Consider the following 55435-nt stretch of genomic DNA (forward strand, 5'->3'; position numbering starts at 1 on the left):
CCGAATCAAAGAGTCGCCTCTTTCATTTCTTTTTGGGGGCTTGCTAGATTTGCTAGCTTTGAGTTCAGGTGTATTGCCTGGCGTAGTTTTGTTGTCACGGCGCCGCTGATCCGGCTTCCCGGTTGATTTTGCAATTGGCTTTGGCCCTGGTTTAAGCGCCATGAATACTCTCCTATTTTAATTTAGATAATTAATAATATGTGAAAACTCTGTCTGAGTTCTAGCACGCAGAGGAATCGTGCAATAGAACACACGGGTGCTGACTGGAGTCAAGGCCGGATAATATTGATGCAGAACTCAAGCTCATTAAAATCGGTTGGCGGCGAGACCGACCCTTCTCGGTCGCTCAGCAAACGCTTCTCCGTTTCCAGATGCAGTCTGTCTGCTTTCCCATTTTAAACATCCAAGACTGGCTCCGTACCCACCAGAAATACTGAATGAATCCTTTTGTGGGATGCTCCTGCACTTCACAGGATTCTAGCAGTTATCCCCATTCGCATCGGCCTCCGATGCTTGTCCTTTTCTAACCTAGGGATAGACGCTTCTACCGGGCAAAATCAGGGTAGGGCATACAAATGGCTGGATCGAAGCGCGGAGCGTTTTACCATAGAATGAAACGTACGTCAGCTGCGCTATTGGCCATGGCTATTGCCAGCGGTCGTGTCCCGCGGGGTGGTGTAGGAAGGTTTCCCTGAGAGGGTGGCCACCGTCGATCTTCTGGTAGGGTTCGGATGCGAACTCGAACCTGGAGAAGAAGACGATGACCGACGACAGAATGGCCCTTGTCGAGCTAATTGAGCAAGGGGCTGATAGCGATTTGGTGCGTGAGATGCTGGCTTTCGCCGCGGAGCGCATGATGGATCTGGAGATCGAGGCGAAGACGGGCGTGCCTTGCGGATCACGCAGCCCGGAGCGGCTGAACCACCGCAACGGCTACCGCGAGCGCAGTTGGGATACGCGAGCTGGCCGGATTGATCTGGCAATCCCGAAGCTGCGCAAAGGCAGTTACTTCCCGAGCTTCTTGGAGCCACGCCGCACCGCCGAGAAGGCCTTGGCGGCAGTGATCCAGGAAGCCTACGTCCACGGCGTTTCGACCCGTTCGGTCGACGATCTGGTCAAGGCTATGGGCGCCAGCGGTGTATCAAAGAGCCAGGTCAGCCGTTTGGTTGCCGAGATAGACGAGCGGGTGAATGCCTTCCTTACGCGGCCCATTGAAGGTGAGTGGCCCTATCTATGGATCGACGCCACCTACCTCAAAGAGCGCGAGGGCGGACGGATTGTCTCGACGGCGGCGATAATCGCGGTGGGCGTCAACACCGATGGCCGGCGCGAGGTTCTGGGCGTAGCCACCGGCCCGTCGGAAGCCGAACCCTTCTGGAAAGCCTTCCTGCGCTCGCTGGCGGATCGCGGCCTGCGAGGTGTGAAGCTGGTCATCTCCGACGATCACAAAGGGCTGCGCGCCGCGGCCAGCAAGGTATTTGCCGCAACCCAGCAGCGCTGCCGGGTGCACTGGATGCGCAACGCGTTTGCCCATGCCGCGCCGAAACAACGACCCGCTGTCATTGCCATGATCAAGACCATCTTCGCGCAGGAAACGGCCGAGGCAGCGCACCAGCAGTGGGACCAAGTTGCTGATGCCCTGCGCGAGAAGTTTCCAAAGCTGGCCGACATGATGGACGCATCACGCGAAGACGTGCTCGCCTACATGGCCTTCCCCAAGGATCATTGGGCGCAGATCGCGTCCACCAACCCGCTGGAAAGAGTCAACAAGGAGATCAAGCGAAGGGCCGACGTGATCGGCATATTCCCGAATGACGCTGCCGTCGTTCGTCTCGTCGGAGCGCTCATGCTGGAGCAGAACGATGAGTGGGCGGTATCGCGCCGCTACATGACACTGGAAACTCTCGGCTCGGTGAGCCATAACCCTATTGTCAGCTTGCCAGCACTGGCCGCCTGACCTGAACCTGATCCTGCCGTAGATCGACGGTTCCTACACCACCCCGCGGGACACGACCATTGCCAGCTGCGGCGGTGGCGAAGGCGGCGGCGGATCGACTGCCCCCGCAAGTCCTAACCGCGCGCCCTCGTTCTCGTCTTCTGGACAGGCATCAGTCGCCGAAAACGCTTCGGCACATGTTTACCGCCCCACCGCAACCGACGCGGATCACGATCCTCTGTCATTTTCTATAACCGGAGGTGCGGATGCTGCATTTTTCACTCTTGGCACGCAGGGTGAACTCTATTTCAAGCAAGTGCCCAACTACGACCTCTTTGCAGACGCCAATGGCGATAACGTCTACGAAGTGACGATTGCTGCCAGCGACGGCAAGCTCAGCGCTACCCAGGCTGTGGCGATCACCGTGACGAACGAGCGCGAGGGCATCTCGGTCAAGCGTATCGCCACCGGGCTCGGAGCTACCCATGCGATCGCCAGCATTGAAGACACGCATCAGCTGGTGGTCGCGGGTAACGGCAGCCTTGTCTCCCTGATCAACGGCGCTACCGGCGCGAGTTCGACATTCCACCTGTTCACGGACGCGTCGGGCCGGTCGGTCGATGGCATGACCATCCTGGGCCTGGCCTGGGGATACACGTTCGGTCCCAACAAGAGCCTCTACGTCCTCAAAGAAAAAGGCGGCGTGGCGTCCATCGCCTGCATCCGCTGCGGAGTCTCGCTTTACAAGGACGTCGTCGTCGAAAGCGACATCGCCGCGGTGGCGGACGGTACGTCCATCGTCATGGGCCAGTATGACGGAGAGATCTTCGTGGGGATCGGCGACCAGGGGGCGCGCGTGCACAGGACAGCAGCCCGGCAGGTGGCCGTTATGGCAAGCTCTATGACTACGGGCTCGACCCCGATCCCTTCAATCCCGCCCCCAACCGCGCGGTTCCGCACTACTTCGACCCACGCCTCGTGGGACTTGGCCTGCGTGCGCCGACAGCCATCGCAAAGCTCGAACAGAACTTGTTCGGGATCGCCGATCAGGGAGAGAAATTCAGCGAAGTGACGACCGCCCCCTTGCGGTATCTGGGCATGAATTTCGGATGGCCCTATTACGACGGACAGCAGGAACGCAATGCAGGTGGTTCTGCGCTGGCAAACCTGTTCGCGCCGTCGCTCGTCTTCCCCGTCGGCACCAACCGGCGCGAAAGCAAGGGCATCGTCGGCGCACTGATATACCGAGGAAGGCTTACCGGCCTGGCCGACCGGTATGTCTTGGCCGACCGGAGTGGACATATCTGGACTATACCTTGGACAGGGCAGACCAATGTCACGCAAGGCACGCTGGAGATCCGCGATGCCGATTTTACGCCCGATGCCGGAACGATCGATCACCCGGCGGGCATGGTGCTTGATGCTTCCGGCGACCTCTACATTCTCGACTCGGACGGCGAGTTATTCCGCGTCGACGCGCCCGGGCCCTTTGTCATTCCCGCGTAGCCACACAGAAGCCAGGGGGCGGGGCGAGCTCGGAAATGAGGGCGGGCCCCGCCGGAGATGTCTTTCGTGCTTGCGTACCATGCCGTCGCGGCCGGCTATAACGACCCTTCCCGGTCATTCAGCGCCAGACTGGCGCTCTCCGACTGCAGACCGTCAGCTATAACCAGAAAGTCAGCCAAAGTAGGCTATTGCCTGGCGCAGATAGATATTCCAACCCGACCGGAATCTGTTGTGTAAGACAACATCTTGGCCGAAATTTGCGCCAATTGAGAGAAAATGGTGGAAGAGCGGCTTGCCTCCCACCATTTAACTTCTCGCGTTTCGATTAATCTCCTGTCAGTCAACACAAAGCTTGAACTGTCGCTCTGAATCAGGGCTTTGCGGCGACGGGAAGGCGAAACGGCGCGCCGAGCCGATTGAAGGCATTCATAGCGGCAATCACTAATGTAAGATCGACGAGATCCTTCGGCTCAAACACCTCCGCGACTGCTGCATAAGCCTCATCCGATGCATGGGTTTCGCTGAGGTTGGTCACTTCCTCGGCCCACGCCAGTGCGGCGCGATACTGGTCGCTGAAGAGATGAGGAACCTCGTCCCACACCGGCACCAGCACTACTTTGTCGATAGGCATGGTCTTGAGCAGATCGCGGGTATGCAGATCGATGCAGTGGGCGCAGCCGTTGATCTGAGATACGCGCAGGAACACGAGGTGGATAAGCTCTTCCGGCAGGCTGGTGCCTTTGGTGATATAGTGGTGGACGCCCATCAAGGCCTTTGCGCCGTCGGGAGCGATTTCAAACCAGTTCAGGCGGTTCATGGCATATCCTTTCTATGTCTCGGTGTCGTGATGGTGAGGGCGCGGGTCAGTTCTGCTTTGCTGGTGTCGTCAGGACGGCATCGTCGGTGTCGACGATGAAGACCGCGAGCAGCTTGGCCGGCTCGGTCTTGCTGGCGTTGGCGCTGATGTTGTGGAAGTCGCCGGGCAGTTCGGTGAAGTTCTCGCCGGTCTTGAAGGTGCGGATCTCCCCGCCATTCACCTGACTGACGACGGCTCCCTGGATGACGGTGGCATAGATGAGCGCCGAGCGCGCGTGGACATGCGATCCGTTGGAGCCGCCCGGCTGATACTCGACGAGTACGCCCTTGACGCTCTTGCCGGGGACGTCCTGGATCGCATGCTGGTAGACGAGCGTCGCCTTGACGCCCGATGGTGCGGGAGCCGTCTCCCGGGCCGCCGCGTGATCGTGGGCGTGCGCCTGCGCGTGGGCGACTGGGGTAAGTGCCGCGAAGGCGGCGGCGATGGCGAGCGTGGAAATCAGAGTTTTCATGGGACTGTCCTTTCACGAGCGGATTGTGAAGAGTTCGGGCGGCATCAGGCGGTGGGTATGGCCTGCGCGCTCATCCAGGTGGTGAGATCCTGCTTGCCCTGCCGATGGAGACCGAGCGGGACGAGCGAGAGATCGTCGACGCGGCCTCCGAAATAGTCGGCATCGGGATCCCGTTCGACGCGGCGGGCATCGCCGCGCATCTTGAGATAGCGGCCGAGAGTGAGATCGAAGGGCCTGCGGTCCGGCCCGGCGATCTCGACGATGCCGTTTCCCGGTGGCTCCAGCGCGACCGAAGCGAGGTTAGCCGCGACATCGTCGGCAGCGATCGGCTGAAACTGCGCGCCGCTCACCCTTACGACACCATCTGCGGTGTAGCCGTCGGCGATGGCGGCCAGGAATTCGAAGAACTGGGCCGAGCGCACGATGGTGTACGGCAGCCCCGAGCCTGCGGCGATACGCTCCTGGACAAGCTTGCCATCGAAATAGCCGTTGCCGGGCATGCGGTCGGCGCCGACGATGGAGAGAACCACATGGTGCTTCACACCGGCGGCGGCGGCGGCGCGGATGAGGTTCCGGCCGGAGGCGTCGAAGAAAGCGCGCACCTCGGCCGGATCGAACGACATGGCATTCGATACGTCCACGAGGATGTCGGCGCCGGCGAGCGCCTCGTCGAGCCCCAGGCCGGTGACGCTGTTGACCCCGGTGCCGGGCGAGGCCACGACGACCTCGTGCCCTGCCACTGCGAGCAGCCGGGCCAGCTTCGCACCGACAAGGCCGGTGCCGCCAATGATCGTGATCTTCTTCCTGTCCATCTTGTCCTCCTATCGGGCGCGGCATGCGCCTCCTGTGAGAAGAGATGTACGGGATTGCCCGGTTCGCTTCTGTCGCGGGGTTGCGGCGACTGTCGCCAGATTGCGGTTGATGCGGAACGGCGATCGGATAGTGTCGGGCGACACGCCGAGGATGAACGATGGCCGCTTCCCCGTCCGAGACAGCGAATGCTCCGTCAGCAGGCGAACGCGCGTCCACACGCGCAGAGATGGAGCATATCCTCGATACGCCGCCGGTGCTGGCCGAGCAGGATCTGCGCGGCGGCACCCGGCTCTCCCGGCCCTGGACCCATGGCGCGCTCCACGCGGCCCTTCCGGGCCTAGATACCCACGTTGTCATGACGTACTACGGCACTGCCCAGCAGGCGACCTGGCGGCAGGGCAGCAAGCGCGTGGAATCGCGCACGCGCCGAGGATCGATCACCCTCATTCCGGAGGGCGAGGACGGGCGCTGGGATGTCGAAGGGCCGATCGAGGTTTCGCACGTTTACCTGCCGGATTGGCGGCTTCAGTCGGCGGCGGAAGCGATGGCGGTGCCACACCGCGTCGAACTGATCGGCCGGAACTGCTTCGATGATCCGACGTCGGCGCAGATCATGGCGATCCTCGGCAAGGAAGCAGCCTCGTCCGATGCCGGGGCCTCGCTGTTCGTGGAGCAAGCGGTGGATCTTCTGTGCACCCAGCTGATCCGCGCGCACTCCAGCTTCGGCGCCGCACAGGCTGTCGCACCGCGACGGGGTTTGGCGGATTGGCAGGTCCGGCGGATCAACGATTACATGATCGCCCATCTCGACCACGCGATCAGCCTCGACGAACTAGCCGGGATCGTCGAACTGAGCCGCTTCCATTTTGCCACCTCGTTCCGGCTGGCGACCGGCATGACGCCGCATGAATGGCTCACGTCCTTGCGCATGAACCGCGCCCGGGAGCTGCTGGCCCACACCGAGTTACCGATCATCGCGATCGCGCTCGAGGTGGGGTTTGAGACCCCTCGGCGTTTAGCGCCAGCTTCCGCAAGTCCGCCAAGATGACACCCAGCGCCTACCGCCGCGAGACGCCGACAAGATGATCGCGACGCGCGGCCCACGGCGAGAACGAGCCGTGGAAACGTGCGCAGCGAGCATGAGGAACAGACGATGCTGGCGTGAGATCCGCCCCGCGCCGGACGGCTCTTCCATTCTTTCGTGCATCTTTTTGCGATGATCTAGATGGAACACCCCGTCCATCGCGAGGAGACTGACCAGAGACGCTCAGCGGCTTCATCGTCGATAGCCCAAGGCGCCACGCCTTTGCGCCCGGTTTCTCCGGCATTGATGCCGGCGATGTCGCAATCCTCGCAATAGACGCCGCCCATGCCCTCAAGAAGCGGGCTCGTAGCGCACCAAAGGGCCGTTGCCGCGCCTTGCTCGACGGTCTTTATGCCGCGCGCAGGGTCGATGATCGGCATGCCTTGCGCGTCGAATGCGTCGAACCCTGCCATTTCCTCTTTCGAGAGATGCCGTGCCAGATCGGTTATGATCTGTCCGGGGTGCAGCGAGAAGGCGCGAACTCCCTGCTCCTCGCCCCTCTGGTCCAGAGCACGGGCGAACAGGACGTTAGCCGTCTTGGACTGTCCGTAGGCTGCCCATTTGTCATAGGCGCGGCGTTCGAAATCGATGTCCTCGAAATCGACACCCGCAATCTGGTGTCCGCGCGAGGATACGGCAACGACGCGGGCACCCTCGCGCGCCAAGGCCGGCCAGAGATGGCAGGTAAGTCGGAAATGGCCGAGATGGTTTGTCGCGAACTGCGCCTCACGGCCGGCCGCGTCGCGCCGCAAGGGTGTGGCCATGATGCCTGCGCTGTTGATCAGCAGGTGAAGCGGCTGCCTGCGAGCGATGAAGGCACTGGCAAAATCGGCAACCGATGCTGCGTCGATCAGGTCCATGGGCGCGATTTCCACCCGCTCGATACCCGCGAGCGCGGCTTCGGCCCGTTCAAGGTCGCGCGCAGGCACGATCACCTCTGCGCCCGCACTGCAGAGCGCTTTTGTCGTAACAAGGCCGAGGCCGGAATAGCCGCCGGTGACAATGGCGGTGCGGCCGGAAAGGTCGAGGCCGGCGATTACATCGCCAGCGGTGGAGGCGGCGCCGAAGGGCGATCCGATGGGTTCTTGCAAGCTCGTCATGAGCCAATTTCTGAAGTAAGGCGATCGGATGATCGACCCTCATTCATCCGAAATTATGTCGTGATCGTCCAAGAAGCGCCGGCAGACCCCTTGTCCGATGTGCTTGGTCTCGTGCAAGCGAGTGCGGCATGCACCGTCTGCTTCACCGCTGGCGGAGCCTGGGCGCTGCGGTTTTCGCCCACGCAGGTCAAGTTCAACGTCATCCGCTCCGGGTCCTGCTGGATCCTGGCCGAAGGCTCCGCCCTGCGGTTGTCGGCCGGCGATTGCTTCATGGTCGCGGGCACACCCTTCGTGCTGGCCAGCGATCCAACATTGCAGCCGATCGATGCATCGTTGGTGTTCGAAGATGATGCCACTCGTGGGCAGGTAGGAGCGGCTGCGGAAACCGAAATCCTCGGCGGTAGCGTGAGCTTCGACGACGCCCAGGCGGACTTGCTGCTGCCGCTGCTGCCTGGCCTGTTGCTGATCGATGCCGAGCAGGTCTCCGCAACGCCGATGGGTTGGTTGATCGCCCAACTCGACGCCGAGTGGCGAAGCAATCTGCCCGGCGCGCGAGCCGCGTGTGACGACATGATCCGCCTGCTCTTCGTGCAGGCCCTTCGCAGGCAACTCGGTGCCAGGACGGAAATCCCCAGCTGGCTCGGCGGCCTGTCGGATCCTCCGGTCGCAAGGGCACTGCATGCGATCCATGCCAATCCGGCACGCCATTGGCGGCTCGACGAACTCGCCTCGCTCGCCGGCCTGTCACGATCGTCCTTTGCCGAGCGGTTCGCGCGCCGCGTAGGCATGCCGCCGGTCAGCTATGCCACCAATTGGCGAATGCGGGTGGCTGCGCGCCAGCTTGCCGCAAGCACGACGACCGTCAGCGAGGTGGCAGCACAGGCAGGCTACCTCAGCGACAGCGCCTTCCATGCTGCTTTCCGCCGCGAGATCGGCCTATCGCCTAGTGCATATCGACGAAAACTTCGTCGACTATAAAGAGTAATTCATTTGCTCGCCCCTGTGATATCTCAGATTGAGATGCCTTCTGCAGGTGCAGGCTCCGTCATCCCGCATACCTCGACAAATCCGCAGGTTTGCATCGGGCGCGAAGGATGACCTCGACCAATTGTAGACGCTCAGCTGCAAATTGCTCTTCCCCAAGTGCGGCCCGTCTGCTTTCCCGGCTGTGTGATGACGATAGACGACTTCTCGGGTCCGGAAGAAGGCTGCTTAAGCTGGGAGGTAGACCAGTGCACGTTGAAGATCGGCGCGCTGCACGTTCTGGTATGGACGTACTCGGCGGGCCTTATGTCCTGCTGAATTACGTTCCTAGTGGTCAAGGTCTGACAGAAGAGTCCTGAAGTGGATTCCCGAAGCTTGCCGGTTGTGCGATGAGGGTGGATGCGCAGCGGTATCTCAATCAGCCTTTCCCCATGCGACCGAGACCGGCTCGATCGGATCATCAAGGACCGCAACTCGGCGCAGAAGCATTCATGGCGCGCCGAGATCGTGGTCCTGACGAGCGAGGGTGTCGGCACCAACGAGATCATGCGGCGAACTGGGACTTCGAAGACCTGCGTATGGCGATGGCAAGAGCGCTTCATGCAAGAAGGAGTCGAAGGACTGCTTCGCGACAAGACCCGTCCGTCGCGGATCCCGCCCTTGGCTCCCGAGGTGACCGACCGGGTCGTTGCTCGGACGCTCGAAGATCCGCCCGGCGAGACCACCCATTGGACGGCGCTGATGATGGCGAGCGAGGTTGGGATCAGCGTCAGTTCGGTGCAGCGGATCTGGCGATCTCATGGCCTGCAACCCCACCGCGTTCGCCAATTCAAGCTATCGAATGATCCGAAGTTTGTCGAAAAGCTTCGCGATGTCGTCGGGCTATATGTCTCGCCGCCCGCGCACGCGATCGTGCTGTCATTCGACGAAAAAAGCCAAATCCAAGCGCTCGATCGCTCGCAGCCTGGCCTCCCGCTCAAGAAGGGACGGGCCGGAACCATGACCCACGATTACAAGCGCAATGGCACAACCACGCTCTTTGCTGCGCTCAACGTGCTCGATGGCACCGTAATCGGCCGCAACATGCAGCGGCACCGTCATCAGGAATTCATCCGTTTTCTGAACCTGATCGAAGCACAGGTGCCCGCAGGAAAGGCGATCCACGTCATCCTCGATAACTACGCTGCCCACAAGCATCCCAAAGTGCGCGAGTGGCTCGGCCGCCACCCGCGCTTTACCTTCCACTTTACGCCAACCTCATGCTCATGGCTGAATGCCGTTGAGGGCTTCTTCGCCAAGCTGACCAACCGCCGTCTCAAACGCGGCGTCTTCCACTCGCTCATCGACCTCCAGGCGGCCATCAACCGCTTCCTTGCCGAGCACAATGAAAGCCCAAAGCCATTCGTCTGGACCGCAGACCCAGATAAGATCATCGCCGCCGTCAGGCGCGGGCATCAAGTGTTAGATTCCTCCCACTAGTTCCCAATGACTGGTGGCCGAACGGTAGCAGCGCCTTGCGATAACAACGATAATTGCCGTCCAATTTATGCGATTGACTCGCAATAGCATATCTTTATGGACCCCTCGCAACGAGTGAGGGGAATAAATTCATGCGTATCAATCGCCAGTCCATGTCGTCCGCGACGGCCGTGGCAATCTATCTGATGACGGCGCCAAGCGCGGTTGCTGCCGAGGCAGAAGCCGAGGCCACCAGCCCGCCACGCGATGACATCATCGTGACCGGACTGCGCGAGGACAAGGGGCAGAACGCGGTGACGCAGGGCGGCGCACTTGGCAGCAAGCCGTTGCTCGATACCCCGTTCTCGGTGACAGTCGTGGACCGGGACGATATCGACAGGCGCCAAGCGACCTCGATCGGGCAGATATTCATCAACGACCCTGCGGTGTTTTCCTTTGCCACGGCAGGTGTCAACGGCGGAGCAAAAGTCGGCCATGCGGCGGCGTAAAACCAGGCCATCGTGTTACATGCCGGGGGAGTGGCGAGAGGGCGTAGCCCGAGGGGCACTCCCCGGCATTGGCCTAATTTTCAGGGTCTGGTTTTGGCCTTGCGGGCCCGGCTGTGAGCGAGGCGATAACTTTCGCCATTCATCTCGAGGATGCTGACGTGATGGGTCAGGCGATCGAGGAGCGCGCCTGTGAGACGCTCGGATCCGAAGGTTTCGGTCCATTCGTCGAAGGGCAGGTTGCTGGTGATCAAGGTGGAGCCGCGTTCGTAACGTTGGGAGATCAGTTCGAACAACAGTTCGGCGCCGGTCTTGGAGAGCGGCACGAAGCCCAGTTCGTCGATGATGAGCAGCTTGTATCCGACCATCTGCTTCTGGAAGCGCAGGAGACGCCGCTCGTCACGGGCCTCCATCATCTCGCTGACCAGCGCCGCTGCGGTGGTGAAGCCCACCGACAGTCCTTTCTGGCATGCTGCCAGCCCGAGCCCCAAAGCTACGTGCGTCTTTCCGGTGCCCGATGGCCCCAGAGCGATGGCGTTCTCACGCCGATCGATCCACTCGCAGCGCGCCATCTCGAGCACCTGCATCTTGTTGAGCCTGGGGATGGCGGCGAAGTCGAAGCTGTCGAGGCTTTTGACGGCGGGGAAGCGGGCGGCCTTGATGCGCCGCTCGACCATACGACGCTCCCTGTCGATCATCTCCATCTCTACGAGCCGAGCAAGGAAGCGGATATGATCGACGCCTTCAGCGGCACATTGCCGGGCGAGCTTGTGATGCTCTCGCAGGCACGTAGGCAGCTTGAGTGCCTTGAGATGGTGAGCGAGAAGGATCTCCGGAGCCTGATCGCTCATGCGGCTTCCTGCCAGTCGGACAGCAGGCTCAGATAGGCTCTGGCAAAGGTCTTCTCGACCGTGGTGCGTGGCAGGAAGGGATAGACGTCCAGGTCCAGTCTGGGCGGTACGCGTTCGACCCGGCACAGGACGAGGTGCTTGACGGCATCGAAGCCGATGGCGCCAAGGTCGATGGCCTGTTCCACCGCCGCCTGGAGATCGGCGACGGTGAACGTTTCCAGCAGGCGCAGCACCTGTATATATTCGCGCCTGCCATGTTTGTGCATGCGCCCTTCCATCAACCGCTGCAGTGTCGTGAACGCTTCGGGCAGGTCCCACCCCTGCAAAGGGGCGGCCTGGTCGAATGCGTTGATCTTCTGCTCGATCAGAGGGAGATAGTGGAGCGGGTCGAAGATAACCTCCTCGCGGGCATAGCAACGAGGATGACGGGCGATGACCTCGCTGCGGCAGCCGATCACCACCTCATCGACATAGGCCCTGATCCAGACCTCCTGATGGCCCCAGGCCACCGGAACCGAATAATCGTTGGTCTTGTAGCGCACCAGGGATTGCGAGGAGACCCGCCCGCCGGTCTGATCGCAGGCCTCGAAGGGTGTAGCGGGCAAAGGCTGCATGGCTGCCAGATCGCGCTGCAAGCGCTCACCGATCGTCTCGCTCTCCCCGCGCACCTTGTCCTGCTGGCGCTTGCGGCATTGCTCATCCAGCCACAGGTTGAAGGCCTTCCAGGTCGGGAACTTCGGGATGGGCACCATGAAATTGCGGCGGCAGTAACCAACCAGCCCTTCCACATTGCCTTTCTCGTTCCCCTTGCCCGGGCGGGCATAGCGGTCGCGGATCACGTAATGCGACAGGAAAGCGCTGAACAGCCTGGCACGCTTGCGCGTGCCGTCTGGCAGGATCTTCGCCACAAGGCAGCGATCGTTGTCATAGACGATCGAGCGCGGCACCGCGCCGAAGAACGCGAAGGCATGAACGTGTCCGTCCACCCAGGCCTCCGCCACCGCCGCCGGATAGGCCCGCACATAGCAGGCATCACTGTGCGGCAGATCGAGGGCGAAGAAGTGGGCCTTCTGCAGGACGCCGCCGATCTCCACCAACGCTTCTCCGAAATCGGCCTGCGCATCTCCCGCAGGGTGCGCCAGCGGCACGAACATCTCCCGGCTGCGCTGCTCGCGCTCCCGGATGTAATCCTTGATGATCGTATAGCCGCCGGTGAAACCATGTTCGGTGCGCAAACGGTCGAATACCCGCTTCGCCGTATGGCGCTGCTTGCGCGGGACGCCGCGGTCACCTTCAAGCCATCCATCGATGATCGCCACAAACCCGTCTAGCTTCGGGCGCTGCGGTACAGACTGACGCCGGTAACCCGGCGGCGATGAAAACGACAGCATCTTGCGCACCGTATCGCGCGACACATTGAAACGCTTCGCCGCCGCCCGCTGGCTCATGCCATCCGCGCAAGCCAAACGGACCTGAAGATAAAGTTCCACGCTGTAGATCCCCACACCTCCCTGACTTGGCAGAAAGGCTTCAAGGTGGACGACTTTTACGCCGCCCGCAGCGGGACTATCCCGCCGCTAGCGTGGCCGAATATTGCTCCGCCGTTCTCACGCGAGCACGTGCTACCGAAAAGCCTTTACAAGCAGTTCACATTCGCGCCGTGGAACCTCTCCATCTCCTGCAAACGTTGCAACATGCAGTTCAAGAAAGACTGCATCGCGTTCGTCGTCGCGGCCTCGACGGCGGGTCCCGACGATACCGGGACCAATTACCGACTGATCCATCCAAACTTCGACAACTGGGAGCACCATCTGCTCAGGACCACGGTTCAAACAGGCGGTAACGTGCTCGTGAAATTCACTGTTCTTCCGTGGAGTTCCAAAGCTGAATACCATCATCGGTACTTCGCGCTTAAGGAACTGGAAATCGACACTTTCGATACGGCTCAGGGCATGAAACTCATAACCGGGACCATTGCTGAGGAGGTTCGTCGTCTTGCCATAAGCCATGGCCAACCGGCATAGGTCATGCTCGCGCTCATCGTATCTGTGGTTAAGATAGCTGTTCCGAAGCGAGACCATGGCCGCGATGATCGCCGCTGCGAATGCCATCGCTACAGGGATTGGCAGCTTCGCGCTGATCGAGGCCTTAATGCGCCGGCGCGCTATAAACTCCAAGCCAATGCGGCGGCAAACGTCGACGAAGGCAACTCGGGACGCAGATCGAAGTGAAGGACACCCGTCGTCTTAATCTCCCGCAACTTAGACTGGCAGGAATCGACCGTTGCGGCTTCCGCCTCATCGTCAAGGGCCGACGCGACCAGCTCGAAAAAGCCCACTTTTGCCAAATAAAAAGATCGTCGCAGTACGAGAGGATAGTGCATTGCCTCTCCCCCTCCTTCGCTAAGATACTGCCACTTGGCGATAAACATAAAGGCGGTGTGGTGGAAGCAGAGGTAAAGTCCAGGCTGCTTGCATCCATGCGCGCCGGGCGACTGGTTCTGGTTTGCGGCGCTGGACTGTCGATGGCAGATCCCAGCGGGCTGCCGCCCGCTTGGAGGGTCGCGCGGACGTGCTTCGACCGGTATCGCATGGAGATCAACCCGGACGCCGACCCAGAAATGCGCGATGACCTCGAAGTGCTGGCGCAGCATTTCGTCAACCTTAATACCCTCAAGCCGATCTTCATCGAAACTCTGGTGCCTTGGGATCAGTTTGCACGCCAGCCCAACCCTGGACATGCGGCCGTCGCCGACTTCCTCGTCACACGTACGGCTGTCGCCGCGCTGTCAGCGAACTATGACGATCTCATCGAGCGGTCCGGAAAAGACAAGGGGTTTGATTTTCGTGCATCAATCGATGGTGATCAGGCCACACAACAGTCAACGACCCAGGGCCCGCTACTTAAGTTTCACGGATGCGCAACCATTGATCGTCCCGAAACCGTCTGGGCTCCATCGCAGCTGGACACCTCGCCGCTAAAGGAGCGCATCGAGCGTAGCAAAGCCTGGATGGCGGCGAACCTGAAGCACAAGGATTTGCTTGTCGTCGGGTTCTGGAGCGACTGGGCCTATCTCAACGGTCTCCTCGGCGGCGTTCTCGACGGCCTCAATCCCGCCTCCGTTACAGTGATTGATCCCTCCCCGGCCGACGCCCTGCAAGCAAAGGCACCGGCGTTGTGGGAATTAGCCCACGGGCAGGACGTAGCTTTCTACCATATCCGGGAATCGGGTGCAGATGCTCTCGACGAGCTGCGCCGCGCCTTTTCCGAGGCGTACCTCAGGCAGGTCCTGGCTGCTGGGCAAGGCGCCTTCGAGATTATGACGGGGGCTGACTGTGATCCGTCGTGGCTCGTAGTCGATGCATTCGACTCCGAAACGCTCTATGGGCTGCGGCGGGACGCCGAAGGTATTCCTGCTACTCGGGCTGCGAAGCTTGCTAGGCCTGCAAACTGCGAAGTTCTGGGCCTGTTCCATCTGCTGCTGCGCAGGGCCGGCGCGACCCAGACGCCGCAAGGGTATGCGCTTGCAGGCCGAACGATCCGCGTAGTAAACGGTGCAGGCAAGGTCCTGAGTACTCTGAAAAGCGATTTTCCGGAACCGCCAGTGGTTCCCACGACGGATTTCGTAGTTGCACCAGGAGCGGAAGATTTCGGTATGCCGGGAGATGTCGTGCGCGAAGGACGTCCGGGCGATTTCATACGTCCCGCATCGATGGCAAAGTGGCTGAGCCTGTCTCCAGCGCGCGAGGAACTAGGAATCTGATGGATATCGCGACCCAAACCGAGATCTTCCTGCGGGAAGCCGGGTACGATACTTGGCGCTCGTCGACCGCATTGCCGCCGGTCGTCTGCTTCGAAAGCACGACCATTATCGGATTCCTTCACGTGTTCGACACCGCGGCTCGCTTGACCGAGACTTGGGAAGCCGCGCAAGCGCGTATCCTTTCACGTTACGCGGCCAGCCTGAGGCAGGCCGGAGCCAAGGCCTGGAATGTCTATTCCCTGTTCCTTACCAGTGAACGCAACCCCGATCTTCGCCGCCACGTGGAGCGCCTCGAGGAAGACTTCAGCCTGACCCGCAAGATTGCGCGCACCGACATCCAACTGCCGGAGGATCTGCGGCGGGCACTCATGCCGCTGCTGCCTGTCAAAGCTCAACCCAAACTCGCCGACGACAATGTCGAGCGTCGTCTCCGCGCACGGGCGAAGGACGTTCCCTCCGCTGCACTCGAAGGATTTCTAGCCGAGGCCACTCCCGAAGAAGTCGCCCAGATGCTGAGACTCGTCCGATGAGAATTGGCTATATCGAACTCTCCGGCTTCCGTGGTTTTCGGAATCGCCAGCGCATCGACTTCGGGGCCGGATTCACTGTCATCAGCGGTCGTAACGGTGTGGGCAAGAGTACACTTTGCGACGCCATAGAGTTCGTCCTGACCGGGGAAATCGACAAGTATCCCGTCGAGAGCGCTGCTCGTGAAACCGTCAGGGACTACATCTGGTGGCGCGGCACCGGCCCCACCCCGTCGGCGCATTATGTAACTGCGGCATTCGTTGCGGAGGATGGCAACGAATTCATCATTACCCGATCGCGCGAGAGCGGGTGCAATAGAAGCGATGGGGAAATCCTGCAGGCGCTCTGCCAGGAGGCCGTGCCCGAGGAGCCACTGCAGCGACTGGCGAAAACCAGCATTATTCGTGACGAATGGATCGCCGCTCTCAGCCTCGACCTCAGCGAGACCAAGCGCTTCGATCTCGTGCGCGCCGCGCTTGGCGCGATCGAAGGCAGCGACCTGACCGACAAGGCCAAGGCCGTCGTCGCGGCAGCGGAAATGCACTTCAACGCATGCGATGCGCGCTACGGCGACGCACGCTCACGCCTCGCGATCGCTATTGCCGACCATTCGTCTGCTACCGAGACGACCACGGACGGCGCGGAGGTTAGCACGGCACTGACGGTCCTGCGCACACTGGTGGAGACGGACGCCGAGGAGGAGCTGGGCGTGTTGCTCAACCGCGTGAAACGCGACCTTCCAGCCAGGCGCCAGCGTATCGACGCCATGGGTGATGCGGCTTTCGTTGCACATGAAGCCATCGCTGCACAGGCCGAATATCAGGCTGGATCGGCTATTCAACGACGCAAGGCGATAGCCGATCGAAAGGAGGCGGCAGACCAGCGGGACGCGCAGGCCGCGTTAGACGTCGCCGCCGCAGTGCGCGCCCACGACATCGAGGCGCGAGCGGACGAAGTCGCCAAGTCTCTCGCGTTGTTGGTCGAGCACGGTAAGAAGATCGGACTTCATGACGGCCACTGCCCGCTATGCGCATCGCCGCAAAGCGAGGGCCACTTCGAGGAGGGGATCGCTGCGGCCATGAGGCGCATCGATGACCTCTCAGCGGGCATGAACGTAGCCGCTGCGGCACTCAATTCCGCACGTTCTCGCGCGACGGAAGCCTCGGTGGAACGTGAGCAGGCGCAAGTGCACTGGGCGATGATGGTCGAAGAAGCGCGGGTGATGCGCGCCCGTGAGGAGGATGCGCACGACCGGTTTCTGCGGCTTGAAATGCCAATGGGGCTCATGAACGATTTGGAGGCGTTAGACCGGTTCGTCGTCCAGCAGCGTAATCAGATGGTCGAGATCGAGCGCGCGATAGGCTTGCTCGACGCGTCCCAGACGATCTCGCAGTTGGCCTCGTTCGAAGCGCGGGTCGCGACCTGTCGCATCGACGCCGATCGAGCTAGCGATGATCTGGCGCTGGCTGAAACGGCGCTTGCCACCGCCAAGTCGCTGGAGAAGAACGTCAAGCGATCGGCAAGTGAAATCGTCGATGAGCGACTAGCGCTGATCAGCCCGCTACTTAACGAGCTCTACCAGCGGCTGCGGCCACATTCCGACTGGCGCAATATAGAGTACAGCATCCGCGGTGACGTGAAGCGATTCCTGAGCCTCAAAGTAGGCGACGATCTCAATCCGCAGTTCGTGTTCAGCAGCGGACAACGCCGGGCCGCGGGGCTGGCCTTCTTGCTCTCGGTTCATCTCGCGCGGTCTTGGTCGCGCTGGTCGACACTTGTCCTGGACGATCCAGTGCAGCACATCGACGATTTCCGCGCCCTGCATTTGGTCGAAGTGCTCGCCGCGATCCGCCAAGGGGGCGCCAGATAATCTGCGCGGTCGAGGACGAGGCACTGGCAGACCTCCTGTGCCGCCGTCTCGTCAGCAACGGCGAGCAGAACGGCCGCCGGATCGTGATAGATATCGACGGCGTTTCGAGCGGCGATGTGGTCACTCAGGTAGACATCGCTCCGATGCCCTCGCGCACGCTCACGACGGCTACGCATAGCCTCAAGGCAATCTGAACATGGACCATGGCTGCGTGCCATAGAAGCAGGCCGACGGAATGAACACCATCAATATACGCGATATAGCTGAAGTAGGAATTTAAGCCTACACGCGCGCCTTCTTTAAAAGGCAACTCAGTTGAACCGATATGAGGTTCAGATTTCGGCTTGGAGGGAGATGCGGCCATCGAAACGAGCGTCTCCGATGTCCAGTTTTCCCGTTCCGGCTCTCCGAAGCCGACAGTCGCGAAAGTCCCATGCCCGGCCGATCGGAGACGACCCATCATTGCCATGCAGGAAATTTACGTTTCCGGGGTACAGATTGTCACCGATTTGATGAGCCTCTTATGTTTCAGGTCACTGGCGAAAAGCTGCGAATTTTACGATTATCTGTAATTTGAGAACCAATGGTCAATTGGCTAATCCAATGAGCGCGTATTATGCAAGAAGTGTTGAACAATAATTCTATGCAAAATAGATACAAAGGCTGAAAACGACTCAAATGAAGATTTGGTTGAATCAAGCATTTTCGATGCGCAATGTCGTACGCCGTATCGTGATGGATCGGCCTAACGTCGCGCTTTGCGTCAGCGCCATTGATAAGGATTCGACGGTTCGGGACGTGGCTCCGGCCTTCTGGACCGAACCCGCGCGGGGAGCCTGCGATTACACTGCTTGGTTGCTGGAAACTGCCGTGGAAAATCGGATCGATGTTCTGGTAGCCGAGCGCGGCAAACGCGATGTAAGTCAAGCGCTCGACCGATTTGCCGACAAGGGTATTGGCGTGCATATCACAGCAGGTGCGGCTATTTTGGCGCTCCTGGAAGACAAGGCTGCCTTCACCGCATCGCTTGAAGACGATACCTACGTTTGCCCTACATACGTGGCGACGACGGTTGCGGCTTTCGAAGAGGCCGTCGGCACTTTGACCCAGGATGGTGCGATCGCTTGCGTCAAGCCGGTGCGGGGTATTTACGGCGCCGGATACTGGACGCTCGATGCGGAAGATCCGCTGGCTCACCTTTCAGACCCTGACGCGCGCAGGATTGCGCCTGCGGTCTATGCGGCCTCCTTGCGCCGGGCCGAGGATCATGGTCAAGACTTTGCGCTTCTGGTCATGGAGCACCTGCCCGGGCTCGAAGCTTCCGTGGATATCGTCGCCGATCATGGTGCGGTGCTGCTCGCGGCAGTGCGGACCAAGTTATCCGCGAACCGGCAGCGGATACAGACGGACCATGACCTAATTCCCCATGCGTCGGATCTGATCCGCCGACATCTTCTGCATGGGGCCGTCAACGTGCAGTACAAGCAGGACAGCCGAGGCAACTGGCGCATTCTCGAAATCAACGCACGGGCCGCCGGCGGCGCGCCCTATTGCGACGAGGTGGGGATTCCTTTCTGCGCAACCTGGATGGACGTGATAATGGGTGTCCCAACGCCGTTCCACGGTAGGGTCGATAGCGAAATCGTCGCGGTTACTCGTGCGGAGCGCAGAATCTAGAAGGGGTCGGCCGGCACGAGCCAGGCGTAGGGTACAGGTTCCGTCTGTGCGGGTGTGCTGCGCCAGCGCCTATGCTCCGTATGACGGCTGGGCGGCAAGTCTCCCGCCTCGGGCATGATCCCGCGAGCTTCTAGCACGCCCACGAGTTCGTCGATCACGCCCTGCCGCTCGCGCACGAAGCGTGAGGCAAAGCAACGCCATACTGTCCACCCGGCACGTTCGAGCATGCGCTGGCGGGCCATGTCGTCTGGCCATTGTTCCGGACCATGGTAGCGATCGCCATCGCATTCGATGGCCAGACGATTGTCGTCGGCCCCTTCCACGACAAGATCGATCCGCTTGGTGCCGACCGGCACCTGCGTGTCCACCCGGTAGCCGCGTTCCACTAGCAGGTCGTACATCTCGGTTTCGAAGGGGATTCGCAGCGAGTGCGCCGCTGCGCCGATAGGCCATTGTCCGCGGCGAAAGGAGCGTGGAAGTGCTCCACAAGGCTACGGCGAAGCTTGTCGGAAGGACGCAGGTCTTCCAGTTCGACCGAGCGGACCAGCACCATGCGATCGCGGGCGCGCGATGCCGCGACGTTGAAGCGCTGTTCGAATGACAAGCCGGACAAAACCGAACTGCCACGCTCGGCAACCATCGAAAGGAACATGATATCGCGTTCATCGCCCTGGAAGGCGGCCGGCTCTCCGACACGAATATCATGGCGCAGCATCACTTCGGCGCCCAGAACCTGTTCTATGGCATTGAGAACCGCCATCGCCTGTTCATGTCCCAGCAGCGTCGTGACGCCAATCGACCGGCCGCGCATGGCCGGATCATCTGCTATGCGGCCAATCGCATCGACGATGCAGTCGACTTCGGGCGGATTGATCTTGCCCTTGCGATAGCCGTCCTCGACAAAAATATCGATCAGGGGCGGGTCCAGTCGCTCCGAAGCGGAAGGCAGGCGAAGCGGGACCAATTGATGCGCATAGAACTGCGCCTTCGAGTATTCGATGATCGGTCCCACGCAGCGGAAGTGCTCCTTGAGCAGGATCGCACCTCCTGCGAACACTACGGTTCCCAGATCGTAGAGCGACTTTTCCTCTCTCAGCGCCGACCGATAGTCGTCGAGCTGGCCGCCCAGATGGCGATCCGCCAACAAGTTCATCCGGGCTTCCTCACGGAAACCGGCATCGGGGCTGACCTGCCGATCGTCGCCCACGATCAGCACCTGCTTGGCGCGCAGCAGTGCGGGCAATGCTGCCAGCGTCGATTGGGAGGCTTCGTCGATCACCACCAGATCGAACAGTCCAAGCTCCGCCGGGAGTGATTCCGAGACGCGGTAATGCGGCATGATCCAGCATGGCAGGGCGTTCTTGGCGCGGTCTGCTGCCGCCCGCGCATCCTTGCGATAGCGACCGGCCCGGATCCCGGTGCCACGACCGATCTTGCGCATCGCCTGAGCGTAGGCCGCGAGTGCGGCGCGCACCTGATCGCTGGCCTTCTCTGCAAGCCGGCACCAGGTGCGCAATTCGATGGCCTGTTCATAGGCCCGCCGCAGCTGGTTTTCGTGGTCCGTTCGTTCGACGCCCAGAGCACGAAGCCGATCGTGCCGATCGACGCGCGCAAGCCAGCTTGCGAGCCGCCGCAAGGTCCAGCGCTCGCGCCAGTCGCCTGGCGTCAGCGGATCTTCGGTGCCAGTCACCGCTTCGGTTCTCAATTTGTGCGCCCATTGCGGCGCCCCGCTTTCCTCGATCAGGACCGTGCAGTGACGAATATCCGCGAAATGGGGAGCAAGAGAGCGCAGAAGCGCCGCCTCGCCAAGCGCCGCCGTCCAGCGCTGCGCCAGCACGGCCGTGTCGGTCGCTGCAAAGCCGAGCCCAGTATCAAGCGCAGAGCGCAGATCCTCGCCTACCGGGCCCTGAATACCCGCCAGCATAGTCCGCAAACTGTTGCCTTGGGTCGCTGCCGCCGCCAGCCGGGCACCCAGCAGGTGCTGGTCAGTGAGCGCGATCAGTGCATCGAGCCCGGCGGGGTCGCCTGAAATTCGCGTGGGCCAGTGGGGCAGTAACAGGCGGGCCTGTGCCTGCAGCGCTCGCTCGCGCCCGGCTATATCCTGCAGTGTGATCAAATGGTCGAGTTGCCGACGCATTGCTTGGGCGATAGCGGGACCTTCGCCCTGCGTAGGATCGAGTCCCGCCTGTACACTGACGTTGTTCCACGCAGCCGCCAGCCGCTCGGCGAGATCGAGCGCGGCGCAATAGCGCTCGACTTGGGCCCATTCGGTGGCGCCCGATGGCGCGCGTCCGGAAAGGCGCACACCGGCGACCTGAGCCTTGAGCTGCCTGGCGAACAGGTTCTGCAGGAGGCCCAACTCTTCGCCGCGGGCCAGTCCGCCAACCGCTTCGCGAAACGCGGAATCAGCCAGAACCCCTTCGGGAAGGTCCACAGGTCGGACGAGGAAATGGCGCGCTTCCGCCGCTAGAGCGGCGACTTGCGGCTCAAGTCCTGCCAAAGCCGCCAGCACCGGGTCGTCATCATCGTTGCGCCAGCGATGCAGGATGTCGCGGGACCAGGCGAAGGGCGATGCATCCGGTCCATAGAGACGGGTCTTGAGGTCGCTCGCTTGCTCGCGCAGTGCGGAAACGGCTTCGAGCGCTGCATGCGGAGCGAGCGCTTCGGAGCCGCTGGTCGCCGCCTCAATACGTTGCGCTTCGACCAAGTCGCCGTGCAGCGACACAAGGGCATGTGCATCGGGCAAAGTGTCGGGTGGCGGTGCGTGATGCAGACTGCCCAACCGATCACCTGCCGCTTTTCGGGCTGAGCGCAGGCGAATGACGGTGGCATCGTCGAATTCTGCGTCGTGCGACGGGATGACGTCGATGTCATCTGGTAACCATGCTGCAAGATCGGCACCGGCAACGAGACGCCGGGCCGCATCGACCGGCTCGATACGCTCCCCGTCGAGAACCGCAGCGGTCATCGATCCCCGGCCGATATCCTCGACCTGTCGGTCGATGGCAGCGAGTGAGCGATGGAGGCCCTCGATCTGCGTATCGAGCGCCGCGATCTCACGCGCGACTTCGGCGGGCCTGGTGCGATGCAGCCGGTCGGCGATGATGTCGACGGACTCCTGAAATTGCCGCAGCCCGTCGCGATCGCTTTCCACCAGGCTTACCGCGAGCGGGCGGACCGCCTCGGGCAGCTTCTCGCGCAGCACTTTGAGCGGCGGCGACTTCTGCGACGTCACCAGCACGCGCTTGCCCTGTGCCAGGTAGTGACTGATGATGTTGGCGATGGTGTGGGTCTTGCCGGTTCCGGGCGGCCCCTGCACAACCACGCCGGGTCGGGTCGCCATCCTCTGGATCACCTCGACCTGTTCGCGGTTGAACGGCTTGGGGAAAAACAGATCCTGACCGGAGCCGTCTGAAGAGGTTACACCGGGGATAGTCGAGACGCCGCGATAGGTGGGATAGTCGACCGCCGATGCCGCGTCGGCGGGCGGCTGCAAAAGTGCAAGCACAGCTGGCGGGAATTTCTGCGCATCTTCGATCCCTGCAATCTGGGTCCGGAAACGGCTCAGATCGTCCATGAGCTGGGTTGCTCGGCGCGTTCGCTCGATCAGATACCAGCGGTCGTCTACCTGCAGCGTTTCGCCGCTCGGGGGCTGCGCTCCCCGAGATCGGGAAGGTAGTGGCCGTCCGGATCGAGCAGCGCCACCGCCCGTCGCAGCACCGGCGCAAAGCTCTCCGGCTCGAACGGGCTCAGCCCTTCGCCATCGTGCATGTCGAAGAACTGCTGTGTTCCCTTGCGCCACTCGTCTACGGACGGGGCGGCCAACGCATCGAGGGGCCCGGTCTCGATGCTGGTGGGCGCTTCGCTGCGCGGTCGCAGGACTATCGTGTGCGAGCGCTCGTCCAGAGTGAGTTCCATCGGCACCGCCAGGAGCGGATGGTTCAGCTTTGCCCCATGGTGCGTCCAACGGGCGATGCCGATGCCCCATACGAGTTCGACGGGTTGCTCGGACGCGCCGTCGAGCGACTGGCGTAGCGAGAACAGGCCGTTGTAAAGGTCGATCGCGTGACGGCGTGGTCGCTCTTCAAGCGCCCATGGCGACCAGATTTCACGAACATAACCGGCGAGCAGCGCGTCGAGCTGGGCTTGTTCTGGGTGTTCCCGGAGGCGCAGAATGCCATCGCGACCCTGCTCATCCGCCGCAGTCAAGACATGAGGATCCGGTATTTCCGTCCGCAGCTTCGGCGCCGCCGCGACATCATCGGGAAGGTCGATCCAAAGCCGCAGCTGCTCGTCCGTCGGCGGCGGAGGCTCGCGGCGGACGAGCCGGTCCACGCTCAGCCAGATGTGGTCATCGCCGTCCCGCACGTTCACCAGGACGCCGGGCAATTTGATGAGATCCTCGCCCGCCCGGCGAAAACCGCGGTAATCGGCCATGTCGAGCACCGACGGCAAGCGATCGCGTTCGGTCGCCTCGACATAATCAAGAAGTGCGAGAAGCCGGTCAGTTTCGACCATCATGGGTCTCAAGTATCCATTTCACGATAGTGGGCCGGTGGCGGCATACTGTCAAAAAAATGCCATTGCGAAGACGATTCACTGGACCGTAGCGATAATCTCGCAAGTCGATAATGAGAAACGGAAAATTTATCGGCAGCGCTCTTGCGGATCATCGGCCTTTGACCCTACTCTCGCAATCGGTGGCAAGTACTTTTACGGGGGCATTACGTGGTTAGTCTGCAGAAGGGCCAAACGGTTCGCCTGGAGAAGTCCGGCGGCGGTACGCTTACCCGCGTGGCGATGGGCCTAGGCTGGGATGTTAGGCAGGCCAAGGGTTTCTTCGCGAAGCTGACGGGCGGCGGAGGCGGCGAGATTGATCTTGATGCCTCGTGCCTGTTGTTCGATGCGCAGCGCAACCTGCTGGACCAGGTCTGGTTCCGGCAGCTCGCCAGCCGCGACGGCAGCATTGTTCACAGCGGCGACAACCGCACAGGTGCCGGTGATGGCGACGATGAAGTCATCAACGTCGATCTCACCCGGCTGCCCGCCAACGTCCAAACGCTGTTGTTCACCGTGAACAGCTTTCTGGGTGACAGCTTCGATCGCATCGAGAATGCGTATTGCCGTCTTGTCGATCTCGACCAATGGCAAGGAGCTGGCCCGATATGACCTGACAGGGTCCGGTTCGCACACTGGCCAGGTGATGGCCAAGGTGGTGCGCAGCGGCGATGGCTGGGAAATGAAGGCGCTGGGCGAACGCACCAGTGGCCGCACGTTCCAAGACATGATGCCCGCCATTCACAGCGCTCTTTAAGCGCCATCGAAAGCGGAGGTTGGCAATGACCGATCTGCAGCAGGGCGGCAATGCGCCCGTTCCCGCCGATGCCCTGACGATGGCCTTTGCATGGACGCCCGTGGCAGGGCGCGATGTCGATGCTGATGCTTCGGCCTATCTGCTGACGGCCGAAGGGAAAGTCCGCAGCGATGCGGACATGGTGTTCTACAATCAGCCGCACGGCGGCGACGGCAGCGTTCGCTTCGTGCCCTCTTCCGGGCGCGGGTCCTTCGAAGTCGATCTGTCACGCCTACCAGCCGCGATCGAGCGGGTGGTGTTTTGCGTCACTATCCATGAGGCACAGGCCAAGCGCCAGACGCTGGCTCTGCTTGAGGGGGCCGGCCTCACCGTCGCGCCGTCGGGCGGGGCACCCGCGCTTTCCTTCCGTCCCGATCTCGCCGGTGCGAGCGAGACGGCAATGACGTTCGGCGAGCTTTATCGCCGCAACGGCCAGTGGAAGTTTCGTGCGGTGGGGCAGGGCTTTAACGGCGGGCTGGCACCGCTGGCCCGTTCCTTTGGCATCGATGTCGCGGAAGAGGCGCCTGTCGCGCCCCCACCACCACCTCCTCCTCCTCCTCCTCCTCCTCCTCCTCCTCCTCCTCCTCCTCCGCCTGTCCCGTCAACCCCGGTGAACCTGAGCAAGGTGACGCTGGAAAAGCGCGGGCAGACGGTAAGTCTCGAAAAGCGCGGATCCAGCTTCGGGGAGATATCGGTCAATCTCAACTGGTCGCGGGGGCGCAAGGGCTTCTTCGGCGGCGGTTCGGCGATCGACCTTGACCTGGGCTGTCTGTTCGAACTTGCGGACGGGCGCAAAGGCGTGGTCCAGGCCCTCGGTAATGTCTTTGGTGCCTTCTCCCAGCCTCCTTACATCGCTTTGTCAGGGGATGACCGGACCGGGGACGTTTCGCAGGGCGAGACCCTGCGGATAAACGGAGCCCATTGGAACGAGATTCGCCGGGTCGCGATCTTTGCCAATATCTACGACGGAGTTCCTAACTGGCAGCAGACCGACGGCGTGGTCCTCGTCACTATGCCCGACCAGCCGCCGATCGAAGTGCGGATGACCGAAGGTCGCGACGATCGCCGCCTCTGCGGCGTCGTCCTGATCGAAAACGACGGCGGGCGCCTGAAGGCGACGCGGATCGTCGATTACGTGCGCGACCAGAAAGTGCTCGACGAAAGCCTGGGCTGGGGCCTGCGTTGGACGGCGGGCCGGAAGGACTGAAGCGCCGGACTTGAAACGCGGGAATTGAGTCGCTTGCGGCAAACGGGGGTTACAGTGTTCAAATACTACAAGGGGTCGTTCATCTTCACTGCAATCTGCTTGGCGATCGCCGCCTGGCTGGGCTGGGGGATGACGGGTAATGTGGCGGGCACGCTGGGCATCCTGTGGATCGTCGCGGTGCTGGGCGTCCTGGAAGTGTCGTTGTCCTTCGACAATGCGGTGGTCAATGCCACCGTGCTGCGCGACATGGACGCCGTGTGGCGTCGGCGGTTCCTGACATGGGGCATCCTGATCGCGGTGTTCGGCATGCGGATCGTGTTCCCGCTGGCGATCGTCGCCATCGCCGCCAAGATGGGACCGATCGATGCCGTGGTGATGGCGGCTAACGATCCCGTCCGGTACGAGCAGATCATTACCGGCGCCCATGTTGGCATCTCCGGCTTCGGCGGTGCGTTCCTGGCGATGGTCGGCCTGACCTTTTTCCTTGATGAGGAAAAGGACGTGCACTGGATCGGGGCGATCGAGCGACCTTTCTCCGACCTTTCGCGCATTTCCGGGCTGGCGATCGGCATCGTCTTGCTGGCGCTCTACGGCATGTCCCGCTTGATCCCGGCTGACGAGGCGATGACTTTCATCGTCTCGGGCATCTTCGGCCTCGTGACCTACATCGCCGTGCAGTCGATCGGTGCCCTGCTGGAGCAGGAAGAGCATGAGGAAGCGGACGGGCCTGACTTGGGTCAGGCCGCGACTGGAGCGGTCGTGAAATCGGGCCTTGCCGGGTTCCTCTATCTCGAGGTGCTGGACGCGTCGTTCTCTTTCGACGGTGTGATCGGAGCCTTCGCATTGTCCAATAACCTGTTCATCATCGCCCTGGGCCTTGGTATCGGCGCCATGTTCGTGCGTTCAATGACGGTCATGCTGGTCGACAAGGGCACCCTGGCTGAATACCGCTACCTTGAACATGGCGCTTTCTATGCCATCGTCGCACTGGCGGCGATCATGCTGCTGTCGGTACGGTTCGAGATTCCGGAGACCGTGACCGGCCTTATCGGCGCCGCGCTGATCGGTATCGCGTTTTACGATCTGCTGCGGAACAACCGCAAGGAAGCTACCCCGGCCGCTGCGACCGGCGAACACCTCTAATACTGGAGAGACGATCATGTCGGTAAGTCTGGCCAAAGGCGGCAACGTCAGCCTTTCCAAGGAAGAGCCCAACCTTTCCAAAATCCTGATCGGTCTTGGGTGGGATACCCGCACCACCGATGGCACCGACTTCGACCTTGATGCCAGCGCGTTCCTGCTGGCAAACGGCGACAAGGTGCGTACGGACAGCGATTTCATCTTCTACAACAACCTGCGCTCCGCGGATGGTTCGGTGGAGCACACCGGCGACAACCGCACCGGAGAAGGCGAAGGCGACGACGAAGCCCTCAAGGTTGAACTGACCCGGGTGCCGGCCGACGTGCAGAAGATCGCCATTGCCGTCACTATCCACGACGGCGAAGCCCGCCGCCAGAGCTTCGGCATGGTCTCCAACGCCTTCATCCGCATCGTCAATGACGCTACGGGTCGGGAGATTTCCCGTTACGACCTGGCGGAGGATGCGTCGACCGAAACGGCGATGATCTTCGCCGAGGTATACCGCTATAATGGCGAATGGAAGTTCCGCGCCGTCGGGCAAGGTTACAAGGGCGGCCTCGGCCCGCTCGCAACCAATTACGGCGTAAGCGTGGGCTGAAGCCCGCGCTGACACCATTTCAGGAGAAAGACAGATGGCAGTTTCGCTTTCCAAGGGCGGCAACGTCAGCCTCAGCAAGGAAGCGCCGGGCCTTAAGACCGTGCGCGTGGGCCTGGGCTGGGACACCCGCGTCACCGACGGGAGCGCGTTCGATCTCGACGCTAGCGTGTTCCTGCTGAACGAGACCGGCAAAGTGCGTTCCGATGCCGATTTCGTGTTCTACAACAACAAGAATGGCGGCAATGGTTCGGTCGTCCATCAGGGCGACAACCTGACCGGCGAAGGCAGCGGCGACGATGAGGTCGTGGTGGTTTCGCTCGACCAGGTGCCCGCCGAAATCCAGAAGCTCAGCTTCGCCGTCACCATCCACGACGCGGACGCGCGCCGTCAGAACTTCGGCATGATCTCGAACGCCTTCATTCGCGTGGTCAACGAGGCCGGCGGCACAGAAATCGCCCGCTACGATCTTTCGGAAGACGCATCGACCGAAACGGCGATGATCTTCGGCGACCTCTATCGCCACAACGGCGAATGGAAGTTCAAGGCGATCGGCCAAGGCTTCGCGGGCGGCCTGGGCCCCCTTGCCTCGTCATTCGGCGTCAACGTCTGACGCAAGGTCCGCTCCTGCGTGCGTGATCTTGTCGCGGGAGAACGCGCTTCGATCTCTGGCGAGTGCACGTTTGCACTCGTCGGAGGCGGGGCAGCCGCACCAACGTTGGCTTTGGTCGCACTGGGAGCAGACCGGCAGGTCGCGGCCGAATTTCCCCGATCGATGGACTGACGCGCGAGATGCGTCCGGCAGCACATTTCGAGGATGCCGCCCGGCTCACCCTCGATCCAGACAGATTGCCGCCACAGGTGGACCGGCTGCTTCTGGTCGCCTTCGATCGCGGCAACCGCCCGATCGGGATGCCGTTGACGGTAGCATCGAACGATCTGCGCTTCACCGTCGATTTGCGCGGACGCGACGATGCGGCGGTCATCCTCATCGAATGCTATCGCCATCAGGGCAACTGGCGGCTGGCCGCCAATGGGCAAGGTTTCGCGATGGGCCTCGGCGCGATCGCCGGTGCGCACGGGCTCGACCATGGCTGGGTCCAGCGTCTGATTCCTCGCCTGCAGCCGCCTGCCTCGGCAAGCGGCGGGCAAGGAGGTGACGACCATCACCCACGTGGCAGCGGAACCTCGACCGGCAGCGGCATCGCCATTGATCGGCATCACGTCCTTACGAATGCGCATGTGGTCGAGGACGCGCGGGCCGTGACAGTTCATGCGGCTGGCCGCCCACTGGACGCAGTGACGGTATTCGCCGATCCCCGCAACGATCTGGCGCTCCTTCGGGTCGAGACCGTGCTAACGGCTACGGGGCGGTTCCGCTCTCAAGTCGGACTGCATCTTGGCGAGGACATCGTCGCCCTCGGGTTTCCGCTGCAAGGCTTGCTAGGCACCGGACCGCAAGCGAGCGCGGGCAACATTGCTGCACTATGCGGCATCGGCAACGACAGCACCGTCTTCCAGTTCACTGCGCCGATCGCCAGCGGCAACAGTGGCGGGCCAATCCTGGACATGGCGGGGGACCTCGTCGGCCTGGTCAGTTCCTCGCTCAACCTCGATCGCATTCGCCAGTCCGGCGGCAGCGCCGAGAACATCAACTTCGGCATCAAGGGGGCCGTCATCCTCAGTTTCCTCGACTCCTTCGGCATCGAGCCGCCAATGGCCGGGCGCGACCCGCAGATGCTGGGCCGCGCCGCAGTGGTTCGGCAGGCGCGCGACACGATCGTCCGGATCGCCTCCCAGTGCTGAACCCTCCGATGCCAAACCCGGCCAAGAAGTCGCCGGACACGACCCGTTCAATCGCGCTTCCCACCGGCGTCCTCGACATCACTGTCGAAGAGGCGGTCTGGCCGCTTGACGCCTTGTGCGCCTTCGCCGCCCGCGAAAACCCCCGGCGCGGTTTCCTCGTTGTCTCACGGGTGCTGGGCAGACACTTGCCTGCAGCCCCTCAGACCATGCGCCGCAGCGTGACTGACCTTGCAGCGCGCATTCCCTCTGACCTGCCTGGCCCTGTCATGGTGGTGGGGCTGGCGGAAACGGCAGTATGTCTGGGCCAGACCGTGCATGAGGAGCTGCGTCTAGCGACCGGGCGTGACGATGTGCACTTCATTCACTCGACCCGTCAGCAGATAGGCCATCCTCTGCTCTGCCGCTTCGAGGAGCCGCACAGTCACGCATCGGCGCATCTGATCTATCGTCCTGACCTGCCGCAGCCCCGCTCCCTCGTCATCGTCGACGACGAGATTTCCACGGGCACGACCTTGTGCAATCTGGCCAAAGCTCTTGTCGCGGCATGGCCGGGTGTCGAGGCTATCGTGGTGGCCGCGCTGACCGACTGGTCTATCGGCAAAGGCTGGCAGGCGCGGATGCCACGCCCCGCACAAGTGGCGGCATTGCTCTCGGGACGGCTGGAGTGGACGCAGGGGCAGGTGCTTCCCACCGATGCCGCCTTCGACACCGCTGCGGCGTCGCTGGGACGCATGGCCACACATCGCAACTTCGGGCGGCTGGGCATCGCTGAGCCGATCGGCACTGAGCCGCTGCCGCCGCTGCCGCCCCTGGAAGGCCCGCTGCGAGATCGTCGGCACCGGCGAATTCACCTATTTGCCCTTCCGTCTCGCGGAACGCATGGCGCAAGACGGTCACGACGTCGTCGTTCAGGCTACGAGCCGCAGCCCGGCCCGCGTGGCAGCGGCGATGAGGACCAAGCTGCTTTTCGCGGACAACTATGCCACGGGCGTGCCGAACTACCTCTACAATGCCGATCCGACCGAACCGCGAACCACCTGGATCGCGCATGAAACCGGCGCTGCCACCATCGATCCTGAACTCGTCGCAGCGCTCAACGCCACACTTATCGGGTGGGACGGCTGATGCGCGCGATCGCCCTGGTCGACCTCGACGACACCTTGTTCCAGACGCTGCGCAAGTGCCCGCCCGATGTGCCGCCAGAGCGGCTGACCGCTCTCGGCTTCGCCAAGGACGGCTCTCCGCTCAGCTATGCCACGCCGCGCCAGATGACATTCCTGGGTTGGCTGACCGAGACGACCCACCTTGTCCCGGTTACCGCGCGCAGCCTGGATGCGCTGCGCCGCGCCCACATTCCGTTCAGTGCTGCTGTCTGCGCGCACGGCGGCGTCGTCCTTGACGAGACCGGCGAAATCGACGCCGTTTGGGAAAGGACAATCGCGGGAAAAGCCGCCCAGCACGCAGACCGGCTCGCCGACCTTGCCGCCGCCATCGCCGCGGAGGCCGAAGCGCGCGGGGTGTCGATCAACGCGCGGGTGCTGACTGAAGGGCCGCTGCCGCTGTATACTTTGGTCAAGCACGCCGACATGGACCATGAGGCGCTGTTCGCGGTGGTCGATGCGGCGGTGCCGTCACTGCCGCCGGGCTGGACCGACCATCGCAACGGAAACAACGTCGCGCTGATGCCGCCCTACCTGGGCAAACGGCACGCCGTCGCACATATCCTGCCCGGCTTGCGTACCCGTTTTCCCGATGCCCCGGTGATCGGCATCGGCGACAGCTTGACCGATGCACCATTCATGGGACTGTGCGATTTCGCAATGATGCCAACGGGCTCGCAACTGGCAGGGGGCATGTTCGATGATGCCTGACACTATGGTGCGGGAGGGGCCGGGCTTCTCCGGGAGCTATGCTCCGGGTGACGTGACCTTCCTGCTGAAGCCGGTGACCATGGCCGCGACCGACGTGGCTGAAAAGGAAGCCGCGATCCAGTCCGGCCGCCGCCACTACTCCGAGATGATCGCCTTGGAGGAGATACCCGATCCTGCCTATCTCGCGCTATTTCACGCGGCGCTGGCGCGCAATGGCGAGCGGTTGGCGGGCGACGTGGCGAGCCTCGCTGCGGCGCTGGCGCAACGCCGGCCGGGCCGCGAGATCGTGCTCGTTTCTCTCGCACGGGCCGGAACTCCGATTGGCGTGCTGCTTGCGCGCACGTTGCGTTCCTGGGGGCAGCGCGTAGTCCATTATTCGATCAGCATCATCCGGGACCGGGGGTCGATCCCGTTGCGCTCGCGCATATTGCCGCCCGTCACGATCCGCGCGATGCGATATTCGTCGATGGCTGGACCGGGAAAGGCGCGATCGCGCGCGAATTGCGCACAGCGCTGGCCGGCAACGAGCACGGGTTCGCTCCGGAACTGGCGGTCATTGCCGATCCGGCCGGGCAAGCGGACTTCGCGGCAAGTGATGACGACTACCTGATCGCCTCGGGCTTGCTTAACGGTATCGTATCAGGACTGGTCAGCCGCTCGATTCTGAACGACAGGGTCGTAGGGCCAGACGATTTCCATGCCTGTGTCACGTATCCCCAGTTTGCTCATGCCGACCTGTCGGGTGCGTTCGTCGATGCTGTGGGGCCAATGGCAGCGAACGCGCGGCCTCAGGCGATCAGGCATCATGCAGCACGGCGCGAGGCACTCTCCCAAGGGTGCGAACAGCTGGTGGAAACATTGCTTGCAAGCACGGGCACCGCGGATCGCAACCGCATCAAGCCGGGCATTGCCGAGGCTACCCGCGCTTTGCTGCGCCGCATGCCCGAACGCCTGCTGGTTCGCGATCCGGCGGACGACGACGTCGCACATCTGATCCATCTTGCACAGGGCCACGGTATCCCGATCGAGCCGCTGGCGCCGGACTGTCATTACCGCGCCGTCGCCATCATCCGCAGCCTGGGGAGCGACACATGAGCGTTACCGGATCAATTTCGGCGATCTCTCTTGGGGCCACGCTCTACATTCCGTGCATGCGTGGGGACCTGTTCGCTGCCGTGCTCGGCGCGCGCCGCCCAGCCGGACTGCGCTCGGTGGTCCTGTGCCTTGAGGATTCGGTGCGCGAAAGCGATCTGCCGGAGGCGATGGGCCACCTTGCCGCATTCCTGCGGATGCTGACCGGGCGTGCACCGTCGGAGACGGATCCGCTGGTCTTCGTGCGCCCGCGATCGGCGGCGATGCTGGAGCATATCCTGTGCATGCCGGGAATCGAGCATATCGACGGTTTTGTCGTGCCCAAGGCCAATGCTGACACGATGCCGACCTATCTTGCACTGCCCCTGCACGACCGGCACCGACTGATGCCCACGCTGGAGACCCGCGAGGCTTGCGATCCGCAGGAGATGCGCCGTCTGCGCGATCAGTTGCTGGCAGTGCAGGAACGCATTCTGGCGCTGCGGATCGGCGGGAACGACCTGCTCCAAGCAATGGGACTTCGCCGTCTTGCACATCGCACCGCCTATGAAGGACCGTTGGGTGCGGTGATCGCGCAGCTTGTCGCCAGTTTCGCGCCTTGGGGTTTCGTCCTGAGTGCGCCTGTGCTCGAACGCTATGGTGATACCGCGTTGCTGCGTGAAGAGGTCATGCGCGACATCGAACACGGCTTGCTCACCAAGACTGCGATCCATCCCAGTCAGATCTCGGTGATCCAGACCGCTTTGGCGGCGCCTGCCGACGAAGTCGAGGAAGCGCGGCTGGTGCTGGCCGAGGGCGGCCCCGCGGTCTTCGGACGGGCAGGGGTGATGTGTGAGCCTGCTACGCACCGCGGCTGGGCCGAGCGCCTGCTCGAGCGTGCCGCACACTTCGGAATTGCCGAGCCGCTGATACTGCGTGCATGACGAACAACGGGAGGCCGCAATGAGCGACTATCGCATCAAGATCGACGAAGCAGGCACTGGAGGCGTGCGCTTCGAACTCTATCAGTTTGCCCGCAAAAGCTATGCGCTGGGCATGCCCACCCAACTTAGCGGGGGTAGTACAGCAGGTGCCGGACCGGTCATCCACCTCCATCCGCCGCATGGAGAGAGCGCCCGACAGGTGCGCATAGTGCTGGAGGGTGGGGGTGCCCTGCTCGAGCCTGGTGCGCTCCAGTATGCGCATGGACGACTGCAGATCGACATGCAGAAGAACGCGGGTGCGGGCGGCTTCCTCAAGCGTGCCATGACTTCGGCGGGGACCGGCGAAAGTGCCTTCGCGACCCGTTATGTAGGCCATGGTGAGGTCTGGACGGAAGCGACCGCCAAGCATTTCATTCTCGCGTCGATGGAAGGTCCGGGTGATGCGCTGATACTCGATGACGGCGCCTTTTATGCTTGCGACGCCAACATCGAGCTGTCCACCCATGTCCACCGTTCGGTGCAGGGTTTGCTTTCGGGCAACGGGCTGATGCAGCCCAAGCTGAGCGGCCGGGGCGCGTTCGTAGTCGAAGCGCCGGTTCCGGTGGAGGAAATCCAGGTGGTCGAACTCGACGGGCAGGACGAACTCATCGTCGATGGTGACCTGATGCTGATGTTCTCGGCCGGGCTGCAGGTCGAACTGCGCCCGCTGGTCCGGGGCTTACGCAATGCGATGCGCAGTGGCGAGGGTCTGGTCTACGTGTTTCGGGGCAAGGGCACGGTCTGGCTGATGCCGACGGTACGGCTTGGCTGAACAAGACCAGGTAAGGCCTTATCGCAGCAAATCGTCGCTGCCGTAGCGATGATCTATGAAGCGCAAGTTGTCGGCAAAGCTGTCGAGATCTTCCTGCGCGAGCGAGCGGGACAGCGTTTCCAGGCGAGCGACCATCTTCTCGAGCCCCTGGTTGAGGTTGTAGCTAGCCGAGCGACCGGTCTTGCGAAAGATCTCAGCGCGATGCTCGGGCGGGATTTCGGCATAGCTGGATACCAGCCGGGGGAGATGGCTGTCTCGCATCTGGCGAACTTCGGCAAGCGCCGAAACCAGTAGCGAATCATCCTGCGTTCGGGCCTCGATATCGGTGATCAGTGCCAGCATTCTTGCCACGATCGGGCGAGACGCATCCGGCAGGCGCGGGTCTTCGGCACTCAACCGGGATATCGGTGTTGCAGCGTCGCGCACGACCGGGGTGGGCGCCGACCTGCTCCCGAACCAACCCGCCAATGTTTCAAGAAAACCGACCACGCCGTTACCTTAATCAAGCTGGGCGCCGTGCGCTAGTGTGGGCGCGGCAGCGCCTGCGTTGCGTTGATTGCGCGGCGCGCCTGCTCGAGGGCGTCAGTCAATGCAGCTGCGACTGCGCGGTCCGATTGCGGAGCGGTTTGTGCCGCGCTCGCGGTCTTTTCCAATGCCTCCGCCTTTTCCAGCAATTCGCGGTTGCTTACGACGGCGCGGCGAGCTGCAATCGCGGTGCGTAGCGCCGCTACGCTGGTGTTGCGCGCGCGATCAATGGCATCGCCGAGCGCTGCCTGACCGTCCGCGATGAGTTGAAGCGCCATGATACCCTGTTGAGTGATCGCGATCTGCATGACCACGTCCCGCTCTCGCTCGACCAGACGAGGAAGCAGTTTCTGACTGAGAAATTGCGCGCGATCTGGCTGTTCGGTGGATAGTTCACGGACAGCTGCTTCCAGCGCGGCGCTGCAGGCGCGGATCAGCGCCAGCGCATAGTCTAGCCCCCTCTCCGCATCTTGAATTTTTCGCTTGTCGGTTTCGATGGCGATTAGAACGCGCTCCACGCTCTCCTTCTCGCGCTCAAGACTGTGGACCAAGCCACTCCAATCCGGCGACAAGGAGGGGCGGCAGGTTCAGAGTTCCATCCCAAGCGGAACCGCTTCTGCCGGCTGGGAGTGTAGGTGTCCGCAAGCGAGTGCAATTCGCGCAGTACGGCATCACTCGATGATGAGATAGACGAGCTACGTTCCAGCCGGTCGGATGCATGTGATGCAGCGCGAATTGCCTTAATGCCTAAGGCATCAATCGCGCGCTGCGCGTCATATTCATGCGACAGCCATTGCTTTAGCAGCCGACGTGCAGTTAATCTTGGGTCGTCGTTCCGAGGGGGCCAGTCCGGCGTCGCTAAATCTGCCATGATGCTCATTTAGCAAAATCTTGTAAGCAATCTCAAGGTGCACGAGATTTGCTCATAGCTGGATAGTCAAAAGGTTCGTGCTAACGCCACGGCGTTGCTCGTATGCTGCATCACTGCCTTGCCATGCGATAGACCGTGGATCGCATCCGAAGCACTTCAGTGAGCGCCGCTTCAAACGCGCAAAAATCGTCGTTAACGTCGCGCTTCTCAATGATAGCCAGCACGACCCGCTCCTGAATGGCCAACGCGGCTTTTTCGGCGCGGTCTAGCTGCTCGACGACCGCGCGACCTTCGGGCGAACGGCGTGCCAGAATGTCGGCCCAGGCCTCACCGCCTTCATAGTGCTCCCCGTCATGCTTTGGCATCGGTCGCGCCTTCCAAATACAGCTGCGATGAGAATGATGCCAAATTCCGGTGAACCAGCCAACGAGGGTTCGCGCCGAGAAGCCCGTCGTTCCTCTCGTTAGCCCTCGGCGAGTTCGGTCACGACTTTCCTGGCGCGCGGCTTGCGGGCGGGCTTGGCGGCGACGACGGGCTCGACGGGGGCTTTGCGCTTACGGCCGAGACCGAGGGTCTTGGCGAGCTCTCGGCGCTTTTGCGAGTGGCTGGCAGCGATCATCGGATAGTCGCTGGGCAAACCGAACGCTTCGCGGTAGCTCTGAGGCGTGTAGCCGTGCAAGGTCAGATGCCGCTTGAGCATCTTGTAGGGCTTGCCGTCGATCATGCTGACGAGATGCTCGGGTTTGATCGAGGCGCGGATGGAGACGGCACCTTTAGGCTTTTCTTCCACCGCCTCGGTCGGCGCACCGAGCTTTTCCAAGGCGCCGTAGACTTTTTCAATGAGCGTGCTGACATCGCCCACTGCAACGCTGTTGTTGCTGACATGTGCCTCGACGATCTCGGCGGCAAGCGTAATGAGTATTCCGTTTTCGATGGCCAATTCTGGCTCCTATCAAGCGACTGTCTGCAGAATAACGCAGAGGTCGGTATTTATCCACCCATCACAATAATAATATCGTCAGGTGGGTCCTATGCGCTGGCTTATATTTCACGATCCGTGAAGCCGATGTTAATTGCCCGCCAGCGAAGATGCGATTGGCCGGATTTTCTAAGTGAGACCCGATTCAAGGTGCGCAGATCCGAGCATTCGAGCTGCGCACTACGACGCCAGACGAAGTTTATACTCTGTCGCCATCGATAGAGGTTTGCGCAATTACCGCAGCTCACACTTTGCAATCGTCATTGTCGTTGGCGGCGAGATGACGGGGCAGCCGCTGATTGTCTTCCAGTCGCAGTCTGACATGCGCTGCCTCCTCTGTGTTCCGCAGGCGCGAGGTACTTGCTCATTCCAGGCGAAGGCGAGGGCGAGTAGGAAAGGGAGTGGCGTCTCAGGGCCATGCCCTGACCGCGCTCTACTTCCGCTCCGCTTCAGCCAAGCCGCCTGGCGGCGTCTTGTCGGCACAGCCGTGACGATCGCCTGACGCTTTCCGTCCTGCTCGAAGCAGGCCGGTGAGCGGCTCTGCCGCTCTTCAGCGGTCGCCGAGCCTATGGCCCGGCGGCGGAGGGCCTTTGGCGGCATCAAGGTGACGGGGGCGTCGCAGCCCTGTAGCCCCGCCTCGACGGGGCGCAACCCGTCCGTTTCACTCCCGGGTCCTCCACTTCGTTGCGGCCTTGTCAGGTGCGCACCGCCTTGGCCGGCGGGGCTGTTGGTCGGCTCCTGCCGCCCCCGCCACCCTGGCGCCGGTCAATGGCGGTTGAGGAAAGGAGTGAAGGAGCCGTGAGCCATACCGAACGTCAGAGCCTCTATGGAGAGGTAACTGCCCGGATCATCGCCGAGCTGGAAAAGGGCCGGTTGCCGTGGGTGCAGCCGTGGGATGCGTCGAAGTGCCCATGCACGATGCCGGCGAACGCGGTGTCCGGAAGGCTTTATTCCGGGATTAATGTGCTCATTTTATGGGCAGCAGGGATCGGCGGCGGGTTCGGCTCGCAGCGGTGGCTGACGTACAAGCAGGCCGCAGCGGCAGGGGGAACGTGCGGCGCGGCGAGAAGGGCACGGTGGTCTGCTATGCCGATCGTTTCACCCCCAAGGACGAGGCAGCAAAGGCACAGGGCGAGGACCGCGAGGCGCGCACGATTGCGTTTCTGAAACGCTTTGTCGTGTTCAACATCGACCAATGCGAGGGGCTGCCGGACGACCTGCAGGGGGAAGCAGCCGTGCCTGATCCCGTCATGGCGATTGCCGAGGTGGACAGGCTGATTGCCGCGAGCGGTGCAGACTTCCGGATCGGCGGGATCGAGGCGTTCTATTCGCCGGGGCAGGACTATGTGCAGGTGCCGCCGCAGGCCGCGTTTCATGAGCCCATAAACTGGTTTCGCACGGCACTTCACGAATTGGGGCATTGGGCCGGGGGTAAGGGGCGGCTGGAGCGCGATCAGTCCGGGCGGTTTGGTTCGATGGCGTATGCCAAAGAGGAACTGGCGGCGGAGATGACGGCGGCTTTCACCTGCGCTTCGCTCGGCATCCAGCCCACGGTTCGGCATGCAGATTACATCGGCGCGTGGCTTGAGGCAATGCGCGCCGATGAAAAGGCGATCTTCCGGGCAGCGAGCGCGGCCAGCAAGGGCGCCGACTATCTCCTCGCATTCGGGGAAGACCGGTCATGATCCAGCGTATCGCCCTATGGCAGCAGCGCAGAAAGGAGGCGCGCCTGCGTGACGCCTTCCAAGAGATCGAGGATCCGACAATGCGCCGGATGCACCGGGCGATGGCATCGCTGCCCGCGCTGCACCGCGAAGTATTCCGGCTGGCGCGCGCCGAGGATTTGAGCACAGACGAGATCGCCCGCCGCCTCGGCCTTTCAAAGCGGCAGGCCCGGAGGCATTTTGTCTACGCGCTGGCGATGCTCGTGCGCTCGATGGACAGGCAGGAACGGGACGGTTGGTGACAGCTGTCGCTGCCGCCCGGCACGCCGGGCGGCAGCATCCTTTCGCCGAGGGCGATGGCGGGGGCAGGGGCAACCATCGCCAGAATGGAAGCCGCCATTTGGCGACGCGATCCGGCGCGCCATGCCGTGCTGCGCGATCACGATCGCGCAGCACGGCGTCCCGGCTTCAGGTTGTGCCCTGTCACCTCGGCGACGTGCTCCACCAGAGCGGCGATGATCCCGCCGACGCGCTCGCGCGTAAAGCCGCCATCGTCGGGTTCGATGCCTTGCAGCTGGCTCAGGTTGTTCCACTTCCAATAGGGAGACAGGACCTCCATCAGGCGTTCGGTCTCGGCATCCTCGTACCCGAAGCCCGTGGCGTTGGCGTAGGCGAGGGAACGGTCGACGTGGAGACCAATGTATTTGGCGCACCACATGTCCGGGAAGCCGACGTCGAGCAGGTGCGACGACATGGCGAGCTGCGCGACGATGCCGGCGGAATAGAAATAATCGGCGATGTCTTCATCGGCGGGGCGTGCCATTCCTGCCATGAATTCGTGTGCCCGCTCGAAGCGAACGAAACTGAAATTGCGCCCCTCACGCGTGCGCACGAGCCGGACCGGCCGTGCATCGTAGCGGCGCCACAGCACGCCGAGCTCCGAGCTCTCACCGGGCAGAGTGATGATGTCAGCACTCGGCGCTGCCGCGCCAAGGCCAGCTGAAGTAGCAGGAACGATAGAGTTCATATGCACCTCCGGTCCGCGTCAGGAGCGGTAGCGGAAGACTTCAGGGCATCACGCGGACCGGCCCCGAACTCCCGCACGCTAGCGCGCGGGAGCCGCCGGAGCTGGTAACATGCAGATCACATGCGCCGCCGCCTTTCACCCGAAGGTTTGGACATGCGCGACGGCACCCCGGAAAACTGTGTTTTCCGAGTTTTTCCTGATCTGCGGGATTACCAGTCCCGGCGCCGCCTTTGCGCAGCGCGCGGCCACGATATCAGACGCGAATCCGCTCGCCAAGTTTTGCGTGAATGATGCGTAGCGTGCGGCCGTCGGCCCGGCGCCGGGCGACGACATCGGCGGTCTTTGATTGGGCGTTACTTGCCGCGACGTCTCGCAGAGCGGCCGAGCCGGTACCGCAGCATGGCCCAACGGGTGCGCCAGGTGAGCTTGGGCGGCGAGCTAAGGTATCCCGGCTTCAGTCCTGCCCGCCGACACATCTCGACTGTGCTGCGACGTCGCTTCACCGTCTCGATATAGCGCGAGACCTCGGCAACCGCCGCACGCGTCCTATCGATATCAGCATCATCTGGCAGAACAGGCATCCAAGCCCAGATACCGAGCTCATCGGCTTCCTTGAGTGTCAGTGAGAGATGAAACCGGATGTAGTCGCTCGCGGTGCGGTGGCTCGCATCGAAAATGACGGCCAACGACCGGCGCAGCTTGTCGAGCTGATCACGTTCTTGCGCTGTCAGGCTTGACCAGTCTCTCACTTCAAGCTCGCGCATCATAGCATGTGCCCGGTCCCACTTCGCCTCCCAATCGGGATCGTAGGTCTCCAGCACGTTGCTATTGAACCGGACCAACACTTCCGCCTCCCTCCACCTTCGCCTCAGCGTTTGTGCCCTGCGTTCCGGTCTGCGCCTGGCGCTGCGACAACGAGGATGTCGAGGCGAGGCGCAAATTGACGGCCTGCCCGTTGATCCGCCCATCACCGAACCAGACGCCTCCGGCTCTGGTCCAGGTCAGCCTGCGCGGATCGGCGACAAAATCGCCGGCCGGAATATGCGTGAAATGGATGTTGCCCGAGCCCGTGAGGTCGGTGGAGAAGCGGCCACCGACCACCTGGTTCGCCGCCTCTACTAGCCCGGCCTTCAGGGTATCCATCGGGATCGCCTGAAACGTGATCAGCACCTGTCTGCGGGCAGCGTCCGGGTCGGACAGGCGGGACGTTCCAAGCTCGTTGTCGATCAGCGCGAACACAGTGTTGGTGTAGATCGCCGAGATCGCCAGCATCTCCATGTAGCGGATGTGCAGTTCCTCGTCATACGTCGAAGGCCGGCGATGAGCACGGAAGAACGGCGTGTCGAACTGCGGGTCGACGTGGCGGTCGTCGATGGCTTCCACTTCCCAGCCCTTGCGCGGCTGCATGGCGAGCGCGATCGGAGCGGCATAAACCATGTGATCGGGATCGAGCGGGGTTATGCTACGCATCTTGTCGATGCCGGTTTCGGCAATCTCTGCCCGGGTGGGCACGACGTGCGCCTCGACCGAGAGATCGAAACGCGGCCGCCCTTGTTCACCCGGTGCCAGGAGGATGCGCGCAAGGGCATCGAGCGGCATGCCGCGCGCATCTAGATCGGTAAGAAAGGCATCGGCCATGATCCCGGCTGCCGGCATCTCGTAGGTCTTGCCGGTCTCGAACCCAAGAGAGCGCACCTTCTCCCACAGGCTCGATAGACCTGAGCTCGAGCCTGAACTTTCCGAGGCCGATCCCGAGAGCGAGGGTCCACCCGAACCACAGGCCGACAGCATCGCGAGCAGGAAGCAGGGACCGGCAAAGCGCACCGAGATCATCGGTTTGTCTCCTTCATCAGAGCGCGAAGCTCCTGCGCATCGGCGGCGCGGTCCGCAGTGCTGCCCGCCAGTCTTTGCTCGAGCTCGCGCGCCCGCTGGCGTAGGCGTGCAAGCTCGGCTGCGGCGTTCGGATTGCAGCCTGCGGACCCTGATGGCGGCTCCGCCTTGCCCTCCGGCCGCCGCCCCGCCATCGCCTGCCAGTCGCGGTTGAACCCCGCGTCGAATGCGGCCCTGTCGGCCCGCACGACGGCGGTGTCGCGCTCGACCCGGATGTCGACGTGCTGCTGCCAGGTGACCGTCAGCCACGTCAGCACCGCCGCCATCGGAGCTGCCACCAGAGCGCCGGAGGCGAACCCGCTCAGCGCCATGATGAACGCCCGGGTAAGTATTCCGAAGGAAGAAGGGGCGAGGCTTTGCCTCGCTCTGTTTTTGTCCACACCCTACGCACGTGTGCTGCCTCCATAGCGTAGTCGATATGTGGTCGCAGTGACCATGTGGCCAATGGCAACATACATGGAAAGCGGTGTCAACGCGGACTATACTTATTTATGAAAGTGCGTATTCTCTCCGCATACTGCCGAGGTAGGTGGCGATGGCACGTGTGATGCTGACAGGAAGAGTAACAGATACTCAGGCTGCTGCGTTAAAAGGGTACGCGGCGGATGTTGGCTTGCCGCTCTATCAGGCGACGGTACGCGCGCTCGAGCTTGGCATCGCAGCGCTGGTCGGGGGCAGGGGCACCGAGCCTGCTGGTTCCGACGGCAGCGCCGCGACGGTTCCAAACTCCCCTGACGTGGAAGCACTGCGCGAGGCGATAGAGCGGCTGACCACGCGTTCGGAACTGACCGATCGGTTGATCCAGAGAACTCTCTATGCGGCCGGGGCGGCCTATGCGGCGGCGCTTGCAGAGCCCGGGCAAGGCGAAGAGCGCCTGGCGCAGATTGCCCGTGATGCGGATCGGATCTTCGATCGGCAGCTCGCCAAAGCGAAGGCCGATTTGTGATGACGCTACGTTGGGGCAAGGTCTGATCGATGACGCCCCGCGCAGAAATCCTCTCGCGCGGTCAGGCGAGCCAGAACCGGATCTGGGCTGGCATCAACGCCCGGGCCCAGGTGGCGTCGATCCTAATTCTGGTGTGTGCCGGTGTGGGCGCCTTTGCGGGATGGAAGACGGCGCCCGACCTCACCCGGCGCGGGGCCAGCCTTTATCTCAAGGTTCAGGGACGTGAGCTGCTCGATCCGTTTGGCCGCAACCTCCAGACATATGAGGCGCGCGCCCGGGTTGCGGTACGTGATGAGATCCTTGCTCCCCAGAGCCCGGCCACCCGTGCCTTCAAGCGTCTGCTGTGGCGGATGGGGATCTGTGCGGTGCTGTGCGGGATCGCCATTGGCGTACCGCTGTACCGCTGGCGCCGCCGGGCCTGGCTGGCGGAAGGCGAGCGCGCCGGCCGCGACCGGACGGTGCGCGGCGCTGAGCGGGTGGATGCAAAGACGCTTGCGCGCATGGTCGCAGTTGGCAGTGGAACACATCCGGTGACGATCGGCGGGGTGCCGGTCCCTGAGAGTGAGGAGGCGCGGCACTTCCTGTTCGCCGGTGCGACGGGTACCGGCAAGACGACCGCGATATGGGCGCTGCTCGATGAGGTGGAACGGCGCGGCCAGCATGCGTTCGTCCATGATGTCGATGGCGGCTATGTCGCGCGCTACTACCGTCCTGAACGGGGCGACCTGATCCTCAATCCCTTCGATGAGCGGTGCGCCTACTGGAACCCTTTTGATGACGTGCGCTCCGCCTCCGATGCCGACCGGCTGGCAGGGTTCATTGTCCCAAAACCAGGAGGCAACGCTACTGGCGATGATGTCTGGTACGATCAGGCCCGGCTTGTCGCCGCTGCGGTGATCCGGCGCCTGTGGGAGCAGGGCAGGGGCAGTGTCGGCGAACTGGTCTATGCCCTTCGCGACATGGCCCCCGATCAATTGGCGACCCTGACGCGCGGGACAGAAGCATCGCGGGTATTCCAGAAGGATGCTGACAAGGCGACCGCGAGCGTGTTGTTCTGCCTCGCCGAAGCGGCGAAGATCGTAGGCTCTTTGAAGCGGACGCCGGGGGATGGACCCCGCCTCAGCTTCGACGACTTCTATCAGCGCCTGCCGCACATCGAAGGCGCCAAGCCCTGGATATTCCTGGCTTCGCGCAAGCGCAATTTTGCCGCGGCAAAACCGCTGCTGGGGTGCTGGCTGGACTGCGCCGTCGCCGCGATCCTGGACCGGCCGATCCGCGGCGCGCCCCGGGCGTGGCTGATCCTCGACGAATTGCCGGCGCTGCCGCGCGCATCGGGGCTGCTGAGCTTGCTCCCTGAGGGGCGCAAGTTTGGGGCAGCGGTGGTGATCGCCTTCCAGGCGATCGGTCAGCTTCGTGAAACCTACGGCCAGCATGCCACAGGCACGATCGTCGGTCAGACCGGCACGCAGCTTGTCATGCGTCTCGGCGATCCGGAGAGTACCAGATGGGCCACCGAGCTGCTGGGGCGGTCGGAGATCGAGGAACATCGCTCGAGCGCGTCACTCGACAGCGACGCCATGAGCGACAAGGGTTCGCTCTCGACCTTACGGCAGACCAAGCAGATCGTGCTCGACAGCGAGATCGGTCACTTGCCGCCGCTGACCGGCTTTCTGCGCTTGTCGGGCTTGCCGATCGCGCGCGTTGAGATCAGCCGTGCGCATATGGAGCGGCCCGATATCGCGGAGGCTACCGTGCCTTTGGGAACTGCGACGGTATCGGTACAGGTGCCGGCGTCGGAGCCGAAGCTGGCGCCGACATCATCACCTGCTTCTGCGGCAGCGATGCCGGACCCAAACGAGGACCGCACCGCCGGGGAGCGCTGTAAGTGGTTGCCAGCGTCGCAGCTCTGAAGAGCGCCGCGCAGGCTTCCAGCTACTACGAAGCTGACGACTATTATTCGGAAGGCGGCGAGGCACCGAGCGCCTGGTTCGGCGAGGGTGCCAAGGCGCTGGGGCTGATCGGCGAAGTGGCCCGCGCCGCCTTCAAAAGCGGCCTCGAAGGCGACCTGCCCAATGGCCGGCAGCTTGGCACCATCCGCAACGGCGAGCGTGAGCATCGGCCGGGCTGGGATGTGACCTTCTCTGCGCCCAAGTCGGTATCGATCATGGCCGAGGTCGCCGGTGACCGGCGCCTCATCGGCGCCCACGACAAGGCGGTGCGGACGGCCCTCGATTATATCGAGCGGCACGGCGCTGCGACCCGGGTTCGTGAAGGCGGCGAAATCAAGACGGTCGAGACCGGCAAACTGGCGGTGGCGACCTTCCGCCACAATACCAGCCGTGCACAGGATCCCCAGCTTCACACCCATGCTGTGATCCTGAATGCCACGCAGGACAAGGCGGGGATATGGCGTAGTCTGGAAAGCCTCTCGTTCTTCCGCATCTACAAGGATGCGGGCGCGATCTACCGGCAGGCGCTGGCGCAGGAGGCGCGCCAGCTCGGTTATGCGCTGCGGGAGGCCAAGGGCTCGATGTTCGAGCTGGCAGCCGTTCCCGAGGCGGCGATCCGGCAGTTCAGCGCGCGGGGTAATCAGGTGGAAGCCGCATTGGCCGAGCGCGGCAAGACCCGGGCCAACGCGACCGCTGCCGAGAAGGCGACGCTGACGCTGGCCACCCGTCAGGCAAAGGAAGAGACCCCGCGCGAGGCGCTGGTGCCGGGCTGGCAGGCCCAGGCCGACGCGGCCGGGTTCGGCGAGGCCGAGCGCATCGCGGCGATCGCAGATGCGGAGAGCCGCGCGGCAAAGGATGGGCCACGCGGACTGGCGGAGACGGGTAGGGCGGAGGTCGCCGCTACGCTGGCCGTAGCTGCCGCGGCGCGTCATTTGTCGGAGCGTGAGGCGGTGTTCGGGGCCGCCGCGCTGGAAGCGCGCGCGGGCGAACACGCGGGTGGTAGAGCGAGCGCGGCCGAGATTGCTGCAGCTGTCGGTAGGGCGCGAGCAGGTGGTGAACTGGTTGCACGCGAACGCGGGGCGGCGGGGCAGGGCTTCACGACGCGGGAGGCAGTGGCGACCGAACGGCGCATGCTGGCAATCGAGCATGGCGGGCGGGATGCAGCCGCAGCGCCGCATTCGCGGCAGGACGCTGCCCGGATTGTCACCACAGCCGCCTTCTTCGCAGAGGCGCAAGGGTACAAGTGGACGCAGGGGCAGCAGTCCGCGACTGTCGGTCTCCTGGCCGGTCACGACCGTGTCGCCGGTGTGCAGGGCTATGCTGGCACCGCCAAGACCACCACGGTGCTCGCGACCTATGCGGAAGGGATGCGCAGTGCGGGGTATCAGGTGCGCGCCTTTGCGCCCACGGCCGCGGCGGCAGCCGTGCTGGGTGGCGCGATTGGCACGAAGGGCGATACGGTCGCCAAGGCGGTGCTGACCGGCGATACGCTCGTGGCCGAGGCAGGCAAGGCCCGCGAAGTCTGGATTATCGACGAGGCCTCGATGGTCGGTGCGCGCGACATGGCGCGCCTGCTCGGCATGGCCGAGCGCGCGGATGCGCGGGTGGTGCTGGTGGGTGATGTAAAGCAGCTTGGCAGTGTCGAGGCCGGTAGGGCGTTCGGTCAGCTTCAGGACGCAGGCATGCGGACCTTCGTGCTCGACAAGATCGTGCGCCAGCAGAACGACCTGACGCGCGAAGCGGTACAGGCGACGATCGCTGGCGACGGTAGGCGGGCGCTCGAGGCGCTGGATCGCGGTGGCGGGCGTGTCGCCGAGTTTGCTGATGTTGACGACAGGCGGGTTGCGATGGCCCGAGACTATGCCGCATTGTCTGTCCGGGAGCGTGAGCGCACGCTGGTCATGGATACGACGCGCGAGGGGCGCGAGCTACTGACGCAGGCTATTCGGGCTGAGCTGCGTAAGGACGGCACAATCCGGGGTGAGACCGTCACCGTGGCGACGTTGGAGAGCAAGGGGCTGACCCGGGAGGAGGCGCGCCACGCGCGCGGGTACGAGATTGGCGATGTGGTGACGTTCCGGCGTGACTATGTACGTCATGGCATCGAGAAGGGGCAGGCGTACCGGGTCGCGCGCGTCGACGGCGACCTTAACCGGATCGCGCTTCACGACCAGCAGGGGCGGGCGATCGAGTGGCGTCTCGACAAGTGGGGACGGGGGCAGGCGGAGGCCTTCAGTGGGGTGCAGCGTGAATTCTCGGCAGGCGACCGGGTGCAGTTTACCCGCAACGATCGTCAGGCCGGCCGGGTGAATGGTGCCACTGCGGCAGTGGTGGGTATCGATACCGAGACTCGTACTTTGACCGCCCTAGACGCCCGCGGCCGCGAGCATACCTTGTCGCTGGACAATACCGGTGACCGGCACATCCGGCACGGTTGGGTTGGCACCGTGCATGGCAGCCAGGGCGCGACAGCGGATCGGTCGATGACGCATCTGGAGAGCTTCAGGGCGAATACCGTGGATGCAAGGTCCGCCTATGTGGCGATCAGCCGGGCGCGGCAGCACGCCGCAATCTATACTGACAGCAAGGAGAAGCTTGCCGATGCGATCGAGAGCAGAAGCGGGGAACGGCATAGTGCGATCGCATCATCACGCGGGGCAGAGTTGGTCGACGGCGACAGGCCTGCGGAGAGCCGCGGAATGGGGATCGGATGACATAGCGCGTCCTCAATTAGCGAGTTCCCATTAACAATAGCCTCGAGAAGAACACGATAAGATCGGCCATCGGCCACTTCCGCTACTTCGTAAGGGCAAAACAATTCGTGTTGCGGTTTTAGGGAGCCGCCGGGAGACGCGATCGCGTCCTTGAGGTGTTCGAATTTAAAAAAGGCAAGTGGCAATTCGGAGCAAGATCGAGGTGTGTCGGACGGACTTCAACGAGACCCAACCTCACACATCCATGGCGTTTATGACCCCGGCCGATGAAGCGCCGGACCTCTCATTCTCGCCGGTGGCGGAACTGGGACAGGGTCAATATCAACCGCGAGATTCTCGTTATGAGCGAGGATCGTTGGAGGGGGCAGGTCAGTACCTATAGCGGTGCAAACCTATTTCCCCGGCAGCATGCACGAAACGGTTCATCAATTTGCTATCAGGGCGATGGTGGATATCGCCATCTCTGTTCCCCCGCACATCGACGCGCTTGAATATTCTACCTCGACGTTCTGGCTGGCGCTCAATGCCGTCATAGCAACCGCCATGATACCTTCTGAACCTGCACCTGCGGCGATCCGAAGCATGAGTAGACCGCCAGAGGGAGTTTTCACCGACACATATCGGCAAGTATTGTCCGCGCGTCCTTCCACGCGGATAACTTTCCCCGTAGCCGTGGTAGCGTCCGCGGGTGCGATAGTACCCAAGGCCATTAGGCTACAAGCGAGAAGCGCAGTTTTTTTCATATATATATCATCCTTTTTGTGATCGATGTGCGGTAAGCCGGCTAAAACAGGTACATGCCGACAAAGTCCATCCGGCCAAATTCATTACAGTTTGCGCTATTGGCTGCGTATCGAATGATGACCTTTCTCGAGCCTGCCAGCGCGGTCAGGCCCATTGCCAGAACGGACTCTTTGTTGGGATCATTCGGAAGCACGACGGCAGCGCCGCCCCCAACAAGATGCAGCCAGATATACCCAGCATCACCTGACCAAATTTTCTCGATCTTCGCTTCGCATTCGGTGAAGGCTTGTGCCGGGTGCGCTCCTGCGCAAAGGCCGAAGATGCCAACTAGGGCAGCAGCTTGGCAACGGAGAGAGCGGGCATTCCATTTACTGGTCACCGTGGAGGTGTGATTATCCGCCATTTAATGTATGTCTTTCATTTGCTTCTGGTGCTTTCGCAAAGAAGTTGTTACGAGATGCGGTTCAGTCGGTCACTGCTCGCGGTTCGCGCACCCAGCGGATTTTGCGATAACATTCGCAATCAGATGGGTTGCAGAGGTATTACTGAAGATAAAAGCTCTTGATTTGGCAGTTTCCGGAATTGGTCTCGTAGAAAATGCCGACTGCCTTCAAGCCCATTTTGGCGCTGAGAATCATTGCATAAAACCGGCTCTTTTCTTCTTCCTTTGTCGTCGACGGGAAGGACAATCGCCCATTTGCGCAGTTTGACCCCGTAAACCATGCTACCAGTCCTGGGCCATCGGTGTAATTTTCCAGTCGCCAATTTGTGGGTACTGCTTCGATGTTAGCATCGGCATACGCTGCTGAGCCGTAGATTGAGAAAAATATGGCCAAGCCGAGCACGGGTGAGCTGCGAAAGCGCATTAGATATACTCCAGGCTCTTATTAAACGCCGTTTCTAACGGCTATGATCTTAGGTATGCCATCAAGGCAACCATTAATGGTAACGTAGACCCGCCGCTGTGTACTTTGCGCCTGCAGGAGCATGGACTGCACCAATTGTGCGCGAGGACTGCTGTCAGGCATGATGTACCAATCACTCCGGCCACAGCTCTCTGGATCGACCATTTGCTGGTCCAATTTGACAAGAACGCCGCTATGCCCCTCGTAGTGTTGCAGGGTCAGAACTAGTCCATTGACGTCTGTGTTCGATGCGGCCGTTGCCGTCCCGGCAGAGACCGCCATGATGACCGAGGCCAAAATACACTTCATGAACTTTCCGGACATTGTTCGTTCCACATCTTATGATGACAAGGGGTGCGCATAGTCGATCTCACTGGCCGTCCCGCACGCTTATCGCCGTTTCGTGATCAGGAGCCTGACTGCAGGATCCGGTCCCATTCACCCGCACGCGTTTGCCAATAGCCTGGGCGCTTATCAGGTAGGCAAACATCGCCTGGCCAGCCGGCGTCGTAACGTTAAAGGTTAGGCGGTCCCAGATGGCGCATGGAGGCCGGTTCGTTACGGGCCCGCCTACGGCAAAGACGGCGCTGGTGCCATCGATCTGTAAATCTGTGATCATACCCGGGCCTCGTTCGCTGGCGTACGCGGCTGTGGGTGTGACGGTGATCATAGCTGCCACAGCAATCTTCAGCTTCATTGATGCGGCTCCTCGCCCGTTCATGCCATATCATTTGCGATCTGGCAGAGAGGAGCCGGCCATCCTCTCCGCGCCGTCTGAAGTGTGCGTATTGCGCCTTCTGTCCGACCTGGCGAAAGGATGGACAATCCGCGGCCCAAGCGGAAACTCGCTCACTCCGGGAGAGTGATGGAATATACTATCGGCGCCGTGTAGCCCCAAGGTGTCGTGGTACATCCGCTTAACCATAAGCTGACTGGCCTGTGCGAAGATTTCGACGTCAAGGCAGCGGCAAACATGCGCTCTGTCACACCCGAGGCTTCGACGAGCTTAAGTCGCTGGGTGGATCCGCAGTTGTCCGGGTTCGTCGTGGAGGCAACCTCGAGCCAAGTTCCGCTGGGTTCAACCACAATGGTCTTTATACTGGTATTGCCGCTAGAGCCGTCCGCCAACGCAGCACTTCCATGGGCCAGTGCCAACGACAGAACGATTAGTTTAACGCATCTCATCGCTTGTTTTCCTTAGCCGCTTATTATCAGACTGTGTTCATTGATAATGACTGACGAACGCCCCGCCGCTCAGTGTGGCAAGTGCAATCAATCTTCGATCTGAAAGGATTCAACCGTTTCAGTATCTGCCCACACCGAGCAGCTTCCGGTTCCTTTAACCGTAATGCGTTTGCCGGTGGTGTACGCTGTAAGTAGTCCTGCTATCATCGCCTGCCCTTGTGAGGTTGCGGAATTGATAACCCAACGATTGGCGGCGGTCGCGCACGACGGCGCAGACGTGCGTGCGCTGCTCATATTAAAGAAGAAGCCGCCGGTGTGAGGCAATACTACGGTTATTTGCCCCAGAGATGACGCTCCCGCTTGCGCCGGGAATGCGGATAGAACTGCGAACGCGAGGGACATGGGAGGCAAGCAATGTCCAAACTTCATATTAACTCTTTCATTGTGGGGGTCAGTCGCCGATGACGATCCGATTGACCTTGCAACTCGACACACCCCAACCCCAGAAATCGCTGCTTGACGTAGCGACATCGAAATCGATCTGAACCGGCTGCCGGCTCATCTGCGCAGAAAGGAGAAGAGCCATCCCCTTTTGCCCATCAAGCTTTCCGTCCGTCGCCAAATAAAAGATGCTGAACCCGTTGAGCGTACAGCTAGCCGGGACACCCGACGGCGTACCGGTCACGCGGAACCACACCTGATCGTTGCCGCTCGAGGAATTGCCGGTCATGACATTGCGGACAGCAGGGATGGTAGCGCTGGCAGCCTCGGCGGGGCTACCGAACGAGCCTGCCCAGGAGGCCGTGAAGGCTAATAGGGAGAGAAACAGGCGGCGGCTCGATCCATAAGCGTGCATTAGCGTATCCTCGTAATTCCTGGCGCTTGGCAGCATTGCCGGATCAAGCGCTTGATAACTTCGACCGCCACTCCCCGGCGTTTCGCGATGCCCTGTCGGCAAATGGCGAGCGGGTTCGACGTTTCAGGTGAGGTAGACCCCGATCAAGTCTGCTCTTGCTGTTGCGGTACAGGCTACCCCGTCGGCTGCGTAACGAACGATCATCTCTCGTTGCGCGATAAGGGCGGTGGTCGCGGCGGCGAGGGTGCCTTCCCGGTCAGGGGCAGTCGACGCAAGATAGCCCGACCCGCCATTGGTGTAATCGAGCCAGACATTGCCCTCGCCCACATAGACTCGCTGGATGCGCACGGTGCACTCCGTGTAGGCTTGCGCTTCGCAGGACACTGTCAATCCCGCTGTGGCTGTGCCCATGAGGACGCCGAATTTACCAGCGGCAAATACCCTCCGTGCGGCGTTGAATATTGAGTTCGGTTGCATGTCAATTTTTCTCCATGATGGGGCGGACTAATCGCGAGGCCGGAGTGCAAATCGCGGAATGCCGCTAGAGATGGTACGCTTGTAAAGAGGAGAACTGAGCGTTTTGCCCGCGCAAGTAGTTATTCGACGGTTATATAAGCGATTTCCTCGCGGGTCGTACTTTGAGCCGAGCACGCTCCGGTACCGGTGATGGTGATGGGTTTGTTGTTGAATTTTGCCGTAATAAATACCGAAAGGATGGACATGTCCTTGAACGCCCACATTCCATCGGTTGCACAAGCAGGGGCAGTGGTGCGTGTTCCGCTGAGGGCGACAGCTTTTGGCGCTGCGTCATTGTTAGCGACGGCAAGAAGGGTAACCGTGCCCGTTTGCTGGCTTGCAAACGCGGTGCTGCTGGACAACAGAACGCTTAGCGCCGCGGATACGACGAAATATTGTGCGTGCATTTTTCGTCCAGGATACATTCTCGATCTTTCGCGGTGGCTAAGATTTCACATTGGCAGGGAGGCGCCCGCGTATGGATCTGCGGACTGCTGGCGCTGTGCGTCACGCGCCGCCTCAGTCGCGAGCGTCGGCGGGGGCGGCACGTAGATCGCTGTTGGAGCAGGCATCGATCGATCGCCAATGGTGGCAAGACCTGCGGCAATGGACGGTGCGCCGAACAGGATGAAGGCGCCCAGCGTCACGCGCACGGCGGAGCGAAGGGAGAGCCGCCCCGAGAGCGCTGCAAACCCGAGTCCTGCAAAAGCGATGACGGCCAGCGCCTGCGCGAGCGATCCTGTCAGCAGCAATTGCACCCATAACAGTGCCGACGCCAAGGCGTCGCCGTCCGTGTTTCCCATGAAGAAGCCCCCTTCAGGGTTATGCTAACGCAGGCCGATGCGGCTTTGCACTTAAAATATTGCAAGGCGCTGGAAAAACCCTGGCGGCTATGCCAGCAAAGGGATGGGCACTCACGTGCGTGAGTAATTGAATAGGGGGTTTGTCGTGCGCCGTTTGGGTATGGCTTTGGCGATGTCGCTTGTCGGCATCGGCCAGGCAAAGGCTGCCGATTACGGCGATCCGCAAGGATCGGGCGTGATCGTGGGCGCGGTCGACTGGTTGCAAGGTACGCTGATGGGGACGGTCGCGACGACAGCGGCCGTGATCGCGGTGGCTGCCGTGGGCTTCATGATGCTGACCGGCCGGGTCAATTGGCGCTACGGCGCGATGGTGATCCTGGGCTGCTTCGTGCTGTTCGGCGCTGCGAGTATCGTTGCGGGCATTCGTGCTACCGCTGGCGGTTTCTAGTCTGCGATGAGTAGCCCGCTGCACACGGATGTCGTTTTCACCGCGCTGACCCGGCCGCAGATGTTCGCGGGCGTGACCTATTCGTTCTTCATCGCCAACGGCGTCATTGCGGCCGAGTTCTTCCTGATCTTCAAGTCGTTCTGGGTGATCGCACTGGCGCTCGGCATCCACGCAGCGGGCATGATCGCCTGCCTTCGTGAGCCGCGTATCTTCGATCTGTGGATCGTGCGCGTCAGCCGTTGCCCCAGGGTGCGCAATCACAAGCTGTGGCAATGCAACTCCTACCAGCCCTGACCAGCGATCCAGAGGTCATCGCTCGTGAACAGAGCAGCGGCGCGCATCTGCCTTATGCCCGCCATCTCGACGATGTGACGATCGAGACCCGGGATGGCCTGCTCATGCAGACCATCCGGCTTTCCGGCTTTCTATTCGAGACCGCCGATAGCGACGAACTCAATTACCGCAGCGAACTGCGTGATGCGATGCTGCGCACGATCGGCAACTCGCAGTTCGCGATTTATCACCATATGATGCGCCGGAAGGCCGCGGCGACGGTCGATGCGTCGTTCCCCGATGCCTTCTCGCAGCGCCTCGACGCGCGCTGGCGGGGGCGCCTGGCGCAGCGCCAGATGTACGTGAACGACCTGCTCCTGACGATCGTGCGCCGCCCGCTGCAAGGGCGTTTGGGGCTCGCCGATAGAATTCGTGCCGTTCTCAAGCCGGCAGGCGAAGCGGCGGCCGCAACGGCTGCAAATAAGCGCGCGCTCGATGCCGCGCGTGAAGCGCTGCTCGCGGCCCTTGGCAGCTATGGCGCGACGACCTTAAGCGTCTATCAGACCGAGCTTGGCTATCGCTCCGAACCACTCGAGTTCCTGTCCTACCTGTTCAACGCCGAGATGCGCCCCGTCGGTCTCCCGCACGGTGATCTGGGCATGCACCTGCCTTCGCGGCGGATCAGCTTCGGGCAGGATGCCTTCGAACTCGCGCCCGCAGGCCACCTGCCGCGCCAGTTCGGCGCGGTCATCTCGATCAAGGACTATCCCGGCCAGACGCTGCCCGGCATGTTCGACGATCTCTACCGCATGCCCTTCGAAATGATGGTCAGCCAATCGTTCGGCTTCGTCGATCGCGGCGCGGCGCTGGGCAAGATGAACCTGGCGCTGCGGCGCATGCGCTCGGCGGAGGACGAGGCGCTATCGCTGCGCGACGAACTGGCGCGCGCCAAGGACGAAGTAGCGGCCGGACGCGCAGCCTTTGGCGAACATCATGCGACGATTACGCTTCATGCCGAGAGCCAGCACCTCCTTAATGCGCAGGTCGCCGAGGTAACGGCTGCTCTGGGCGATCTTGGCATCAACGGCGTGCGCGAGGATATAGCTCTCGAGCCGGCGTTCTGGGCGCAGTTCCCCGGAAACTTCAAATATATTGGCAGACGGGCACTGGTCTCCTCGCGCAACTTTGCCGGGCTGGCGAGTCTGCACAACTTCCCTGTCGGCAAGGCGAGCGGCAACCACTGGGGCGAGGCCGTCACGCTGTTCGAGACGACGGCGGCAGGGCCTTACTTCTTCAACTTCCACCATCATGATCTGGGCAACTTCACGATCATCGGTCCCTCGGGATCGGGCAAAACGGTCGTGCTCAACTTCCTGCTGGCACAGGCGCGCAAGTTCGCTCCGCGCATCGTGTTCTTTGACAAGGATCGCGGCGCCGAACTCTTCATCCGCGCGATGGGCGGGCAGTACGATCGCCTGCGTCCCGGCGCGCCGTCAGGCCTCAATCCGCTCCAACTTGCCGATACGCCCGCCAACCGCCAGTTCCTCGCCGACTGGCTGGCGCTCCTGGCTGGCGGTCTGAGCGCGGAGGAAGCTGAACTCGTCAATGACGCGATCGATGCGAACTTCGGGCAGATCGTCTCGCATCGCCGTCTGCGTCATCTTGTCGAACTGTTCCGAGGGGCCAGCCGCCCGCATGCAGGCGACCTCTATTCGCGCATGCGGCCATGGTGGGGCGAGGGCGAGCGGGCCTGGCTCTTTGACAACGAAGCCGATCTCACCGACCTTAGTGCCGAGACGGTCGGTTTTGATATGACCGCGATCCTAGATGATCCGCAGGCGCGCACGCCGGCGCTGCTCTACTTCTTCCACCGGGTCGAGGAGCGCCTCGATGGGACGCCTGCGATCATCGTTGTCGACGAAGGTTGGAAGGCGCTCGACGACGATGTCTTCGTGCGGCGCATCAAGGACTGGGAGAAGACCATCCGCAAGCGCAACGGGATCGTCGGCTTTGCCACGCAAAGCGCGCAGGATGCGCTAGAGAGCCGGATCGCGAGCGCCATCATCGAACAAGCGGCAACGCAGATTTTCATGATCAATCCCAAGGCGCGGCCCGAGGATTATATCGACGGCTTTGGCCTCACGTCCCATGAGTTCGAACTGGTGCGCACCTTGCCGGACAATGCGCACTGTTTCCTTATCAAGCACGGGCACGACAGCGTCGTCGCCCGGCTCAACCTGTCGCGTGAGAAGGACCTGTTGACCATCCTCTCGGGGCGCGAGGCGACTGTGCGGCTGTTCGACGAGATCGTCACCGAGACGGGCGATGAGCCTGCCGACTGGCTCGAACCGCTCCTGGCGAGGGCATGACTGCGATGGCCGAACAGAAATGGTGCTCGGGTTTCGTCGCAATCGGGGCGGTCGATTCATGAGGAATGTTTTGATTTTGGTGGCTGCCGTATTCGCTGGAGTACCGGCACCGGCTTTTTCCGCTACGACGAACGACTACACATATGATGCTCTCGGACGTCTGAGAAGCGCCTGCCAATCTCAAACGGGAAGCAGTTTCTTTACCCGTTATAATCTCGATGCTGCGGGTAACCGGATCATGGTCGAGGCTGCGGATCAGGCCTTTACTCTGTCGGGTGGGAGTGAATTGCGCTCTGGTGACGGGCGTTTCATCTTCACGATGCAGACCGACGGTAATTTGGTCCTTTATGGTCCAACTGGCTCGATGTGGTCCAGCAACACTTATGGTAATTTGAATACATTCCTTGCATTTCAAAATGACGGAAATCTCGTGCTCTATAAGAGCGACGGATCAGGTTCCATCTGGAACTCAGCCACGCAATCGAATTGTGCAAGGCTTGTTGTGCAAGACGATGGCAACGTAGTGATCTACAGTTCCGCAGGCATTCCGATCTGGTCGACGAACACCG

Annotated in this window: 57 protein-coding genes and 4 pseudogenes (1 of these 61 cut by a window edge); 34 read left to right on the plus strand and 27 right to left on the minus strand. The window is 62.1% G+C overall.

The features are described from left to right. The first annotated feature begins 760 nt into the window (after positions 1 to 760). The 3 genes from KZO24_RS17780 (at position 761) to KZO24_RS17790 (ending at position 3442) form a co-directional block, all read left to right on the plus strand. A complete protein-coding gene (locus KZO24_RS17780) occupies positions 761 to 1957 on the plus strand; it encodes an IS256 family transposase (protein WP_103094720.1) in 1197 nt (398 codons plus the stop codon). A gap of 295 nt (positions 1958 to 2252) precedes the next feature. Beyond that, positions 2253 to 3008: a hypothetical protein gene (locus KZO24_RS17785; RefSeq protein ID WP_486487445.1), complete on the plus strand. Its 756-nt coding sequence runs from the start codon at positions 2253 to 2255 to the stop codon at positions 3006 to 3008. Further along, entirely contained in the window at positions 2966 to 3442 is a 477-nt protein-coding gene (locus KZO24_RS17790; protein ID WP_486487446.1) for a hypothetical protein, read from the plus strand. The genes KZO24_RS17785 and KZO24_RS17790 overlap by 43 nt, the downstream gene beginning before the upstream one ends. A 370-nt stretch (positions 3443 to 3812) precedes the next feature. Here KZO24_RS17790 and KZO24_RS17795 read toward each other — a convergent pair whose 3' ends face one another. The 3 genes from KZO24_RS17795 to KZO24_RS17805 are packed head-to-tail and all read right to left on the minus strand — an operon-like array spanning position 3813 to position 5582. After that, positions 3813 to 4259: a carboxymuconolactone decarboxylase family protein gene (locus tag KZO24_RS17795; protein WP_313438045.1), complete on the minus strand. Its 447-nt coding sequence runs from the start codon at positions 4257 to 4259 to the stop codon at positions 3813 to 3815. Between the two features lie 46 nt (positions 4260 to 4305). Further along, the gene (locus KZO24_RS17800) at positions 4306 to 4770 is read right to left on the minus strand and encodes a cupin domain-containing protein (RefSeq protein ID WP_486487447.1); all 465 of its coding nucleotides are present in this window, start codon (positions 4768 to 4770) and stop codon (positions 4306 to 4308) included. A gap of 44 nt (positions 4771 to 4814) precedes the next feature. Next, positions 4815 to 5582: an SDR family oxidoreductase gene (locus KZO24_RS17805; RefSeq protein ID WP_486487448.1), complete on the minus strand. Its 768-nt coding sequence runs from the start codon at positions 5580 to 5582 to the stop codon at positions 4815 to 4817. Between the two features lie 227 nt (positions 5583 to 5809). Here KZO24_RS17805 and KZO24_RS17810 point away from each other — a divergent pair, with 227 nt between their 5' ends. Continuing rightward, complete coding sequence (locus KZO24_RS17810; protein ID WP_486487449.1) at positions 5810 to 6631, plus strand: helix-turn-helix domain-containing protein; 822 nt, start codon at positions 5810 to 5812, stop codon at positions 6629 to 6631. Positions 6632 to 6804: 173 nt separating this feature from the next. Here the strand turns inward: KZO24_RS17810 and KZO24_RS17815 are convergent, their stop codons facing one another. Beyond that, a complete protein-coding gene (locus tag KZO24_RS17815) occupies positions 6805 to 7767 on the minus strand; it encodes an oxidoreductase (RefSeq protein ID WP_486487450.1) in 963 nt (320 codons plus the stop codon). A 60-nt stretch (positions 7768 to 7827) separates the two neighbouring features. On the opposite strand from KZO24_RS17815, the gene KZO24_RS17820 reads away from it, so the two are divergent. From KZO24_RS17820 to KZO24_RS17830, 3 genes are all read left to right on the plus strand, one after another. After that, the gene (locus KZO24_RS17820; RefSeq protein WP_486487451.1) at positions 7828 to 8745 is read left to right on the plus strand and encodes an AraC family transcriptional regulator; all 918 of its coding nucleotides are present in this window, start codon (positions 7828 to 7830) and stop codon (positions 8743 to 8745) included. 405 nt (positions 8746 to 9150) lie between these two features. Beyond that, positions 9151 to 10230 carry an IS630 family transposase gene (locus KZO24_RS17825; RefSeq protein ID WP_271182669.1) on the plus strand — a complete coding sequence of 360 codons (1080 nt, stop codon included), beginning with the start codon at positions 9151 to 9153 and terminating at the stop codon, positions 10228 to 10230. Positions 10231 to 10361: 131 nt separating this feature from the next. Next, positions 10362 to 10718: a TonB-dependent receptor plug domain-containing protein gene (locus KZO24_RS17830; RefSeq protein WP_486487452.1), complete on the plus strand. Its 357-nt coding sequence runs from the start codon at positions 10362 to 10364 to the stop codon at positions 10716 to 10718. A gap of 80 nt (positions 10719 to 10798) precedes the next feature. Here the strand turns inward: KZO24_RS17830 and istB are convergent, their stop codons facing one another. Then, on the minus strand, positions 10799 to 11566 hold the full coding sequence (gene istB, locus KZO24_RS17835) for an IS21-like element ISSsp5 family helper ATPase IstB (RefSeq protein ID WP_486487453.1): 768 nt from the start codon (positions 11564 to 11566) through the stop codon (positions 10799 to 10801). Beyond that, a complete protein-coding gene (istA, locus tag KZO24_RS17840) occupies positions 11563 to 13056 on the minus strand; it encodes an IS21 family transposase (RefSeq protein ID WP_486487454.1) in 1494 nt (497 codons plus the stop codon). The genes istB and istA overlap by 4 nt, the downstream gene beginning before the upstream one ends. 45 nt (positions 13057 to 13101) lie before the next feature. Here istA and KZO24_RS17845 point away from each other — a divergent pair, with 45 nt between their 5' ends. The 4 genes from KZO24_RS17845 to KZO24_RS17860 all read left to right on the plus strand — a co-directional run bounded on the left by KZO24_RS17845 (position 13102) and on the right by KZO24_RS17860 (position 17727). Then, on the plus strand, positions 13102 to 13590 hold the full coding sequence (locus KZO24_RS17845) for a hypothetical protein (RefSeq protein ID WP_486487455.1): 489 nt from the start codon (positions 13102 to 13104) through the stop codon (positions 13588 to 13590). A 203-nt stretch (positions 13591 to 13793) separates the two neighbouring features. Beyond that, entirely contained in the window at positions 13794 to 15329 is a 1536-nt protein-coding gene (locus KZO24_RS17850; protein ID WP_486487456.1) for an SIR2 family protein, read from the plus strand. Continuing rightward, positions 15329 to 15859, plus strand: a complete 531-nt coding sequence (locus KZO24_RS17855; protein WP_486487457.1) for a hypothetical protein — start codon at positions 15329 to 15331, stop codon at positions 15857 to 15859. Before KZO24_RS17850 ends, KZO24_RS17855 begins: the two co-directional genes overlap by 1 nt. Next, entirely contained in the window at positions 15856 to 17727 is a 1872-nt protein-coding gene (locus KZO24_RS17860) for an ATP-binding protein (protein ID WP_486487458.1), read from the plus strand. Before KZO24_RS17855 ends, KZO24_RS17860 begins: the two co-directional genes overlap by 4 nt. 124 nt (positions 17728 to 17851) lie before the next feature. On the opposite strand, the gene KZO24_RS17865 is transcribed toward KZO24_RS17860, so the two are convergent. Next, a complete protein-coding gene (locus tag KZO24_RS17865) occupies positions 17852 to 18196 on the minus strand; it encodes a hypothetical protein (RefSeq protein ID WP_486487459.1) in 345 nt (114 codons plus the stop codon). Between the two features lie 209 nt (positions 18197 to 18405). Here KZO24_RS17865 and KZO24_RS17870 point away from each other — a divergent pair, with 209 nt between their 5' ends. Continuing rightward, complete coding sequence (locus KZO24_RS17870; protein ID WP_486487460.1) at positions 18406 to 19404, plus strand: ATP-grasp domain-containing protein; 999 nt, start codon at positions 18406 to 18408, stop codon at positions 19402 to 19404. On the opposite strand, the gene KZO24_RS17875 is transcribed toward KZO24_RS17870, so the two are convergent. From KZO24_RS17875 to KZO24_RS17885, 3 genes are read right to left on the minus strand one after another with little or no spacing between them, the layout of a single operon-like run. Beyond that, positions 19401 to 19805: a DUF559 domain-containing protein gene (locus KZO24_RS17875; RefSeq protein WP_486487461.1), complete on the minus strand. Its 405-nt coding sequence runs from the start codon at positions 19803 to 19805 to the stop codon at positions 19401 to 19403. The genes KZO24_RS17870 and KZO24_RS17875 overlap by 4 nt on opposite strands. After that, positions 19790 to 22981 carry an AAA domain-containing protein gene (locus KZO24_RS17880; RefSeq protein WP_486487462.1) on the minus strand — a complete coding sequence of 1064 codons (3192 nt, stop codon included), beginning with the start codon at positions 22979 to 22981 and terminating at the stop codon, positions 19790 to 19792. The genes KZO24_RS17875 and KZO24_RS17880 overlap by 16 nt, the downstream gene beginning before the upstream one ends. Positions 22982 to 23028: 47 nt before the next feature. Then, complete coding sequence (locus KZO24_RS17885; protein ID WP_486487463.1) at positions 23029 to 23925, minus strand: hypothetical protein; 897 nt, start codon at positions 23923 to 23925, stop codon at positions 23029 to 23031. Positions 23926 to 24132: 207 nt separating this feature from the next. On the opposite strand from KZO24_RS17885, the pseudogene KZO24_RS17890 reads away from it, so the two are divergent. The 13 genes and pseudogenes from KZO24_RS17890 (at position 24133) to KZO24_RS17950 (ending at position 34202) form a co-directional block, all read left to right on the plus strand. Next, positions 24133 to 24718: pseudogene (locus KZO24_RS17890) on the plus strand (TerD family protein). Positions 24719 to 24743: 25 nt separating this feature from the next. Further along, complete coding sequence (locus KZO24_RS17895; protein WP_486487464.1) at positions 24744 to 25964, plus strand: TerD family protein; 1221 nt, start codon at positions 24744 to 24746, stop codon at positions 25962 to 25964. 54 nt (positions 25965 to 26018) lie between these two features. Further along, positions 26019 to 27107, plus strand: coding sequence for a DUF475 domain-containing protein (locus KZO24_RS17900; protein WP_486487465.1), 1089 nt, complete (start codon positions 26019 to 26021; stop codon positions 27105 to 27107). A gap of 16 nt (positions 27108 to 27123) precedes the next feature. Then, entirely contained in the window at positions 27124 to 27702 is a 579-nt protein-coding gene (locus KZO24_RS17905; protein ID WP_486487466.1) for a TerD family protein, read from the plus strand. A gap of 34 nt (positions 27703 to 27736) precedes the next feature. Continuing rightward, positions 27737 to 28312 (plus strand): TerD family protein, encoded by a 576-nt coding sequence (locus tag KZO24_RS17910; protein ID WP_486487467.1) that lies wholly within the window; start codon positions 27737 to 27739, stop codon positions 28310 to 28312. A gap of 179 nt (positions 28313 to 28491) precedes the next feature. Then, positions 28492 to 29505, plus strand: coding sequence for a trypsin-like peptidase domain-containing protein (locus KZO24_RS17915; protein ID WP_486487468.1), 1014 nt, complete (start codon positions 28492 to 28494; stop codon positions 29503 to 29505). Positions 29506 to 29513: 8 nt separating this feature from the next. After that, positions 29514 to 30101 (plus strand): annotated as a pseudogene (locus tag KZO24_RS17920) (phosphoribosyltransferase domain-containing protein); the annotation flags it as partial. A 97-nt stretch (positions 30102 to 30198) separates the two neighbouring features. Beyond that, the gene (locus tag KZO24_RS17925) at positions 30199 to 30630 is read left to right on the plus strand and encodes a TRSP domain-containing protein (RefSeq protein WP_486487717.1); all 432 of its coding nucleotides are present in this window, start codon (positions 30199 to 30201) and stop codon (positions 30628 to 30630) included. Then, entirely contained in the window at positions 30630 to 31376 is a 747-nt protein-coding gene (locus KZO24_RS17930; protein WP_486487469.1) for an HAD family hydrolase, read from the plus strand. Before KZO24_RS17925 ends, KZO24_RS17930 begins: the two co-directional genes overlap by 1 nt. 79 nt (positions 31377 to 31455) lie before the next feature. After that, positions 31456 to 32078: pseudogene (locus tag KZO24_RS17935) on the plus strand (cysteine protease StiP domain-containing protein); the annotation flags it as partial. Positions 32079 to 32144: 66 nt separating this feature from the next. Beyond that, the gene (locus tag KZO24_RS17940; RefSeq protein ID WP_486487718.1) at positions 32145 to 32471 is read left to right on the plus strand and encodes an RNA-binding protein; all 327 of its coding nucleotides are present in this window, start codon (positions 32145 to 32147) and stop codon (positions 32469 to 32471) included. Continuing rightward, positions 32468 to 33391 (plus strand): HpcH/HpaI aldolase/citrate lyase family protein, encoded by a 924-nt coding sequence (locus KZO24_RS17945; RefSeq protein WP_486487470.1) that lies wholly within the window; start codon positions 32468 to 32470, stop codon positions 33389 to 33391. The genes KZO24_RS17940 and KZO24_RS17945 overlap by 4 nt, the downstream gene beginning before the upstream one ends. Positions 33392 to 33410: 19 nt before the next feature. Further along, the gene (locus KZO24_RS17950; RefSeq protein WP_486487471.1) at positions 33411 to 34202 is read left to right on the plus strand and encodes an AIM24 family protein; all 792 of its coding nucleotides are present in this window, start codon (positions 33411 to 33413) and stop codon (positions 34200 to 34202) included. Between the two features lie 18 nt (positions 34203 to 34220). Here the strand turns inward: KZO24_RS17950 and KZO24_RS17955 are convergent, their stop codons facing one another. The 4 genes from KZO24_RS17955 to KZO24_RS17970 all read right to left on the minus strand — a co-directional run bounded on the left by KZO24_RS17955 (position 34221) and on the right by KZO24_RS17970 (position 36538). After that, positions 34221 to 34544 (minus strand): hypothetical protein, encoded by a 324-nt coding sequence (locus KZO24_RS17955; RefSeq protein ID WP_486487472.1) that lies wholly within the window; start codon positions 34542 to 34544, stop codon positions 34221 to 34223. A gap of 179 nt (positions 34545 to 34723) precedes the next feature. Next, entirely contained in the window at positions 34724 to 35278 is a 555-nt protein-coding gene (locus KZO24_RS17960) for a toxic anion resistance protein (protein WP_486487473.1), read from the minus strand. A 430-nt stretch (positions 35279 to 35708) separates the two neighbouring features. Continuing rightward, positions 35709 to 35963, minus strand: coding sequence for a hypothetical protein (locus KZO24_RS17965; protein ID WP_486487474.1), 255 nt, complete (start codon positions 35961 to 35963; stop codon positions 35709 to 35711). A gap of 98 nt (positions 35964 to 36061) precedes the next feature. Beyond that, on the minus strand, positions 36062 to 36538 hold the full coding sequence (locus KZO24_RS17970) for a Ros/MucR family transcriptional regulator (protein ID WP_486487475.1): 477 nt from the start codon (positions 36536 to 36538) through the stop codon (positions 36062 to 36064). Between the two features lie 807 nt (positions 36539 to 37345). Here KZO24_RS17970 and KZO24_RS17975 point away from each other — a divergent pair. Together KZO24_RS17975 and KZO24_RS17980 are read left to right on the plus strand one after the other, a co-directional pair. Continuing rightward, a pseudogene (locus KZO24_RS17975) lies at positions 37346 to 38262 on the plus strand (ArdC family protein). Then, the gene (locus tag KZO24_RS17980; RefSeq protein WP_486487476.1) at positions 38259 to 38543 is read left to right on the plus strand and encodes a sigma factor-like helix-turn-helix DNA-binding protein; all 285 of its coding nucleotides are present in this window, start codon (positions 38259 to 38261) and stop codon (positions 38541 to 38543) included. The pseudogene KZO24_RS17975 and the gene KZO24_RS17980 overlap by 4 nt, the downstream one beginning before the upstream one ends. 137 nt (positions 38544 to 38680) lie before the next feature. Here KZO24_RS17980 and KZO24_RS17985 read toward each other — a convergent pair whose 3' ends face one another. From KZO24_RS17985 to KZO24_RS18000, 4 genes are all read right to left on the minus strand, one after another. Beyond that, positions 38681 to 39268 carry a hypothetical protein gene (locus tag KZO24_RS17985; RefSeq protein WP_486487477.1) on the minus strand — a complete coding sequence of 196 codons (588 nt, stop codon included), beginning with the start codon at positions 39266 to 39268 and terminating at the stop codon, positions 38681 to 38683. Between the two features lie 353 nt (positions 39269 to 39621). Continuing rightward, a complete protein-coding gene (locus tag KZO24_RS17990) occupies positions 39622 to 40113 on the minus strand; it encodes a hypothetical protein (RefSeq protein ID WP_486487478.1) in 492 nt (163 codons plus the stop codon). After that, a complete protein-coding gene (locus KZO24_RS17995; protein WP_486487479.1) occupies positions 40094 to 41101 on the minus strand; it encodes a hypothetical protein in 1008 nt (335 codons plus the stop codon). The genes KZO24_RS17990 and KZO24_RS17995 overlap by 20 nt, the downstream gene beginning before the upstream one ends. Next, entirely contained in the window at positions 41098 to 41469 is a 372-nt protein-coding gene (locus KZO24_RS18000) for a hypothetical protein (protein WP_486487480.1), read from the minus strand. The genes KZO24_RS17995 and KZO24_RS18000 overlap by 4 nt, the downstream gene beginning before the upstream one ends. Before the next feature lie 224 nt (positions 41470 to 41693). Between KZO24_RS18000 and KZO24_RS18005 the strand changes: the two genes are divergently transcribed. From KZO24_RS18005 to mobF, 3 genes are read left to right on the plus strand one after another with little or no spacing between them, the layout of a single operon-like run. After that, a complete protein-coding gene (locus KZO24_RS18005) occupies positions 41694 to 42104 on the plus strand; it encodes a hypothetical protein (protein ID WP_486487481.1) in 411 nt (136 codons plus the stop codon). Positions 42105 to 42133: 29 nt separating this feature from the next. After that, entirely contained in the window at positions 42134 to 44014 is a 1881-nt protein-coding gene (locus tag KZO24_RS18010) for a type IV secretion system DNA-binding domain-containing protein (RefSeq protein ID WP_486487482.1), read from the plus strand. Then, positions 43990 to 46767: a MobF family relaxase gene (gene mobF, locus KZO24_RS18015; RefSeq protein ID WP_486487483.1), complete on the plus strand. Its 2778-nt coding sequence runs from the start codon at positions 43990 to 43992 to the stop codon at positions 46765 to 46767. Before KZO24_RS18010 ends, mobF begins: the two co-directional genes overlap by 25 nt. A gap of 425 nt (positions 46768 to 47192) precedes the next feature. Here mobF and KZO24_RS18020 read toward each other — a convergent pair whose 3' ends face one another. From KZO24_RS18020 to KZO24_RS18060, 9 genes are all read right to left on the minus strand, one after another. Beyond that, the gene (locus KZO24_RS18020; protein ID WP_486487484.1) at positions 47193 to 47351 is read right to left on the minus strand and encodes a hypothetical protein; all 159 of its coding nucleotides are present in this window, start codon (positions 47349 to 47351) and stop codon (positions 47193 to 47195) included. Between the two features lie 200 nt (positions 47352 to 47551). Beyond that, complete coding sequence (locus KZO24_RS18025) at positions 47552 to 47914, minus strand: hypothetical protein (RefSeq protein ID WP_486487485.1); 363 nt, start codon at positions 47912 to 47914, stop codon at positions 47552 to 47554. Positions 47915 to 48053: 139 nt separating this feature from the next. Continuing rightward, a complete protein-coding gene (locus KZO24_RS18030) occupies positions 48054 to 48377 on the minus strand; it encodes a hypothetical protein (RefSeq protein WP_486487486.1) in 324 nt (107 codons plus the stop codon). Between the two features lie 21 nt (positions 48378 to 48398). Then, positions 48399 to 48740: a hypothetical protein gene (locus KZO24_RS18035; protein ID WP_486487487.1), complete on the minus strand. Its 342-nt coding sequence runs from the start codon at positions 48738 to 48740 to the stop codon at positions 48399 to 48401. 46 nt (positions 48741 to 48786) lie between these two features. Then, positions 48787 to 49113, minus strand: a complete 327-nt coding sequence (locus tag KZO24_RS18040; RefSeq protein WP_486487488.1) for a hypothetical protein — start codon at positions 49111 to 49113, stop codon at positions 48787 to 48789. Between the two features lie 939 nt (positions 49114 to 50052). Continuing rightward, positions 50053 to 50457, minus strand: coding sequence for a hypothetical protein (locus KZO24_RS18045; protein WP_486487489.1), 405 nt, complete (start codon positions 50455 to 50457; stop codon positions 50053 to 50055). A 123-nt stretch (positions 50458 to 50580) separates the two neighbouring features. Then, the gene (locus KZO24_RS18050) at positions 50581 to 50934 is read right to left on the minus strand and encodes a hypothetical protein (protein ID WP_486487490.1); all 354 of its coding nucleotides are present in this window, start codon (positions 50932 to 50934) and stop codon (positions 50581 to 50583) included. Positions 50935 to 51053: 119 nt separating this feature from the next. Further along, a complete protein-coding gene (locus KZO24_RS18055; RefSeq protein WP_486487491.1) occupies positions 51054 to 51380 on the minus strand; it encodes a hypothetical protein in 327 nt (108 codons plus the stop codon). 45 nt (positions 51381 to 51425) lie between these two features. After that, complete coding sequence (locus KZO24_RS18060; protein WP_486487492.1) at positions 51426 to 51776, minus strand: TrbC/VirB2 family protein; 351 nt, start codon at positions 51774 to 51776, stop codon at positions 51426 to 51428. 160 nt (positions 51777 to 51936) lie between these two features. Here KZO24_RS18060 and KZO24_RS18065 point away from each other — a divergent pair, with 160 nt between their 5' ends. The 4 genes in view from KZO24_RS18065 to KZO24_RS18080 are tightly spaced (at most 6 nt apart) and all read left to right on the plus strand, a layout consistent with a single transcriptional unit that may run on beyond the window. Then, on the plus strand, positions 51937 to 52224 hold the full coding sequence (locus KZO24_RS18065) for a TrbC/VirB2 family protein (protein ID WP_486487719.1): 288 nt from the start codon (positions 51937 to 51939) through the stop codon (positions 52222 to 52224). Between the two features lie 6 nt (positions 52225 to 52230). After that, entirely contained in the window at positions 52231 to 52518 is a 288-nt protein-coding gene (locus KZO24_RS18070; protein ID WP_486487493.1) for a VirB3 family type IV secretion system protein, read from the plus strand. After that, positions 52497 to 54866 (plus strand): VirB4 family type IV secretion/conjugal transfer ATPase, encoded by a 2370-nt coding sequence (locus tag KZO24_RS18075; protein ID WP_486487494.1) that lies wholly within the window; start codon positions 52497 to 52499, stop codon positions 54864 to 54866. Before KZO24_RS18070 ends, KZO24_RS18075 begins: the two co-directional genes overlap by 22 nt. Then, on the plus strand, positions 54823 to 55435 hold the 5' portion of the coding sequence (locus KZO24_RS18080) for a hypothetical protein (RefSeq protein ID WP_486487495.1). The gene runs 11 nt beyond the window's last position; only the first 613 of its 624 coding nucleotides appear in the window; it begins with the start codon at positions 54823 to 54825; its stop codon lies beyond the right edge, outside the window. The genes KZO24_RS18075 and KZO24_RS18080 overlap by 44 nt, the downstream gene beginning before the upstream one ends.

The sequence above is a fragment of the Novosphingobium sp. NFX11 genome (assembly GCF_057376415.1).

Coding starts and splice junctions, on each gene's coding strand:
- KZO24_RS18005 (WP_486487481.1), top strand. CDS start 41,694: ATGGCACGTGTGATGCTGACAGGAAGAGTAACAGATACTCAGGCTGCT.
- KZO24_RS17940 (WP_486487718.1), top strand. CDS start 32,145: ATGGCAGCGAACGCGCGGCCTCAGGCGATCAGGCATCATGCAGCACGG.
- KZO24_RS17825 (WP_271182669.1), top strand. CDS start 9,151: ATGCGCAGCGGTATCTCAATCAGCCTTTCCCCATGCGACCGAGACCGG.
- KZO24_RS17805 (WP_486487448.1), bottom strand. CDS start 5,582: ATGGACAGGAAGAAGATCACGATCATTGGCGGCACCGGCCTTGTCGGT.
- KZO24_RS17985 (WP_486487477.1), bottom strand. CDS start 39,268: ATGAACTCTATCGTTCCTGCTACTTCAGCTGGCCTTGGCGCGGCAGCG.
- KZO24_RS17905 (WP_486487466.1), top strand. CDS start 27,124: ATGTCGGTAAGTCTGGCCAAAGGCGGCAACGTCAGCCTTTCCAAGGAA.
- KZO24_RS17930 (WP_486487469.1), top strand. CDS start 30,630: ATGCGCGCGATCGCCCTGGTCGACCTCGACGACACCTTGTTCCAGACG.
- KZO24_RS18000 (WP_486487480.1), bottom strand. CDS start 41,469: ATGGCGCTGAGCGGGTTCGCCTCCGGCGCTCTGGTGGCAGCTCCGATG.
- KZO24_RS18050 (WP_486487490.1), bottom strand. CDS start 50,934: ATGCAACCGAACTCAATATTCAACGCCGCACGGAGGGTATTTGCCGCT.
- KZO24_RS17860 (WP_486487458.1), top strand. CDS start 15,856: ATGAGAATTGGCTATATCGAACTCTCCGGCTTCCGTGGTTTTCGGAAT.
- KZO24_RS18045 (WP_486487489.1), bottom strand. CDS start 50,457: ATGCACGCTTATGGATCGAGCCGCCGCCTGTTTCTCTCCCTATTAGCC.
- KZO24_RS18065 (WP_486487719.1), top strand. CDS start 51,937: ATGGCTTTGGCGATGTCGCTTGTCGGCATCGGCCAGGCAAAGGCTGCC.
- KZO24_RS17955 (WP_486487472.1), bottom strand. CDS start 34,544: ATGCTGGCACTGATCACCGATATCGAGGCCCGAACGCAGGATGATTCG.
- KZO24_RS17800 (WP_486487447.1), bottom strand. CDS start 4,770: ATGAAAACTCTGATTTCCACGCTCGCCATCGCCGCCGCCTTCGCGGCA.
- istB (WP_486487453.1), bottom strand. CDS start 11,566: ATGAGCGATCAGGCTCCGGAGATCCTTCTCGCTCACCATCTCAAGGCA.
- KZO24_RS17965 (WP_486487474.1), bottom strand. CDS start 35,963: ATGCCAAAGCATGACGGGGAGCACTATGAAGGCGGTGAGGCCTGGGCC.
- KZO24_RS18030 (WP_486487486.1), bottom strand. CDS start 48,377: ATGCGCTTTCGCAGCTCACCCGTGCTCGGCTTGGCCATATTTTTCTCA.
- KZO24_RS18070 (WP_486487493.1), top strand. CDS start 52,231: ATGAGTAGCCCGCTGCACACGGATGTCGTTTTCACCGCGCTGACCCGG.
- KZO24_RS17950 (WP_486487471.1), top strand. CDS start 33,411: ATGAGCGACTATCGCATCAAGATCGACGAAGCAGGCACTGGAGGCGTG.
- KZO24_RS18055 (WP_486487491.1), bottom strand. CDS start 51,380: ATGCACGCACAATATTTCGTCGTATCCGCGGCGCTAAGCGTTCTGTTG.
- KZO24_RS18025 (WP_486487485.1), bottom strand. CDS start 47,914: ATGGCGGATAATCACACCTCCACGGTGACCAGTAAATGGAATGCCCGC.
- KZO24_RS17815 (WP_486487450.1), bottom strand. CDS start 7,767: ATGACGAGCTTGCAAGAACCCATCGGATCGCCCTTCGGCGCCGCCTCC.
- KZO24_RS17880 (WP_486487462.1), bottom strand. CDS start 22,981: ATGGACGATCTGAGCCGTTTCCGGACCCAGATTGCAGGGATCGAAGAT.
- KZO24_RS18075 (WP_486487494.1), top strand. CDS start 52,497: ATGCAACTCCTACCAGCCCTGACCAGCGATCCAGAGGTCATCGCTCGT.
- KZO24_RS17925 (WP_486487717.1), top strand. CDS start 30,199: ATGCCGCCTTCGACACCGCTGCGGCGTCGCTGGGACGCATGGCCACAC.
- KZO24_RS17870 (WP_486487460.1), top strand. CDS start 18,406: ATGAAGATTTGGTTGAATCAAGCATTTTCGATGCGCAATGTCGTACGC.
- KZO24_RS18035 (WP_486487487.1), bottom strand. CDS start 48,740: ATGTCCGGAAAGTTCATGAAGTGTATTTTGGCCTCGGTCATCATGGCG.
- KZO24_RS17795 (WP_313438045.1), bottom strand. CDS start 4,259: ATGAACCGCCTGAACTGGTTTGAAATCGCTCCCGACGGCGCAAAGGCC.
- KZO24_RS17855 (WP_486487457.1), top strand. CDS start 15,329: ATGGATATCGCGACCCAAACCGAGATCTTCCTGCGGGAAGCCGGGTAC.
- KZO24_RS17830 (WP_486487452.1), top strand. CDS start 10,362: ATGCGTATCAATCGCCAGTCCATGTCGTCCGCGACGGCCGTGGCAATC.
- KZO24_RS17980 (WP_486487476.1), top strand. CDS start 38,259: ATGATCCAGCGTATCGCCCTATGGCAGCAGCGCAGAAAGGAGGCGCGC.
- KZO24_RS18060 (WP_486487492.1), bottom strand. CDS start 51,776: ATGGGAAACACGGACGGCGACGCCTTGGCGTCGGCACTGTTATGGGTG.
- KZO24_RS17810 (WP_486487449.1), top strand. CDS start 5,810: ATGGAGCATATCCTCGATACGCCGCCGGTGCTGGCCGAGCAGGATCTG.
- KZO24_RS17915 (WP_486487468.1), top strand. CDS start 28,492: ATGCGTCCGGCAGCACATTTCGAGGATGCCGCCCGGCTCACCCTCGAT.
- KZO24_RS18010 (WP_486487482.1), top strand. CDS start 42,134: ATGACGCCCCGCGCAGAAATCCTCTCGCGCGGTCAGGCGAGCCAGAAC.
- KZO24_RS18040 (WP_486487488.1), bottom strand. CDS start 49,113: ATGAAGCTGAAGATTGCTGTGGCAGCTATGATCACCGTCACACCCACA.
- KZO24_RS17865 (WP_486487459.1), bottom strand. CDS start 18,196: ATGGCAATGATGGGTCGTCTCCGATCGGCCGGGCATGGGACTTTCGCG.
- KZO24_RS17895 (WP_486487464.1), top strand. CDS start 24,744: ATGACCGATCTGCAGCAGGGCGGCAATGCGCCCGTTCCCGCCGATGCC.
- KZO24_RS17945 (WP_486487470.1), top strand. CDS start 32,468: ATGAGCGTTACCGGATCAATTTCGGCGATCTCTCTTGGGGCCACGCTC.
- KZO24_RS17885 (WP_486487463.1), bottom strand. CDS start 23,925: ATGATGGTCGAAACTGACCGGCTTCTCGCACTTCTTGATTATGTCGAG.
- KZO24_RS17995 (WP_486487479.1), bottom strand. CDS start 41,101: ATGATCTCGGTGCGCTTTGCCGGTCCCTGCTTCCTGCTCGCGATGCTG.
- KZO24_RS17780 (WP_103094720.1), top strand. CDS start 761: ATGACCGACGACAGAATGGCCCTTGTCGAGCTAATTGAGCAAGGGGCT.
- KZO24_RS17875 (WP_486487461.1), bottom strand. CDS start 19,805: ATGTACGACCTGCTAGTGGAACGCGGCTACCGGGTGGACACGCAGGTG.
- KZO24_RS18020 (WP_486487484.1), bottom strand. CDS start 47,351: ATGCTTCGGATCGCCGCAGGTGCAGGTTCAGAAGGTATCATGGCGGTT.
- KZO24_RS17910 (WP_486487467.1), top strand. CDS start 27,737: ATGGCAGTTTCGCTTTCCAAGGGCGGCAACGTCAGCCTCAGCAAGGAA.